Source organism: Actinoallomurus sp. CA-150999 (genome assembly GCF_050942425.1).
Lineage (GTDB): Bacteria > Actinomycetota > Actinomycetes > Streptosporangiales > Streptosporangiaceae > Actinoallomurus.
Window position 1 is genome coordinate 4,060,726 of record NZ_CP192063.1, and the last position, 57,239, is coordinate 4,117,964.

The window sequence follows — 57,239 nt, forward strand, 5'->3', positions numbered from 1 at the left end:
GCCAGGGCACGGGCGATCGCGACGCGCTGCCGCTGGCCGCCGGAGATCTGGCCGGGCAGCAGGTCGGCCACGCTCCCCGGCAGGCCCACGAGGTCGATCAGCTCACGGACGCGTTCCTCACGTTCGCGGACGTTGCCCGCGCCGTGCACGTCGAGCGGGTCGCGCAGGATCCGCCGGATCGGGAGCCGGCGGTTCAGCGCGGTCGACGGGTCCTGGAAGACCATGCCGGTCGTCGACCCGATCGCCCCGCGGCGTTCGGACGCGGACATCGACCAGATGTCCTTGCCGCCGAAGGAGACCGTGCCGGACGTGGGCCGCTGCAGGCCGACGAGGACCTTGGCGAGGGTGGACTTGCCGCAGCCGGACTCGCCGACGACGCCCACCGTCTCGCCGGGGCGGACGGTCAGGTCCGCGCCGGTCAGCGCGTAGACGCGGTCGCGGGTGAACAGGCCGCCGGTGCGCGCCTTGTGCACCACGTGGACGTCGGAGAGTTCGACGAGGGTCTCGTCGGCGGTCAACGTGCCTCCTCGGGGCCGGCCGGCGGGGCGCCCGTGCCGGCGGCGGACATGGAGCCGGCGAGGTCGATCGCCGGATGGTGGCAGGCGGCCGAGTGACGGAGTCCCTGGCCGTCGAGATGGGGGGTCTCCGTGCGGCAGACGTCGGTCGCCATGGGGCACCGGTCGGAGAACCGGCAGCCGGCCGGGAAGTCGGCGGGGGAGGGCACCACGCCGCGGATCTGGGTGAGGCGCTCGGCCCCGGACTCCAGGGACAGCACCGAGCCGAGCAGGCCCCGGGTGTAGTGGTGCGCGGGCGCGCCGACCAGGGTGGAGGTCACGCCGGTCTCGACGATCTGCCCGCCGTACATCACCACGACCCGGTCGGTGACGTCGGAGACCAGGGCCAGGTCGTGCGAGACGAGGATGAGGGCGAAGCCCAGCTCCTCGCGCAGCGTCAGCAGCAGCTGGATGACCTGCGCCTGCACGGTGACGTCCAGGGCCGTCGTCGGCTCGTCCGCGATGATGAGCTTCGGGTCGCGGGAGAGGGCCATCGCGATGAGCACCCGTTGCCGCTGCCCGCCGGACAGCTCGTGCGGGTACGACCGGAGCGTGCGCGCCGGGTCCAGGCCGACCAGCTCCAGCAGCTCCGCCGGGCTGCGCCGGCCACCCCGCCGGACGACCTGCTTCAGCTGCGCCTTGATGGTCATGGCCGGGTTCAGCGACGACAGCGCGTCCTGGTAGATCATCGCCATGTCGTGGCCGAGCAGCCGTCGCCGGGCCGACCGGCCGAGGGTGAGCAGCTCCTTGTGGTCGAAGCGGACCTGCCCGCGCACCCGCGCGCCGCGCGGCTGCAGGCCCATGATGGTCAGCGCGGTCAGGGACTTGCCGCTGCCGGACTCGCCGACGAGGCCGAGCACCTCCCCGGGCCGTACGTCGAAGGAGATCCCGTCGACGATGTCGACGCCGTCGTGCTGGTCGTCGAAGCCGATCGCGAGGTTCTCCACCGCCAGGATCGGCTCGCTTGTGGGCAGGGGGCGGGCCCGTTCGGCCAGGCGCGCCGCTGCCTCGGCGAGGCCGGTCAGCGGGGTGACCTCCCCGGACCCGGGTGTCGCGTGCTCGAGCGCGTCGACGTCGTCCTTCTTGCCGCCGGTGTCCCGGCGGCGCGCCGCCGGCGTCGCCCAGGCGTCGGAGATGCCCTCGGCGAGGATGTTCAGCGCGAGCACCGTCAGGAGGATGATCAGGCCGGGGAAGACCGTGGCCCACCAGCCGCCGAGCAGCACCATGTTCTTGCCGTCGGCGATGACGCTGCCCCACGACGGGTCCGGCGGCCGTACGCCCGCGCCGATGAACGACAGCGACGCCTCGAAGACGATGACGTCGGCGACCATCACGGTGCAGAAGACCAGGACCGGCGCGGCGCAGTTGATGGCGACGTGCCGGAGCAGGATGTGCGGGGTGCGGGCGCCGATGACGCGCTCGGCCGCGACGTAGTCCTCGCCGTACTGCGCCATGACGTTGCCGCGGACCACGCGGGCCACCGCCGGCGCGTTGAGGAAGGCCAGGGCGAACACCAGCACGGGGATGCTGCCGCCGAACACCGCGACGAGAACGGCGGCGAGGGCGATGCCCGGGAACGCCATGATCACGTCGAGGACGCGCATGATCGTCTCGTCGACCGCCCGCCGCGAGGTCGCGGCGATGGAGCCGAGCAGCGCGCCGGCCACCAGCGCGATCCCGGTGGCGCCCAGGCCGATGACGAGGGACCAGCGCGCGCCGTACAGCAGCCGGGAGAAGACGTCGCGGTTGGAACTGTCCAGACCCATCCAGTGCGACCCGCTCGGGCCGCCGCCCGCCGTCTCCTGGACGTACGGGGAGTGCGGCGCCAGCACCGGGGCGAAGACGGCGGCGAGGACGATCACCACGACCACGCCGAGGGCGATCCACGACAGCACGCCCAGCCGCCGGAAGCCGACGCCTCCCTGGGACAGACGTTTCGCCAGGCCGTTGCGCATCAGGTCGCGCTCCTGAGTCGGGGGTTGACGAGCAGGTAGAGGACGTCGACGACGAGGTTCACCACCACGAATCCGGTCGCGATCGTGAGGACGACGCCCTGGACCACGGCCGGGTCGCCGTTGCGCACCGCGGTGATCATGAGCTGGCCCATGCCGGGCAGCGAGTAGATGGTCTCGATGACCACCGCGCCGCCGAGCAGGTAGCCGACCCGCAGGCCCAGGACGGTCAGCGGGTTGACCAGCGCGTTGCGCAGGACGTTGCGGCCGACGACGACGATCGGGGGCAGGCCGCTGCCGACGGCGGTCCGTACGTAGTCCTTGTCGAGTTCCTCGACCATCGACGTGCGGATGATCCTCGTCAGGTAGGCGGCCTGCGGCAGGGACAGCGACAGCGCGGGCAGCGTCATCGACTTCAGCCAGCCGGTGAAGGAGTCGGCCGGGTTGACGTAACCGCTGGTCGGGAACCAGCCGCGCTGGACCGCCAGGTACTGGATCATCAGTAGCGCGATCCAGAACGCGGGGGCCGCGAGGCCGATCAGCGACACGATTCGGATGAGCTGGTCGGGCCAGCGGTCCCGGAAGATCGCCCCGGTGACCCCGAAGATCAGCGACAGCACGATGGCGATCACCACGCCGAGCAGGGTCAGCTGCAGCGTGAGCGGGAGCGCCGTCGCCACCGAGTCGCGCACGGGCGCCTTCGTCAGCACGCTCGTGCCCATGTCACCCCGCACCAGCTGGCCGACGAACCGCACATACCGGACGGGCAGCGGATCCAGCAGGCCGTTCTGCACCTTGAACTGGTGGATCTGCGCGGGCGTCGGGTTCGAGCCTTCGAAGTAGGCGTACTCCGGCTTGCTGTCGGAGAACCGCATGACGATGAAGACGAACAGGACGACGCCCAGCAACAGCGGGATCAAGATGAGGACGCGGCGCACCAGCATTCTGGCGATGACTGCCACCGGGTGCCTCCTGGGAAGAGTCGGATCGAGGGGTGAAGCGGAAACGGCGGCGGGCCTGGGGACCTCTCCCGCCGCCGTCCGCGGTCAGCTGCGCTTGGCCTGCAGCAGGTTGATGCCGGGGTAGGCCTGCGCCCGCACGCCGGTGAGCTTCTTGGCGTTCCAGGCGGTCATCAGCTCAGTGTGCACGACCGGGTAGAGCACGGCCTGCTCGGCGATGAGGTCGATGTAGTCGTGGGTGAGCTGGAGCTTCTTCTGCTGGTCCGGCTCGCGGGTGGCCGCGTCCATCTGCGCGAACAGCTTCTTCGCGTCCGGGCTGCTGTCCCACTTGGTGTACTTCATCCAGTTGCCGCCGGGCGTGTAGTTATAGCGGAGGATGAGGTCGGCGTCGAGGCCGAACTGGTTGGGGTTCGAGGCCGCCGCGACCGCCTGGTAGTCCTGCGACTGGTCCATCTTGGTGAACAGCGCGCTGGTGTCCTGCGGCGCGAGGGTGGTCTTGACGCCGATGGCGTTCCAGGAGTTGGCGATCGTCGGCAGGCAGTCGGCGATCCAGCTGACGTTGACCGCCATCAGGTTGATCGTGAGGTTCGTGACGCCGGCCGCCTTGAGCAGCGACTTCGCCTTCTCCGGATCGTAGGAGTAGACGGTCTTCGCGCGAGCGTACGAGGGGTTCTCCTGGTTGAGGAAGCTCGTGGCCGGGGTGCCGTGGCCCTTCAGCGCGACCTCGATCATCTTCTGGGTGTCGATCGCGTAGAAGAGCGCCTGGCGGACCCGCACGTCGTCGAACGGCTTCTTGCCCGTGTTGAACATGATGAACATGTGGTTCATGCCCTTGCCGCCCTCGACGGTCAGCCCGCTCTTCTTGAGCTGGTCGATGTTGGCGTACGGCACGTTGTCGGCGATCTGCGCCTCGGCGGAACCACCGGAGATCTTGGCGACGCGGGCGGAGGCGTCGACGATGGACAGCCAGTTCATCTTCTTGATCGCGGGCTTGCGCGGGCCGTTGTAGTCCGCGAACGCCTCGAACGTCGTGTTCGACTTCGGGTTGTGCTGGACCATCTTGTACGGGCCGGAGCCGATGGACTTGCCGTTCTTGGCGGCATCCCAGCCGCCCGGCTGGCCGTAGACGTGCTTCGGCATGATCTTGGCGATGGTGAGGCGGGGGAGCGCGTCCGGGAAGGGGAACTTGAAGACCAGCTCGACGCTGGTGTCGTCGACCTTGCGCACCTCCTTCAGCCAGGAGGCGAAGAAGTTGTTGACGAGCACCTGCGCCTTCGGGTCGAGGATGCGGTCGAAGGTGAACAGCACGTCGTCGACGGTGACCGGCTGCCCGTCATGCCACTTGGCGCCCTGGCGCAGCGTGAACTTCCACGTGGTCGCCTTGGGGTCGGCGGGCAGCGCGGTGGCCAGCGCCGGGTACGGCGCGCGGGTGATCGGGTCGGTGTCGACGAGGCCCTCGTAGATGTGGTTGATGCCGGCCATCGCGAACGCCGACGCCGTCATGGTCGGGTCCCAGGTCTGGTCGTTGCCGTAGCCGATGACGGCGGTGACGAGGTCCTTGGACCCGCCGGAGCCGGTCGAGCTCGTCGAGGCGGGCCCGCTGCAGGCCGACAGGGCGGCGGAGACGGCCGCTGCGGCGCTCACCGTCCCGCTGTAGCGCAGAAAGTCACGGCGGCTGAAGGGAACCGGGGCGCTCACGGTGCCTCCTAGATTTGCGGTCATCTCCGTCAGGGGCATATTGGACGTCCTACATCCCACGTCCAGTAGGGTGGAGGCTAGGGTCCAAGCCGCGCCCGGTCAAGCCCGAATGACCAGGAGATGTCCTTGATGTTTCGCGATGATCCGCAGACCGCCGGGGATCCGCCCGCCCGGCGTCCCTTGCCCGCACGACGGATTCCCGCCCCGCGCGGCGGCCGACCGACGCGGGCACTGGAAGTGCAGGAGGCGGTCAAGGACATCATCGTGCGCCGGGGCCTCGTGCCGGGAGACCCGCTGCCGACCGAGTCGGAGCTGATCGAGGAGCTGGGCATCAGCCGCAACTCGGTCCGTGAGGCGCTCAAGGCCCTCCAGGCCGTCGGCATCGTCGACATCCGGCACGGCTTCGGGATGTTCGTGGGACGGCTGTCGCTCGGCGGCCTGGTCGACGAGCTCACCTTCCACACCCGCATCGGGCCGCGCGACGCCCTGCGCAACCTGATGGAGATCCGCGAGGTCCTGGAGAACGGCCTGGCGCAGCGCCTGATCGACGAGTGCGGCGGCACGGACCCGGCCGAGGTCCTCACCCCCGTCCGTGACGTCATCGAGCGGATGGAGGCCGAGGCACAGGTCGGCGTCGTCTCTCCGGAGACCGACCGGCTCTTCCACGACGTGCTCTACCAGCCCCTCGGCAACCCGCTCGTCGGCCGGCTCCTCGGCGCCTTCTGGGAGGTCTACCACCAGCTCCGCGACGACCTGGGCACGCCGGACGAGACCCCGGCCGACGTCGCCCGCACCCATCGCGACATCTACACGGCGGTCATCGCCGGGGACCGCGCCGCCGTCGAGGCGGCGATGCGCGCGCACTTCGCCGGAGTGCGCGCGCGGCTCGCCCGGCTGGATCACGACTGAGGACTCAGAGCGGATCCCGCGGTCCGGCCGGATCGCGGCTGAGGACTCACGGCGGGCCCCGGGAGGCCGCGGTCCGGCCGGCTCACGGCTGAGGGCACACGGCGGGTCCCCGGAGCCCGCCGTCCGGCCGGCTCAGGACTGATGCTCCAGGCCGCGCAGTGGTACGCGGCGGAAGGTGATGTTCTCGTACGGTCCGGCGTTCCCCGTCTCGTACAGCACGCCGATGGTGCGGGCGTCCGGCTGGACGAGGTCCGAGTAGCCCGCCGGGAGCGTCGAGAACGTCACGGCGGACCGCCAGGTCCGCCCGTTGTCGTCGCTGACCCGCAACGTCATGGCGGCGCGGCTCGTCGGGTTCGCCGGGCCGGAGAACACGAGCGGGCTCCGCCGTCCGCGCACCTGCAGGACGCTGCCCTCGACGACCGGCCCGACCAGGCCCTGCTGCGGGGCGAACGGCGCCTGAAGGGTCCGGCCGCCGTCGCGGCTGTAGGCGTCCGCGCGGGTGCCGGGGCTCGTTCCGTTCTGGTCGCGGGTGTTGAAGTAGACCCGGCCGTCGGGCAGTTCGGCCGCCGTGGACTCGTTGACGTTCACGTAGCCGTCGGGGTTGTCGTCGACATAGCCGATGTGCCAGGTCCGGCCGCCGTCGTCGCTGTAGAGATCGTGCCCGCCGTAGTACTTGGCCTCGGAGCCCAGGTCGGACGAGCCCGCCGGCGGGGCGATCGAGTGGTTCGCCGGCACCACCAGGCGGCCGGCGTGACGGCCGTGAGTCAGCCGGATCGCGTGGCCCGGCCCCGTGGCGTACCAGCGCCAGTTCGGGGCCTTGGCGTCGGTGGTGATCTCGCGCGGCGCCGACCAGGTGGTCCCGTCGTCGTCGCTGTACTGCACGAAGACGCGCCGGCTCTGCTCGGGCGTCACCTGGCCGCGCAGGATCGCCGTCTCGGTCGCGGTGCCCGCGTTGTACGTCGTCAGCAGCACGATGCGGCCGCTCGCCGTCACGACGGGGGCGGGGTTTCCCGAGGTGTTCGGGCCGCTGTCCTGGACCACCTTCAGCGGCCCCCACGTGCAGCCGCCGTCGGTCGACCGCTTGACGACGGTGTCGATGTTGCCCGCGTCGCCGAGCCCGGAGAAGCGGCCCTCGGCGAACGCCAGCAGGTCGCCCGATCTCGTCTCGACGATCGCCGGGATGCGGAACGCGCTGTAGCCCTCGGTGCCCGCCGTGTACGGCACGGACGTCTCGCACCGTGCCCGGGCGCCGGCCGGAGCGGCCCAGGACGGTGACGCCCCGGCGGTGAGGGCCGCCACGAGGGCGGTCACGGTACACGCGGCGCGGACCCGGCCGCGATCGACTGCTGGCATGGTTCAACCCTTTCAGTGGACATGGGATGTCCTATGTCTGGTCCGGGGACGGTAACCCCGCCTCCCAGCTGCGTCAATAGCCGCAGACCCCTGGTGGACATAGAACGTAGGACATAGGATGTCCGCCGCCCCGACCTTCTCCTGAAAGGCAAGCCCTATGAGGTACGCCTCCGAGAAACCACCCCGCCGCCGGCCGTCCGCCCGGCGCCGCATCGCCCTGATCGTGGCCGGCCTGCTGCTGGGCTCACCGGCCTCCCTCGCCGTCACGCGGCCCGCCGGAGCCGCCGCGCCCACCCGGCCCGCCGCCGCCTCCGCGACCGCGGCATCCGGTGCGACGGCCCGTACGAGCCCCGCGCAGCCCTTCGACGAAGAGCAGGTCCTGTTCCAGCAGAAGCAGTTCGGCTACGCCTGCTTCCGGATCCCGGCCGTCGTCCGGGCGGCCAACGGCATGGTGCTGGCCTTCGCCGAGGGGCGCGTCGCCGACTGCGGCGACGACGGGAACATCGACATCGTCCTGCGGCGGTCGGCCGACGGCGGCCGCACGTGGGGCCCGCTGCAGGTCGTCTCGAAGGGCAACGGCTCGACGCACGGCAACCCCGTGCCGATCGTCGACCAGCGCACCGGCCGGGTCGTCCTGGTCAGCACGCACAACGGCCCGGACCCCTGCCCCAACGGTTGTGAGCGGGACCCGTACGTGCAGTGGAGTGATGACAACGGCGCCACCTGGACCGCGCCCCGGGAGATGACCGAGGGCAAACGCCCGGAGTGGAACTTCTGGTACGCGACCGGGCCGATGCACGGCATCCAGCTCACCCGGGGTAAGCACGCCGGCCGGCTCGTTCTCGGCGCCAACTACGAGATCTACGACGGGGTCGGTCCCCACACCTACGGCACGCACCTGCTCTACAGCGACGACAGCGGCGTGACCTGGCACATCGGGGCGACGAGCGCCTACGACGACGGCACGATCATCGCCCAGGAGGTCACCGTCGTCGAGCTCACCGACGGGCGGATCTACGCGCTGGCCCGTGAGCGTGGCACCGACCCCGGCCACCGGGCGTACGCCATCAGCAAGGACGGCGGGGAGACCTTCGAGCGGCCGTTCCGCATCGTGAAGAACCTCACGCTGCCGGACGTCCAGGCCTCGACGCTGCGCATGCACGCCCGCGACCAGGGCGACCGGACCGACCGCATCCTGCTGTCCTCGCCGGCGCACCCCGAGGCGCGCGAGGCGATGGCGGTGCGCTCGTCCTTCGACGAGGCCCGTACGTGGCAGCGCTGGCAGCAGGGCAAGGTCTTCTGGTGGGGTCCGTCGGCCTACTCGGACATGGTGAAGCTCGGCGGCGACGAGGCCGGCCTGCTGTACGAGGCGGGCACCGCCACGCCGTACGACACGATCCGCTGGGCCCACTTCAACGAGGCCTACCTCGCCACGCCGAACGGCACGCCCCCGGGCATCCCCAAGCCGCCCGCGCCGGGGCCGAAGACCCCGGACGCCTCGCACCGCGGCAACGACGCCTACGTGCGCGGCGGCGCGCAGACCGTGCCCGGACGGTTCGGCAACGGCCTCGACCTGGACGGGGTCGACGACCGCGTCGAGGTGCCGTACAGCCCGGCGATCGACCTCGGCGGCGGCGACTTCACGATGGCCACCTGGTTCCGCTACTCCGACACCACCGGGACGCACGCGCTGCTGTGGGCGTACCGGTGGGGCAGCGGTACGACACCGCAGGTGTGGTTGCGGGCCGAGCCGGCGTCCCACCGGATCAACGCGTTGATCGCGGTCGACCGGTTCAACATCTCCGTCCAGTCGGCGAACGCCTACAACGACGGCCAGTGGCACCACGTGGCGCTGCAACGCGCCGACGGGAAGCTCTCCCTGTGGATCGACGGGACGCAGGTCGCCTCCGCCGCGGTGCCGCCGGGCTCGGTCACCGAGGGCAAGGAGTTCGGCGTGGACGGCATCCACGTCGGAGAGCGCGTCGACGGCGCCAGCCGGTTCCACGGCACGCTGGACGACGTGCGCGTGTACAAGCGGGCCCTGTCTCCCGCGGAGATCCACACGCTCGCGACCTCCGATCAGCGGATCGGCGGCCGGCTCGCGCTGTGGCTGCCGCTCGAGACGGTCTCCTGACCGCTCGGTAGAACGGGGTGCCCGCCGGAGCGGCGGGCACCCCACCGGCGGCTCGGGACCGCCTCGGCGAGCGCGGCACGGCGTCGTTCACCGCACCGCTTGACCGGGACTCGCGAGGCACGGTGGGCCGATCTCGCATCGATATACGGTCGTGTTCGCACCGAGTGTCCCGATGACGAGGAGGAAGCGCGTGGCTCCACCGAACGCTCCTCAGCCGTCCGCCGGTCTCGACCTGTCCGGCCGCCGGGCCCTCGTGACCGGCGCGGCCGGCGGGATCGGGCTGGCCTGCGCCCGCAGGCTCGCGGCCGCCGGTGCCGAGGTCGTCATCGTCGACCTGCGCGAGGAGGAGGCGCAGGCCGCCGCACGGGAGATCGGCGGCCGGGCGGTCGCCGCCGACCTGTCCGACGCCGCGGCGGTCGAGGCCGTCGACTGCGACGTGGACATCCTGGTCAACAACGCCGGCCTGCAGCACGTCGCGCCGGTCACCGAGTTCCCCCCGGACGTCTTCGCGCGGATGCAGCGCATCATGGTCGAGGCGCCGTTCCGGCTGGCCCGGCGGGCGCTCCCCGGAATGTACGACCGAGGATGGGGCCGGGTCATCCGCATCTCATCGGTCCACGGCCGGGTGGCCTCGCCGTACAAGAGGTGGCCTACGTGGCCGCCAAACACGCCCTGGAGGGGATGACCAAGGTCATCGCGCTCGAGGCGGCCGAGCACGGGGTCACCGCCAACTGCGTCAGCCCGGCGTACGTCCGCACTCCGCTCGTGGAGCACCAGATCGCCGACCAGGCGGCCGCGCACGGGATGGAGCCCGGCCGGGTCATCGACGAGGTCATGCTCGCCAGGGCCGCGATCCGGCGGCTCATCGAGCCGGAGGAGGTCGCCGAGATGGTCGCCTACCTCTGCTCGCCGCACGCGTCGATGATCACCGGGGCGTCGCTCACCATGGACGGCGGCTGGACCGCGCACTGACAAGCGACGCCCCTTCCCGCGGCGGGACGTGGATCACGTCGGCGGGACGCGGATTACGTCGGCGGGGCCGGGCCCGCGACGGGTGAGCCGAGGAACGCCGGGTAGCGCTCGCCCGGTGTCAGCTTGCCGCCGTACAGTTCGGAGATCGTCACGAAGGCGTAGCCCTGTTTGGCGAGGGCCGTCAGGATGTCGGGGACGGCGTTCACGCTGGTCGGCCGGATGTCATGCATGATCACGATGTGGCCCGGCTTCGCGCCGGCCAGGACGCGTTTCTTGACGAGCGCGCTGTTGCGGTCCTTCCAGTCCACCGTGTCGACGGTCCACAGGATCTGCGCGAGGCCCATCTCCTTGGCGATCCCGTTCAGCTGCTTGTCGGTGGATCCGTACGTCGGGCGGAACACCGTCGGCGTCGTGCCCGTCGCCTGGAGGATGGCCTCCTGCGTGCGGATCAGCTCGTCCTCGACCTTCGCCTTCGGCATCCCCACGAGTTTCTTGTGGTCGAACGTGTGGTTGCCGACCTGGTGGCCCTCGGTGACCTCCCGTTTCAGCACCTCCTCATTGCCCGCCACCTGCATGCCGAGCACGAAGAACGTCGCGTGCGCTCCGTGGGCCTTCAGGATGTCGAGGAGCTTGGGGGTGGTTTCGGCGAGCGGCCCGTCGTCGAACGTCAGCGCGATGCACTTGTGCACATGGCAGTCGACCTTGGGTTGGACCGGCTGCCGCGGCCGCACCGCTCGCTGGACGGCCGAGCGGTGTACGGCCGGGTGTGAGCCGGTGAGCCGGAGGACCCCGGCGCCGACCGCGCCGCCCACCACGACGGCCAATCCGAGCGCGGCCGGCAGGAACCACCGCCGATGACGAATGCCCGCCCGATCATTTTCCTGGCCTTTGCTATTTTTATCATTTTCGTCACTCGTCACCTTTTGCCCCCGTTTTAGCAGCCCTGGGAACGGCCCGGACCCCGAAGCCGAACAGCGGGGACCGTGGGCGGCCAGCCCCGTCGTGGTGCTTATACCGCGATGCCGAGCCGTCCGAACTCCCGATTGACGAGCGTTGTCAGGAAGTCGTGATGAACCCGCGCCGGGTGCTCCGGCCGGGCGGCAAAATTCACTTTCCGGGCCTGTGGCTCGCTGGCATACTGCGTCGTGGAGGTAAGTGATCATTATGACTGTCGAGCCTTACCGGCGGGTGCTGTCCATCCCCGGCGTCCGGACGCTGCTGCTCGTCGGACTGGTGGCCCGGGTCCCCGTGGTCGCCACCGGGCTGACGCTGACCCTGCACGTGGTCGGCGGGCTGCGGCTCGGCTTCCTGGAGGCGGGCCTGGTCGGCGCGGCCGCGACCGCCGGAGTGGCCGTCGGCTCTCCCATCGCCGGGCGCTTCGTCGACCGGCGCGGCCTCCGGCCGGTCCTGGCGGTCACCACCGTCGCCCAACTGGTGTTCTGGATCGTCGCGCCGTTCCTGCCGTACTGGCCGCTGGTCGCGGGCGCGTTCGCCGACGGCGTGCTGGCGCTGCCCGTGTTCAGCGTCGTCCGGCAGTGCCTCGCGGCCACCGTCCCGGCCGAGCAGCGCCGCAGCGCCTACGCGCTCGACTCGATGCTGGTCGAGATCTGCTACATGACCGGACCGGCACTCGCCGTCGCCGTGACCACCGCGCTCGGCAGCGCCTGGACCATGACGTTCGTCGGGCTCGGGATGGTGGGGTCCGGCATCGCGCTGCTGATCCTCGACCCGCCCGTTCGCGTCGCGGGGGAGCCAGAGGCCGGCGGAGCCGTGGTGCGCCGCCGCCAGTGGCTGACCCCCGCGATGCTCGCGCTCCTCGGCGTGACGTGCGCGCTGACGTTCGTGCTGGCCGCCACGGAACTCGGCCTGGTCGCGGTGCTCAAGGCCGACGCCGCGACCCGGTGGACCGGCCTCGCCTTCGCCGTATGGGGCATCGCCTCACTGGTCGGCGGGTTCGTCTACGGCGCGCTGCCCCGCGGTTTCTCACCCCTGGTGATCGTCGGGACCATGGCCGCCCTCACCATCCCGGTCGGCCTGTTCGGCGACTGGCGAGTGGTGTGCCTCGTGCTGCTCCCGGCCGGGATGCTGTGCGCTCCCGGCATCTCCACCACGATCGACACCCTCAGCCGGTGGGTGCCCGCCGAGGCCCGTGGCGAGGCGACGGGCCTGCACGGCACCGCGATGACGCTGGGCCTGGCCGCCGCCGGCCCGGTCACCGGCACCATCATCGACGACTGGGGCAGCCGGTGGGCGTTCATCCTCCCCGGCGTGGGCGGACTCCTCGTGGTCCTGCTCGCGGCCCCGATCTGGCGGCGCGGCCGGCGGCCCGCGGTCCCGGCGGCCGGGCCCGCACCCGTGGCCGGCGGCGAACCGGTGCCAGACGCGGCATAGCCGCCGCCCAACCCGCCCCGTCCCACCCTGCACCGTCCTGCTGTCCTGTGCCGGCGCCCGCCCGGCGCCGTCGCCCCGTCCTGCCCCGTCGTGCCGCCGTCCGGCGTTCCGTGCCTCACCGTGTCGGGACGGCACCGTGAGGTGACAATTGGCGTGTGGAGACAGTGCGCCGGCTTCGGATCGCGGTCGCGTGCCTGGTGCTGGTCATCGTCGGCGGGTCCCTCGGCTACATGCTTCTGGGATTCACCCCGCTGGACGCGGTGTACCAGACGGTCACCACCGTCTCGACCGTCGGATACCGCGAGGTCCGGCACCTGACGCCCGCCGGGGAGATCTTCACGATCTTCGTGATCCTGGTCGGCGTCGGCACGGCGCTGTACACCTTCGGCACGGTGCTGGAGGCGCTCCTCGAAGGACACGTACGGGCTCACCTGGAAAGGCGCCGCATGGACCGCGCGATCGACCGGATGTCCGGCCACGTCATCATCTGCGGCTGGGGACGCGTCGGCCAGGCCGGCGCGCAGTACCTCGCCTCGATGGGGCACCAGATCGTCGTCATCGACCGGGACCCCGACCGGCTCACGGGCATCGAGCACGCGCACGTCATCGGCGACGTCACCGAGGACCAGGTGCTCCACGAGGCGGGCATCGCCCGCGCGTCCGCGCTCATCGCCGCCCTGGAGACCGACGCCGACAACGTCTACGTCACCCTGTCCAGCCGGGCGTTGCGGCCCGACCTGGTCATCATCGCCCGCGCCCGCAACGAGTCGTCCAAGTCCAAGCTCCTGCGCGCGGGGGCGGACCGGGCGGTCAATCCGCAGCTGATCGGAGGGCGGCGGATGGCGGCCTTCGCGCTCCAGCCGGAGGTCACGGAGTTCCTCGACGTCGTCATGCACGACGAGACGCTGGAGTTCCAGATCGAGCAGGTCGAGATCCGCCCGGAGTCGCCGCTGGCCGGCCGCACCGTACGGGAGGCGGCGCTGCGCGAGAGCACCGGAGTGCTGCTGCTGGCGATCCGCACCGACACGGGCCGTTTCCTCGCCGATCCGCCTCCGGAGACGCCGCTCGAACCACCCGCCACCCTCATCGCGTTCGGCGCGCCGGCCCAGCTCGACGCGCTGCGGAACAAGGTCGAAGGCGCCTCCTGACGCCGCGCCGGCATCATGGTCCCGGCAGGCGAGCCCGCATCCATGGCCGGCGGCGAACCAGTGCCCGACGCGGCATAGCCGCCGCCCCGTCCTGCACCGTCGCGCCGTCCTGTGCCGTCGCGCTGTCCTGTGCCGCCCACCCGGCGCCGTCGCGCCGTCCTGCGCGCCGAGTCCGCATTCGGCCACCCCTGACGCCGACGCGATCGGGATATCGCGATCAACGTCGTGTATTGCTGGTCTATGCGAAGACCGAACGACCGGATGCTCCTCCACGGTCGGCGGGTGCTGATCACCGGGGCGGCGCGCGGCATCGGGGCGGCGCTCGCCCGCCGCCTGCACGCCCGCGGCGCCCGCGTGGCCCTCGCGGGGCTGGAGCCGGACGGGCTCGCGACCGTCGCCGGCGCGTGCGGGGACGCGCCGTGGCGACCCTGCGACGTGACCGACCGGGACGGCGTCGAGCGCGCCGTGGGAGAGCTCGTCGAGGAGCTCGGCGGCCTGGACGTGGTCGTGGCCAACGCGGGCGTCGCCTGCCAGTGGCCGATCCTCGACGGCGACCCCGGCGTCCTGGAGACGACGATGCGGGTCAACGTCTTCGGCACCTATCACACGCTGCGCGCGGCCGGCCCGTACATCTCCCACCCGGACGGCTACGCCCTGGCGGTCGCCTCGCTGGCCGCCGCCGTCCGCGCCCCGCTGCTCGGGGCCTACAGCGCGTCGAAGGCCGCGGTGGAGGCCCTCGGCGACACGCTGCGCATCGAGTTGCGGCACACCGGCGCGCGGGTCGGCGTCGCGTACTTCGCCGAACTGGACACCGACATGACGCACCGCGGGTTCGGCACGCGTGCCACCGCCGCGCTGAAGGGCCGCCGGGGCGGATTCACCGGGGTGACCCCGCTCAGCGCCGGGATCGACGCGCTGGAGCGCGGCATCGCCACGCGCGCCCGCCGGGTCCACGCCCCGCGCTGGGTCGGACCGGTCCTGCACGGGCGCATGGCGGCCCAGCGGGTGTTCGACGTCGCCGTACGGTCGCGGGTGGAGCGGGCGCTGCGGATCGCCGGTGAAGAGGACGCGTCGTTCACGACACCACAGCCGACGGACCGCCCGGGCTGACCGGGAGGTCGGGTTCACCGAGTGGGGAAGGCCGATGCGCCGCAGCCGACGGACCGGCCGGGCTGATCGGGAGGTCGGGTTCACCTGGGGGAGGCCCACGCGACGGACCGGCCGAACTGATCGTTTCTGTCGCCGGGTGAGGTTTACCGGCGCCTGCGGAGTGGGGAAGGTCCAGGTCACCGGTCTGTACCCGAGGTTCCCCGACGCCGCCGGAAGGGCCGGCCTCATGAGCGCGCCGGGCCGATGGCCGCAGGACGCGCCGCGATCGGTTCGGGGCGGGACGATGGACACGACCACGGAGGCTGTGCGCGAGCTGCTGCACGAGGCCGGGGAGGTCCACCACAGCGTCTATCGGATCGCGGACGGCGTGGACGACGACTGGGCCTCCTGGTACGCCGACTGGCTGATCCGGCTCTCGGAGCTGCCCGAACTCTTGGCAGCCGAGCCGGTCCGCAGCGAGCTGGTCTACGTGCTGGTGAGCCTGGACAAGCGGTACGCCGCCGAGAGCCCGGATGAGGACTGGGAGCCCTACTACGCGCGGGGGATCGTCGAGCACTTCGGTGCGGCGGCGGGCTGATCATTTCGTACGGCGGGAGCTATCGCGGACACATGCGTTCGTGTATTGCTGATCGCATGCGACGACGTGATCGGACGGCCGCCCAGAACGACTCCGGCGTCGAGCACCCGGCGCCCGGCGGCGCCGCCACCGGCATGGTCCCGCGCCTCGCGCCCGGCGCACGCCGTGACCTCGGCACGCCCGCCTGGATCTTCGCCTACCTGGCGGGGTGGCGCGTCGGTACGGAGCCGCCCGTCCTGTTCCGGGTCCTCGGACGGCACCGCCGCCTGTTCCGCGGCTGGCTGCGGTTCGCGGGGCGGCTGATGCCGGGCGGCGTGCTGCCCCGCCGGGAGACCGAGCTGGTCATCCTCCGGGTGGCGCACTTGCGCGGCTGCCGTTACGAGTTCGACCATCACGTACGGCTCGGCGTTCGGGCGGGGGTCACGCGCGCCGACCTGGCCCGGCTCACCGATGAGGGGCCCGAGGCCGACGGCTGGTCGCCCCGGGAGCGCGCCATCCTGACCGCCGTGGACGCCCTGCAGACGGAGGGCGACCTCGGCGACGCGGCGTGGGACGGGCTGCGCGCGCACCTCGACGAGCGGGAGAGCATCGAGCTGATCATGCTCGCCGCCCACTACGACATGCTGGCGACGGTCATCACGGCCCTGCGCATCCCGCCCGACCCGCGACGGCGCCGCTGACGGGGGACCGTCTCTCGGCCCGAGAATCCTCCCGCGCGAGGTGTTGATCTTTGACCACCGTTAGATGATCATGTGGCTGTGCCCGAGCGTCGCCAGACCGGCGATTGCGGCCACAATCCGCATTTTTCCGGAGAATGCGGGCTGCCACGAAAGGTCGTGAGGCACACCTGCGTGGAACGCGCGCTCCATGCAGGGTGCGATCGACGTTTGTCCCCGTATTTCGACCATCGCGTCCCAAGGGAGAACCCCATGATGCGTCTCATCGACCGGATCATCGAGAAGGCGGCGCCGAAGGCCACCGCCTCCGCGTGCAGCGGCACCTACTTCTGCAACGCCGCGGGCCACCCCGGCTACTGGTACCGCTTCTGCTGCCCGCAGGACGGCTGCCAGTGGACCAAGGTCCGCAGCAGCTGCTGACGACCGGTTCCGATCACGCGGGCGGCGGTGCCATGCCGCCGCCCGCGCGGTCCACGAGAAGAGACATGGGTTCATGGAGTATGTGAGGGCGGCTTGCGCCAGCCTGATCGCCCTGGTCTTCGTAGCCTCGGCGGTGTCCAAACTGCGGGACTTCGGCGGGTTCGAAAGATCGCTCCCCGGTCTGGCCCCGGTGGCCCGGCTGGCCCGGCCACCCGCCCGGGCCGTCGTCGCCGCCGCGATCGGTAGGGCGGCGCCCGGCGGTCTCCCGGTGACGGCCGGCCTCGCGATCGCCGTCGCGGGCGGCCTCGTCGGGGCGATCCTGATCGTCGCGTTGGACGACATCGTCGACCTGTTCGCCAGGAGTTCCTGATGGTCTATCTCGCCGCCGCCGTCGTGCTGCTCGGCGTTCTCTGCCTGCTCAACCTGCTGCTCACGATCGGCATCCTGCGCCGGCTGAGAGCCGACGCCGCCCAGGGCCACAACCCGGGACTGCCGTTCGATCTCGGACCCGGGTCCGCGCCCGGGGAGTTCACCGAGGTGACGACCGCCGGTGAGCCGGTGTCCCATGACACCCTCAGCGGAGTGGTCGGCTTCTTCTCCGCGGGCTGCGAGGCGTGCCACACGCTCCTGCCGAGCTTCGTCGAACATGCACGGGAGCTGGGCCGGGACAACGTCCTCGCGGTCGTGGGCGGCGACGACCAGGAGACGGTCGACGCGCTCACCCCGGTGGCCAGGGTCGTCACCGCGGAGCTGGACGGCGGGCCGGTGGCGCGAGCGTTCAAGAACACCTGGACCCCGGCGCTGTACCTGGTCGGCGACGACCACCGCATCGTGGCCACGGGCGCGCGGATGGAGGAGCTCCCCGTACGTCACCTCGCGGGCAGGGCCTGAGCGGTGACCGGTGCCCCGGAGGGGGATCACCGGTTCGGCATGCGGGAGCTGCGCGCCTCGGCCGCCGAGGCGTTCGCGCTCCTGTGGCGTGCGGCCACCGGAGAGCTGGCGGGGTTCCTTATCCTGACCGTCGTGTCGGCCGCGGCGCCGATCGCGACCGCCTGGCTGACGAAACTGGTGATCGACCGGTTGACGGTCCCGCATGGCGCGGTCGCGGGGCCGGCGCTCGGGATGATCGTCACCGGACTGGTCGCCGCGACGCTGCCGGTGACGGTCCGCTATCTGAGGGCACGGATCGGCCGGTCCGCCGGCCGGGCCGCGACCGAGCGGCTGTTCGCGGCGGCCGAGAGACAGGTGGGCCTGCGCAACTTCGAGGATCCGGCCTTCCTCGACCGGCTCCGGCTGGCCCAGGACGGGACCGGTCGCGTCGCGGAGCTCGTCGACGGCCTCGGCAGCGTCCTCGGAGGCGGGCTGTCGCTCGTCGGGTTCATCGGATCCCTGCTCGTCCTCAGCCCGGCCATGACGGCCCTGGTGCTCCTCGCAGCCGTTCCCGCGCTCGTCGCCGAGCTGATCCTGTCGCGACGCCGGTCGGCGATGGAGTGGGCCGTCGAGCAGTACTACCGTCGCGAGTACTTCTACAGCCAACTGCTCACCGGAGTCGCGGCGGCCACGGAGATCCGGCTGTTCGGCATCGGCGCGTTCCTGCGCGGCCGGATGATCGACGAGCGGCGCGGCGCCGACGCGGCGCACGATCGGATGGACCGCCGGGAGCTGCGCGCCCAGGGCGGGCTGACCGCGCTGAGCGCGGCCGTGGCCGGAGCCGGGCTGTGGTGGGCGATCATGACGGCACGCCGAGGCCAGCTCAGCGTCGGAGACGTCTCGATGTTCCTCGCGGGCGTCATCGGAGTTCAGGCCGCCCTGGCGTCGCTGACCTCCGCGATCGCGAGCGGTCACGGGCGGCTCCTGGCCTTCAGCCACTACGTCGCCGTCGTCCGGGCCGAGCCCGACCTGCCACGCGCGGAGCAGGGGAGCGCACCCCGGCTGCGGCAGGGCATCGAACTACGGGACGTGTGGTTCCGGTACAGCGACGACCATCCCTGGGTGCTGCGCGGCCTCGACCTGACCATCCCCTACGGGCACGCCGTCGCGCTCGTCGGCCTGAACGGAGCGGGAAAGAGCACCCTGGTCAAGCTGCTGTGCCGGATGTACGACCCGACGAAGGGGCAGATCCTCTGGGACGGAGTGGATCTGCGGGCCATCCCGCCGGAGCTGCTGCGCGAGCGCATCAGCGCCGTCTTCCAGGACCACATGAAGTACGACATGACGGCCGGTGACAACATCGCCCTGGGCGACCTGACCGCCCTGGACGACGCGGGCCGACTGGAGGACGCGGCCAAGCGCGCGGGCATCCACGACCGGCTCGCCGAGCTGCCCCGGGGGTACGGCACGCCGCTCACCCGCATGTTCATGATCGGGGCCGACGAGGACGACCCGGTGACCGGCGTCGTCCTGTCCGGGGGCCAGTGGCAGCGCCTCGCGCTCGCCCGGGCGTTCCTGCGCGACGACCGGGACCTGATGATCCTCGACGAGCCCAGTTCGGGCCTGGACCCCGAGGCGGAGCATGAGGTCCACACCCTGATGCGGGAGTACCGCGCGGGCCGGACGAGCCTGCTGATCTCCCATCGGCTGAGCGCGGTGCGCGACGCCGACCGCATCGTGGTCCTGGCGGACGGACGGATCGTCGAACAGGGGACGCACGACGCGCTCCTCACCGCGGGAGGCGACTACGCCGGGCTGTTCCAGCTGCAGGCCGCCGGATACCGGGAGGCCGAGTGACCGTCATCCTCGTGATCGTCGTGCTGCTCCTCGCCGGCGGGGCAGCGCTCCTCGCGGTGCGCTACGGCCTCCTGATCACGACCGTGGACGGCGACAGCATGGAGCCGGAGCTCCGGCCGGGCGAGCGAGTGCTGGTCCGGAGGACGAAGCGGGCGCGGGCCGGGCGGCTGGTCGTCTTCGCCTACCCCGACCTGCCGAATGGGGGGACGGCCCCGGGCGAGTACCTCATCAAGCGGGCCGTGGCCGTGCCGGGCGATCGGCTGCCCTCCGGCTGGGAGGACCCCGACGTCCAGGCGATAGCGGGCACGATCGTGCCGCCGGGCCACCTCGTGGTCCTGGGCGACAACCGCGCGACCAGCTGGGACTCCCGACACTACGGCTTCCTGGACCGCGACCTGCTCGTCGGCGTCGTGATCCGGCGTCTCTCCGGAGCACGGACCGATGACATGAGCCCCTCGACCACGGCGTCTTCGTAAGCCGCGTCAGGTCCGCGTGGATTCGCCGCGGGCGTGGGCGGCGAAGAGCCGTCCCGCCTCGTCCGGGTCGCCGCGGGAGAGCGCGGCCACCAGGGTCGCGTGGTGGTCGGCCATGGCCGCCCAGTCGCCGGAGTAACGAGGGTCGCCGAGCACGTGCAGGCCCCATAGGCTCGGCTCGATCATGCGCCAGACCCGCAGCAGGAATCCGTTGCCGCAGGCGGCGCACACGTGGCGGTGGAAGGCCATGTCGGCGTCGCGGAAGCCGCCGATGTCACCGCGCCCGGCGGCCCGGCGCATCGCCTCGACGTCCTCGCCGAGGCGGTCGAGCATGGGCGGCTGGATCCGCACGGCCGCGCCGCGGGCGGCGTGCTCCTCGAGGAGGACGCGGACGTCGCGGACCTCGCGGGCCTGTTCTTCGGAGATCTCGGCGACGTAGCTGCCGCGGTGCGGCAGGTAGCGGACCAGGCCCTCGTGGACCAGCCGTTTGATCGCTTCCCGGGCCGGTGCCTGGCTGGTGCCCAGCCGCCGGGCGATCTCCGACTCGATGAGGCGCTCGCCCGCCGTCAGCTCCCCGTCGACGATCGAGCGGCGGAGCCGCTCGTAGACCCGGTCGGACAGCAGTTCGCGCGGCAGCAGGTCGTCGTCCGCGCCGAGCGGGACGTCCGGGGGAGGGGACGGGGAGTCCGGCGGGGCGTCCTGCAGCTCCCGCCAGATCCGGGACACCGTCGACTGCGAGAGGCCGAGGCTGCGGGCCAGGGAGTGCGTGGAGGGAATCGGGCCGCCGCGCTCGGCCGTGCCGAGCGCGGCGGCGATGAGGCGTTCGGCCTCCCGCCGGTCGACGCTGCGGGGACGGCCGGGGCGGGGCGCGTCGGCCAGCCCGTCGAGGCCGCGCTCGGTGAACCGGTCCCGCCACTTGCCGACGGTCGCGGGGCTGACGCCGAGCCGGGCGGCGACGTCCTTGTTGGACAGTCCCTCGGCGCAGGCGAGCACGATCCGGCTGCGCTGGGCGAGGGCGCCGTCGGACTGGGAACCCCACGCCAGGAGGGTCGAGCGGTCGCTGTCGCTCAGCACCAGGGAGGTCTTGGGGTGGGTCGTCATCGATTCAGAATACCGCCCATGTACACAGACTTACGACTCGATTGCCGACGGTAACACGGGCGTCCACGCCTTGTCATGTGGGCGTAATGCTTGACACCTCGCGCCATGGCGATCTATTAACGAATCGTTACTCGATGAGTGACCCGTTAAAACGTTCAATTCCGGGGGCCTCAACGGAGGAGACGTGATGCGTCCACGACACGTGAGCCGGGCGGCCGTCGGAGCCCTGCTGTCCCTCGCCCTGGCCGCCTGCGGCGGAGGCGGCGGGTTCTCCGGCGGGAACTCCTCGGGCGGCGGGGACAAGGGCACCGTCCGCATGCTCGTCAACATCACCCCGAACCTCACCCAGAGCTACTGGACCCGACTCGTTGAACCCTTCGAGCGGGCGCACCCGGGGGTGCACGTCAAGATCGAGGCGCCCACCGGCAAGTCGGTCGCGGACACGCTCCCGCAGCAGCTCGCGGCCGGCAACGCCCCCGACGTCGTCGAGCAGCTGACCGCGGACCCGACCCGCGCCTCGCAGATGCTCGACCTCACCGACCAGCCCTGGGCCAAGAGCACCCCGCTCGCCCAGCAGGCCGCGGTCGGCGGCCGGATCTACACGGTCGGCGTGGGCGAGCAGGCGCAGTCGCTGATCTTCTACAACAAGACCGCCTTCGCCAAGGCCGGCATCCAGCAGCCGCCCAAGACACTCGACGAGCTCACCCAGGCGATGGGGAGGCTGAAGGCCGCCGGCTACCTTCCGCTGCAGACCGCGGGCGACTTCGTCACCGGCCTGCAACTGCTGCAGCTCGCCGACCCCTCGCTGGCGCAGAGCCACCCGCACTGGTACCAGGACGTCAAGGCCGGGCACCTCAAGGCCGGCGAGTCGCTGCTGCCGCACCTCAGGCTCTACAAGAGCTGGATCGCGCAGGGCTACGTCGACAAGAACGCGATGGGCCTGAAGTACCCGGACTCCCAGACGAGGTTCTTCGCCGGCAAGGCGGCCATGTACATCATGGGCAGCTGGTTCACCGCCGCCGAGGCGACGGCCAAGAAGGACTTCGAGGTCGGCGTGTTCGCCGCGCCGGTGCAGACCGGGCAGCGGAGCCCGGGGCCGCAGGGCGCCACGATGGCCGCGCCGTACATGATCCTCAAGTCGGCGAAGCACCGCGACCTGGCGCTGAAGCTGGTCCAGTGGCTGGTGACCGACAAGAGCGCGGTGACCAGCCAGCTCCAGCAGGACGGGAACTTCCGCCCCGGCTTCGACCGGAGGTTCACCCCGCTGGAACGCCAGGTGCAGCAGATCCTCGACGCCGCGCCCGCCACCGTCCCCCAGGGCGAGGGGTACGGCGACGACACACTGCCGAACGGTTTCAACGACGCCTGGAACACCCAGGTCCAGGGGCTGTACGTCGGGCGCTCACCCGAGAAGGTGGCCGCCGCCGTCGACCAGTGGATCGCGTCGCGCTCATGACCCACGCGATGCGCACAAAACCGAGCCGTGCCACCCGCATGAAACCCGGCCGCGCCATACGCCCGCGCCGTACCGGAGAGGGCTTCGCCACCCTGCTCATGGTCGCGCCGGCCACCGTCCTGTTCGCGGTCATGCTGGTCGTCCCGGTCGGGCTGGCGGTGTACCTGAGCCTGACCGACTGGGACGGCTACAGCGCCCGGCCGCGCGTCGTCGGGACGGCCAACTACGCGCACCTGTTCGGCGACCCCGTCATGCGCCACGCCGCCACCGTCACGCTGCTCGCCGCGATCGTCGGCACGGCCGGGATGAACCTGCTCGGACTCGGCTTCGCGGTCCTGGTGAACGGCTCCTCCCGGGCGAACCGCTTCCTGCGGGTCGTGCTGTTCTACCCGCACGTGCTCAGCGCGCTCGTCGTCGGCTTCCTGTGGAGCGCCATCCTCGGCACCACCGGCGCGGTGAACAGCCTGGTCACCGCGCACGGGGGAGACGTGCTGCCGTTCCTGTCCGATCCCACGTGGGCGCTGGTCACCATGATCGCCGTCCTGATCTGGGCGGGCTTCGGGGTGAACGTCGTCCTCTACCTCGCCGGGCTGCAGGCCGTTCCGGCGTCACTCGTGGAGGCGGCCCGGATCGACGGCGCCTCGCGATGGCAGGTGTTCCGGCACGTGACGCTGCCGGCGCTCGGGCCGGTCGTGACCGTCAACGTCGTCCTGTCCCTGGTGACGCTGCTCAAGACGTACGACCTGGTGGTCTCGCTGACCACGGGCGGGCCGGCCGGCCAGACCCAGACGGTCGCCTACCTCATCCTGTGGAACTCCTTCCACGACAACCGGCTCGGGTTCGGCTCGGCGCAGTCCGTGGTCCTCATGGTCGTCACCGCCGCGCTCGCCCTGATCGTCACCCGCCTCCGGCGGCGCGGAGAGATGGCGGTGTACTCGTGAGCGAGGGCCTGACCACCATCGACGCCCGGGCGGACGACGGCATCGCGACCGCTCCGCCGGAGCCTCCCGGCACCGTACGATCGCGCGCCCGCCGTCCGCGCCGGGTGTGGCGGCGGCTGTTCCTCGGCGCCGTCACGATCTTCATGCTCACGCCGCTGTACGTGCTGGTCGTCAACGCGTTCAAGCCGCAGCAGCAGATCCTCGAGCATCCGTTCGGCCTGCCGCTGGGCTCGCTGACCACCCGCTACCTCGGGCACGCGCTGCACAACCCGGAGTTCGACATCGCGCGCGGGTACGCCGTGACGATCCTGTTCGTGGTCGCGGTCAACGTGCTGTCGGTGGTCCTGGCCGGCCCGGTGTCGTACGTCATCGCCCGCAGCCCGCGCCGCCGGTACCGCGCGCTCCTGCTGGTCTTCCTGGCGGGCACCTTCATCCCGAGCCAGGTGCTGGTCATCCCGGTGGTGTACGTCCTGAAGACGCTCGGGCTGATGGGCACGATCCGAGGGTTCGTCCTGTTCGAGACGTCCCTCACGCTGCCGTTCTCGATCTTCCTGTACGCCGGGTACATCGGCACCATCCCGGTCACGCTCGACCAGGCCGCCGCCGTGGACGGCGCCGGGCGGCTCCGCGTCTTCTGGAAGATCATCTTTCCGCTGATGCGGCCCGTGGTCGCCACGATGGTCATCCTCAACACCTTCTCGGTGTGGAACGACTTCGTGAACCCGCAGATCATCCTCGGCCCGGGCAGCGGCCTGTACACGGTCACGACCGGGGTCTACGCCGCCGTCAGCCAGTACTCCACCGATTTCACCGTCGTCTTCCCGACGCTGCTGCTCGCGATCGCGCCGCTCCTCGTCTTCTTCGTGATCATGCAGCGGCACATCATCAGCGGCCTGACGGCCGGTGCGACGAAGGGCTGACCATGACGGAGCAGATTCCCCGCGTCGTCGCGAGCGTGCCGGTCGGCGCGCCCCCGGCCTGGGCGATCCTGGAGCGCCGGCTGTTCGACGCGCTCGACGAGGCGTGGCGCGCGTTCGCCGGCCGCTACTGCGAGGGCGACGGCCGGCTGCGCTACACCGGGACGCTGGAGAGCCGCGACGGCGCCGACGACTTCTACGAGGCGTTCTTCAACTGGCCGACCCTGTACCAACTGGGCGGCGCCGACGACCTCCTCGACGCCTGCAAGCACCACTGGGAGGGGGTGACCGCCCAGCTCACCGAGTTCGGCTACCTCGTCGAGGAGTTCGAGCGCGGCTACGACTGGTTCCATCAGGGCGAGTCCCTGCTGCTGTTCTACGGCATCTGCGCCGCCGACCCGCGTGACGAGCGGTTCGCCGAACGCGCGCACCGGTTCGCCGAGCTGTACCTGCCCGGCTCTCCGGCCGGCAACTACGACCCGGCCGTCGACATCATCCGGGCGCCGCACAACGGCGCCGGCGGCCCGCGCTACGGCGTCAACGAGGAGTGGGCGTCCTACGGCGCGGACCTCACCTCCATGCGTCCCTACGGGCTGCCGCTGCGGGACCTGCCCGGCATCTCCTCCTGGGACGACCTGGCCGATCCCGCGAACGCCGCCCGGATGGGCGCCGCGATGAACGAGCGGATCGGTCGCGGCGACGTCGCCGTCAACCTCGCCGCGACCGGCCTGGCGACCAATGCCTGGCTGTACGGGCACGAGGACCGGTTCCGCGACTGGGCGCTGCGCTACGTCGAGGCATGGGAACGCCGCGCCGCCGCGCTCGGCGGGATCCTGCCCGACAACGTCGGGCCGTCCGGCCGGGTGGGCGAGCTGCACGACGGCCGCTGGTACGGCGGCAACTACGGCTGGCAGTGGCCGCACGGCGTGTACAGCGTCGGCGCGGCCGCCGTGGTCGCCGCCGTCAACACGGTCCTGCTCACCGGCGGCACCGATCACCTCGCTGTCGGCCGCGGCCCGCTGGACCTGGTGCTGCGCCACGGGAAACAGGGGCCGGTCAGCGGGACCCCGATGAGCATCAGCGACCGGTGGCTTGCCGAACTCGGCGAGGACGCCGACCGGACCACCCTGCTGGTGCCGAACCGGCACGACGACGACGGCTGGTTCGACTTCCAGCCGCCGCAGCTCGGCCTGCCGGTGTGGCTGTGGCACGCGGGCATGGCGGAGGAGGACGGGGACCGCCTAGACCGGCTGTGGAAGGCGTCCGGCTACGACTGGCGCGTCGTCCGGGATTTCCGGAACAAGGAGGAGGCCGGCCACGAGGCGCCGTGGCTGGCGTACCTGCGCGGGGACAACCCCGGATTCCCGGAGGCGATGCTCGCCGCCGCGCTCGGCCAGGTGGAGCGCCGCATGGCGCTCATCGCCGCGGACCGCGCCGCCCCGGACGAGTTCCACATCCACCACTGGCAGCGGCTCAACCCGGTGCTGACCGAGGCGCTGCTCCAGCTCACGACCGGCACGCCGCAGGTGCTGTACAACGGCGGCCTGCTCCCGACGCGCCTCGCCTACCTCGACGCCGAACGCCGCCGGCCCGGCCTGCCGCCCGACGTCGCGGCCCTCGTCAACGACGTCGGCCCCGACCGTACCGGCGTGGAACTCGTGCACACGGGACTGACGGGAACCCGGCGGGTGGTCGTGCAGGCCGGGGCGTTCGGCGAGCACCGGATCACCCGGGCCGTCGTCACCGCCGCGGACACCGGCTACCCCGGCGACCTGACGTCGTACGTCGCGCCGGACGCGACCGTGGTCACCCGTGAGCTCGAGGTCGGCGGGCCGCGCCTGGAGGTCGTGCTGCCGCCGGGGCGGCGCATCCGGATCGATCTGCATCTGACCCTGCGGGCCGCGCGGCCCGCCCACCAGCACGCCGGGACCATCCCGGCGGGACGGCGACCGTGAGGAGCCCATCAGTGTCAGTGGACGACAGCGCCCGGACGACCGACGAGGACCCGGTGTGGCAGCTGCCCGTACGCGGTGAGGCGCCGGAACCACCCGACCCCGATCTCGTCCGGCGGCTCTCCAAGGTCAGCGCGGCCACCGCCTGCGCCAAGCTCCACGGGCAGGGCATCCGGCGCACGTTCGTGTCCGGGCCCCGGCCGCTGTCGCCCGGGCAGAAGGTCGCGGGGCGGGCGCTGACGCTGCAGTTCATGCCCCAGCGTGAGGACATCGCCTCCGGCCTCGGCCAGGAGTACATCGAGCGGCACACCGCGCTGTGGGCCGTGCTGGAGACCGTCCAGCCCGGGGACGTCCTGGTCGTGCAGGCCTACGGCAGCACCTACACCGGCTGCTTCGGCGACATGCTGGTCCGCTACTTCAAGCAGAAGGGTGGCGCCGGCATCGTCGTGGACGGTCGCATCCGCGACGCGCCCCGCGTCCGCGGCCTCGGCGTCCCCATCTGGTCGACCGGTGTCACCCCGCACTACGCCTCCCAGTCCGAGCTGTTCCCCTGGGCGTACGACGTGCCGATCGCCTGCGGGGGCGTGCTCGTCCTCCCCGGCGACCTGGTCGTGGCCGACGACGACGGCGCCGTGGTCGTGCCGCGCCGGCAGGCCCCCGACCTCATCGACGCGGCCGCCGACCACGAGGAGTGGGAGCGGTTCAGCCGGTCGCGCATCGAGGAGGGCGGTGCGCTGTCCGACTACTACCCGCTCACGCCGGAGACCCGCGCCGAGTACGAGCGCTGGCGCGCCGACGGGCGAGGAGCCTGAGCGCCGCCGACCATCGCGACCGATCCATCGGGGGTCCCGCCAGTACGACCCGAGGAGGGTTCATGTTCCGTAGATCCCGCCAGCGACTCCTGCGCGGCGCCGTCGGCGCGGTCACGGCACTCGCGTGCCTGACCGTGCCGACGGCCGCCGCCGACGCCCGCGACCGGGCGTGCACGCCGAAGCAGCTCTTCGTCTCCCCGCAGGGCGACGACCGGGCGAACGGCACCATCGGCCACCCGTGGAAGACGATCGAACACGCCCGCGACGTCATCCGGCAACGGCACCTGAACCGGGACATGCGCTGCGACCTCGACGTCCAGGTACGGGCGGGCGACTACGAGGTCGACAGCACGATCCAGTTCACCGAGGCCGACTCGGGAAGCAACGGGCACTCCGTCGTCTACCGCAGCTACGACGGTCCCGGGAAGGCACGCTTCCTCGGGGCCCGGCAGATCACCGGCTGGCAGCACTACAAGGGCGACATCTACCGGGTGCAGACCGACAAGAACCACCCCTTCTACACCCTGTACGACAACGGGCAGCGGGCCACGACGGCGCGGTACCCGAACCGCACCTCCACCGAGACGCTCGGCCCCTACCTGCAGTCGGTGGAGAGCTCCGACGACGCGCTGACCAACTCCCAGCAGTGGATGGCCTACAAGGACGGCGACTGGAACCAGAACTGGGACCTGCACGACGCCCAGGTCGTCGTCTGGTCCGGCGGTCACTGGAGCTGGTTCACCGACACCGACCCGGTCCTCAACGTCAACTGGAAGAAGAAGTTCGTCAGCCTCCGCTACCCGACGAGGTTCTCGCTGTACTCCCAGGTCGGATCGCGCTACTTCATCCAGAACTCCCTCGACTTCCTGGACGAGCCGGGTGAGTACTACCTCGACCACAGCGACGGGATGCTCTACTACTGGCCGAAGAACGGCTCGATCGAGAACAGCACGGTCATGGCGCCGACGGTCAAGACGGTCTTCTCGATCGCGGGCAGCTCGTCGTCCGCGCGGGTGCACGACCTGTCGCTCGACGGGTTGACCGTCCAGTACACCGACTTCACCGACTGGTACCGCTACGGCTGGAACGGCGTCGGCGACTCCGGCTACGTGCATAAGTACCCGGACTACGACCGGCAGATCGAGATGCCGCGTAACCAGTACGGCACGGTCACGCTGACGAACACGACCCGCGTCGGCCTGCGCCGCCTGCACATCGCCGACACCGGCTGGACCGGTGTGTTCCTGCTGTTCGCCAACGACCACGACACCGTCTCCGACAGCCTCTTCGAGAACCTCGGCGGCGACGGCGTCAAGATCGAGGGGCCCTACCCCGGGGAGGGCGACGTCGCGAACCACAACGTCCTGACGAACAACTACATCAGCTGGATCGGCGAGCTCGTCCCCGGTGACGCCTCGGGCTACGAGATCCTCGACAGCGGGCACAACGAGCTCAGCCACACCGTCATCCAGCACAGCGCGCGGTACGCGGTCAGCGTCAAGGCGATCACCACCGTCGCCAACGCGGACAACTACGCGGGCGGCAACGCGCTGAGCTACCTGCGGATCGCGCACGCCGGCAAGGACAGCGGCGACATGGGCGCGATCGACTCGTACGGCGTGCAGAACTTCGAGCCGCACACCATCGAGGCGTCGATGTCGCAGATCCTCATCGACGACGTCAACGCCGACCCCTCGATGCCGGACGTCGTGCCCAGCGGGGTGCACATGGACGCGGGCGGCTGCGGCTACAAGTTCTCCGACATCCAGGCGACGAACATCCAGTACCGGCAGCCGTTCCACGGCAACACGAACTGCAACACCTTCGAGAACAACAGCTGGGACGCGAACTTCGACTCCTCGAAGATGGAGTACGACAAGATCGGCGTGACCGCCGGCTTCCCCTACCCGATCCCCGCCGCTGCCCAGGGGCACTGACCCATGGCCGCGCGGAACGGGAGACCCACACGACGCTGGGCGCGGTGGGCGATCGCCCTGCTCGTCGTTCCCCTGATCGGTGCCACACCGGCGTACGCCGCCCGCGGAGCCTCCCACGAGGTGTCGACGTGGGCGGCGGCCGACGACACCACCGGCGGAACCCTCACCGAGATGACCGTACGGAACATCGTGCACACCAGCGTCGGTGGCACCGGCCTGCGGATCCGGCTGTCCAACGCCCTGGGCGACCGGCCGGTGACGTTCGGCGCCGCGTACGTCGGCGTCCAGCGGTCCGGACCGGACCTGGTGCCAGGCTCCAACCGGCGGCTGAGCTTCGGCGGCAGCGCCTCGGTGACGGTGCCGCCCGGCGGCGTGGTGCTCAGCGACCCGCTGCCCGGGCGCGTGCCGGCCCGGCGGAACCTCGCGGTGAGCCTCTACCTGCGCGGCGCGAGCGGCAAGCTCACCGCGCACAACCGCACGATGCAGTTCACCTACAAGTCGACGACGGGTGACCACGCGGCCGAGGAGGCGGGGACGGCGTTCCCGACCCAGTCGGCCGTCTGGTTCTGGCTGGACGCCGTGGTCGTGACCGCGCCGAGGACCGTCTCCACGGTCGCCGCCCTCGGCGACTCCATCACCTCGGGGGTCGGCTCCACCACGAACGCCAACCACCGGTGGCCCGACTACCTCGCCGACCGGCTGCGGGCCCTGCCGCCCGCGTGGCGGCTCGGCGTGACCGACGAGGGGATCTCGGCCAACCGGGTCCTCAAGGACGGCGTCGGCCGCAGCGCTCAGACGCGGCTGGTGAGCGACGTCCTGACCAAGCCCGGCGTCCGGACGGTGATCCTCCTCGAAGGGGTGAACGACATCGGCGCGGGCGGCGCGACGGCGGCGCAGCTGACCGCGGCGTACCGGGACATGGTCGCGGCGGCGCACGCCGCGGGCCGCTGCCTCATCGGCGGGACGCTCACCCCGTTCGGCGGATCGGTCTACCAGAGCACGGCGAACGAGGCCGTCCGGCAGGAGGTCAACGCCTTCATCCGGACGAGCGGCGTCTTCGACGGCGTCGTCGACTTCGACCGCGCCACCCGCGACCCGGCCGACCCGACGAGGCTGCTGCCCGCGTACGACTCCGGCGACCACCTCCACCTGAGTGACGCCGGTTATCGGGCCATGGCCGACACGATCGGCCTGGCGCTACTGCACTGCCGGAGATAGGCGCGCGCGTGCCCGGGAGCGACCCTCCCGGGCACGCCGCCTCCGAGGAAGCGGAGGGGAACGGTGACGCGGAACCACCGGGACCTGGGGCCGTTCAGCGACCTGGCGGACTTCGCCGCGGGCCTGGCCCCGGCCGGGACGGACTTGGCTCCGGCCGGGACGGGCCTGGCTCCAGGCGGGACGAGTCTGGGGCCGGGCGGGACGGGCGTGGTTGCGGCCGGGACGGACTCGGCTCCAGCCGGAGCGGACCTTGCTCCAGGCGGGGCGGGCGTGGGTCCGGCTGGGACGGGTGTGGTCCCGGCCGGCGCGGGCCTGGCGTCGGCTGGCGTGGGCCGGCTCGACGCGGCCACGGCTCGTCGGATCGTCGGCTTCGACCACGACGGGACGCCGGGCGAGCCGCGCGTGGAGCGGCGCTGGTCCAGGGACGGGCTCGACGGCGAGGAGGTCTCCTGGTCGGTCGGGTACGGGCCGCGAACGCGCGCCTGGCTGCTGCGCCCGGCCGGGGCCCGCGGCCCGCTGCCGGGCGTCCTCGCGCTGCACGGCCACGACGCCTTCAAGTACCACGGCAAGGAGAAGATCGCCGACGGCCCCGACGGCGTCCCGCCCGGCGTCGACGAGCTGCGGCGGGCGTTCTACGGCGGCCGTCCCTTCGCCGACGCGATCGCGCGGGGCGGCTTCACGGTGCTGGTCCCCGACGTGTTCCTGTGGGGGAGCCGCCGCTTCCCGGCGGCGACCATGTCGGGGACCGCCGGGCCGTCGCCGGAGGACCGATGGGTCGCCCTGGAACACGACGGCGGCGATCCCGCCGACCTCCGCTGGTACAACCGCCTGGCCGCCCGGCACGAGCACGTCGTGGCGAAGTACTGCGCGCTGCTGGGGACGAGCCTGGCCGGCATCGCCGCCTTCGAGGACCGCGTCGCCGCCGCGTACCTCCGCTCGCGACCGGACGTACGCGACGGGCCGATCGGCTGCGTCGGCTTCTCCGGCGGCGGATGCCGGGCGGCCCTGCTCCAGGCGACGAGTCCGCACGTCGGTGCCGCCGTCATCGCGGGCATGATGAGCACGCACCGCGCGCTCCTCGACCGGCACGTCGCCGGGCACACCTGGATGTTCTTCCCGCCGGACCTGCCACGGGCCGGCGACTGGCCCGACCTCGCCGCCGCCCGCGCACCCTCACCCCTCCTGGTCCAGTACTTGCGCGACGACGCGCTGTTCCCGCTCGACGGCATGCGGGCCGCCCACGAGAGGCTCGCCGCGCACTACCGCCGGGCCGGCGCACCGGACGCGTACGTCGGGGAGTTCCACCCGGGCCCGCACCGCTTCGACCGTGACCTGCAGGACTCCGCCCTCGACCACCTGAAGCGCCGGCTGACCGAAGGAAATCCATGAATCAGACCACCGACGTCCGGTGCGACGTCGACGGCCACGTCGCCGTCATCACGCTGAACCGGCCGGTCAAGCTCAACGCCATCACCCCCGCGATGGCCGGCGCGCTGCGCGACCATGCAACCCGGCTCAACGACGACCCGGCGATCCGCGCCGTCGTGCTGACCGGCGCCGGCGACCGGGCCTTCTGCGTCGGCAGCGACGTCGGCGAGCTCGACGCGTACGCGACACCCTGGGACTTCCGCAACCGCGGCGACTACGGCGACGCGCTGCGGGAGCTGCGCAAGCCTCTCATCGCGGCGGTCAACGGGTACGCCTACGGCGGCGGCCTCGAACTCGCGCTGGCCTGCGACATCCGGCTGGCCGCCCGCACCGCGACGTTCGCCGCACCGGAGATCAAGCTCGGCTGGATCGGCGGCACCGGCCAGTCCGCGCTGCTCGCCCACAGCGTCGGGCCGGGCAACGCGGCGCTGATGCTGCTCACCGGCGACCCGATCGACGCGGAGCGGGCGCTCGCCTGGGGCCTGGTCAGCACGGTCGTCGAGCCGGCGGACCTGCGGGCCGAGGCCCGGGAGCTGGCCGGGCGCATCGCGGCCCGCGCGCCCATCGCCGCGCAGACCGCCAAGGCCAACCTGCGCGCGGCGTACACGATGCCGCTGGACCAGGCGATCCGCTACGAGCGGGACCTGCAGACGATCTGCTTCGCCACCGAGGACGCGGCCGAGGGACGGGCCGCGTTCGCCGAGCGCCGCGACCCGCGATTCCAGGGGCGCTGACATGGGGATCCTCGACGGATACCGGGTGATCGACCTGTCGATCGCGATGGCCGGGCCACTGGCGGCGATGCGGCTCGGCGACCTCGGCGCGGACGTCGTCAAGGTCGAGCCGACCAGCGGGGAGTGGCAGCGGAGCGCCCCGGCCGGCGGCGCCACGGGGACGGAGCTGAACGCGTCGTTCCTGTCCCTGAACCGCAACAAGCGCAGCCTCGCCGTCGACCTGAAGACGTCCGAGGGCCGCGCCGCCGTCCATGCCCTGGTCCGCCGGTCGGCGGTGTTCCTGCAGAACTACCGGCCCGGCGTCGCCGAACGCCTCGGCATGGACTACGAGACCATCCGCGCGATCAACCCGGGCATCGTGTACGTCTCGATCTCCGGGTACGGGGAGTCCGGCCCCTACGCCGGGCGGCCGGGACAGGACCTGCTGCTCCAGGCGATGAGCGGGGCGATGTTCAGCGTCGGCCGGGACGGCGACCCGCCCGCGCCCGCCGGCACGTACGCGATCGACGCGATCACCGCGTACAGCGCGTTCGAAGGCGCCCTCGCCGCCCTGCTCCACCGGGAGCGCACCGGCGAGGGCCAGCTCGTGACGGTGAACATGCTCGACGCGGCCATCGCCGTGCAGATGCAGGAGCTGTCGGTGTACACCGTCGGGGGAGTGCCGCAACGCCGCGGCGCGGAACCGCACGGACACACCTACATCCGCGCGCCCTACGGGGTGTTCGCCACCCGCGACGGGCACCTGGCACTGGCCATGCCGCCCCTGGACGCGCTCGGCGCGGCGCTCGACCTGCCCGCACTGGCGGCGATGGACACCGACGTGGACGGGCACCGCCGCCGCGACGAGATCACCGCGCTCGTCCGGGAACGGCTGGCCGGCCGCACCACCGGCGAATGGCTCGACCTGCTCGGCCGGCACGGCATCTGGGCGGGCCCGGTCTACGCCTACGCCGACGTCCTGGCCGATCCGCAGGTACGCCACAACGGGTCGTTCGTCACCTACGAGCACCCGACCGAGGGCACCGTGACGACGCCCGGGTTCCCGTACCGGTTCAGCGCGACCCCGCCCCGCGTACGCCGCGGCGCGCCGGTCGTCGGCGAGCACACCCGCGAGGTGCTCACCGAGGCCGGCTACACCGGCGAGCAGGTGACGCGGCTCCTCGCGGAACACGTCGTGACCGCCCCGGACACGGCCGCCGGCGAGGCCACGGCCCTGGACCCGGCCACAGCCCTGGACACGGCCGCCGATGGGGACGTGGCTCCGGACGTGGCCGCCGGTGAGGACGCCGCCTTGGACGCGGCCGACCGTGAGGACACCGCACCACACGCGGCCGTGCGTGAGGGCACAGCACCGGACGTGGCCGTCCGTGAGGACGCCGCTCCGGACGGGGCCTCGCGTGAGGGCCGGGCGTCGTGACGCGGGAGTTGCGCGGCCTCACCTGGGACCATCCGCGTGGGTACGCGCCGCTGGACGTCCTGGCTCGGCTCGACGACGCCGGGCCGCACCGGTACGGGCGCGTCCGGGCCCCGCTGCGCTGGGACCGCCAGCCCCTCGAAGGCTTCGAGTCGCGGCCCCTCGTGACCCTCACCGGCGACTACGACATCCTCGTCGTCGACCACCCCGGGCTCGGAACGGCCGTAGCCGACGGCTGCCTGCTGCCGATGGACGACCTGTTCGACGCGGCGGAGCTCGCCGCGTGGCGGGAGGAGGCCGTCGGTCCGTCCTTCGACAGCTACGTCCTCGACGGCCGGCCGTGGGCCCTGCCGGTCGACGCCGCGGGCCAGGTGTCGGCGTTCCGCCGCGGCCTGACCGGCACACCGCCCACGACCTGGGACGAGGTACGCGAACTGGCCCGGTCGGCGCCCGTGACGCTGTGCCTCGGCGGACCGCACGCCTTCCTCACCTTCTGCGCGCTGTGCGTCGCGTACGGCGCGGACCCCTGCCGGTCCGGTGACGCCCTGGTGCCGCGCGAGGCGGGGGAGGCCGCGCTCGACATGATGGCCGGGCTGCTGGCCCGGAGCGTCGCGGAGGTCTGGCGGCTCAACCCGATCGGCGTACTCGAGGCGATCGCCGCCGACGACGGCCCGGCGTACTGCCCGCTCGTGTACGGATATGTCACCTACGCCGGGGGCCGTGGCGTGCGGTTCGCCGACGCTCCGGCGTGGGTGCCGGGCGGACGGCCCGGGAGCGTGCTCGGCGGCACCGGGCTCGCGGTGTCCCGGTCCCGCGCCGAGGACCCGGAGGTACGCGGCGCGATCCGCGACCACGTGCGCCGGCTGCTGTCACCGGCGGTACAGCGCAACCTCTGCCCCGCCGCCGGAGGGCAGCCCGCGGCGCGCTCCGCCTGGACGGACCCGGAGGTCGCCGCGCTGAGCGGCGGCTTCTACCGGGCGACCCGCGCCACGCTCGAAGCCGCGTGGGTGCGCCCGCGGTCCGCCGGCTACCTCACGTTCCAGGACACCGCCTCCCGGCTGATCCGCGACGGGCTGGCCGGCCGGGCACCGCACGGTGAACTGCTCCGCGACCTCGACAAACACTACGACGCCTGGATGTGCGCATGACCACTGCTCTTGTCACCGGGGCCGGCGGAGCGCTCGGCCGCGCCACGGCCCGCCGGCTGGCCCTCGACGGCGCTCCGGTCGCGGCCCTCGACGTCGACGCGGCCACGCTCGACGAGACCACGAGCCTCATCGAACGGGCGGGCGGCACGGTCCTGCCGCTCGTCGCCGACCTGCGCGACGCGGCGGCGATCGAGGCGGCCGTGGCGACGGCCGCCGAGCGGCTCGGCCCGGTGCGGGTCCTCGTCAACAACGCGGCCGTCTACCCGAGCCGGCCGTTCCTCGAGGTACCGCTCGCCGAGTACGACGACGTCCAAGCGGTCAACCAGCGGGCGTACTGGATCGCCGCCCAGGCGGCTGCCCGGCTCATGACGGAACACGGCGGCGGGGCGATCATCAACGTCGCGTCCATCACGATGCACGGCGGGTGGCCCGACCTGGCCGCGTACGTCACGACCAAGGGCGCCGTGACCGCGCTGACCAGGGCGCTGGCACGGGAACTCGGGCCACGCGAGATCCGGGTCAACTGCGTGTCCCCGGGAGCGTTCCCCACCGCCGCGGAGACGATCCACCCGGACCCGGAGGGCTACACGCGTTTCGTCCTCGAACGCCAGGCGCTCAAGCGGCGCGGCTCTTCGGAGGAGCTCGCCTCTGTCGTCGCCTTCCTGGCGGGGCCCGACGCGTCCTTCGTGACGGGGCAGACGATCGAGGTCAACGGCGGCTGGGTCATGACCTGACATCACGGCGGCGGCCGGCGACCTGCGGCCCGGGTGCGGGCCACCGTTCCCGTGGGCGGCCTGGGATCGTCGGCCCGCGACGTCGGCCCGCGACGCCGGCCCGGGATCGTCGGCGCGGGACCGCGGACGCGGGCCGCCCCCGATCTCGGACGCCGACGTAGGCCGCCCCCCGGATCCTCGGACGCTGACGCGGGCGACGACGGAAAACCTTTGCCGATCGAATCTGGACAGGTGAGCGATGAGAGTGCGCGGGCAGGAACTGGGACGACGTGACCTCGCGGCGCGGATGGGCGATCCGGCGGCGGCCGGCGGGGTGCGGCTCGTCACCCTCGGCGACGGCGTCGAGCGCGGTATCCGGGCGCTGGAGTTCCGGACCGGAAGCGGGCTGGCCTTCGACGTCCTCGTGGACCGCTGCATGGACATCGGCGCGGCCGACCACGGCGGCCGGGCCTTCGGGTGGCGGTCGCGGACCGGGTTCCGCAACCCCGGGCTGCACGAGCACGCGGACGAGGACGGCCTGTCGTGGCTGCGTTCGTTCTCCGGGCTGACCGTGACCGGGGGGCTCGACCACACCCTCTTCGGCGGAGAGGTGGACGCCGCGTCGTACCGGTACCCGCCACGGCCGGCGGTGCGGCACGGGCTGCACGGCCGGGTGGCCAACATCCCGGCGCGGCTGACCGGGTACGGCGAGCGGTGGGACGGCGACGACTGCGTGCTGTGGGCCGAAGGGGAGGTGCGGCAGGCGGCGGTGTTCGCCGAGAACCTGCGGCTGACCCGCCGGATCGAGGCGGACCTGGGCGGCGACGAGATCCGGCTCACCGACACGGTGCACAACCCCGGCTTCGACACGGTCCCGCACATGTTCCTGTACCACATCAACCTCGGCTGGCCCCTGCTCGACGATGGCAGCCGCTTCCTCGCGCCCGTACGCGAGACGGTGTGGCGGACCGACAGCGTCGCCGAGCAGGGCGTGGACTCCTGGACCATGCCGTCGCCGCTGCCGGGATTCGTGGAGCAGGTGTACGAGCACGAGCTGGCCGCCGATGTGGACGGGCTGACGGGGGCCGCGCTGGTCAACGACCGGCTCGGGCTCGCCGTGAGCGTCGAGTGGCGGGCCGCCGGGTTCCCGTGCTTCTTCCAGTGGCTCAACCTGCGCGCCGGTGACTACGCGGTGGGCCTCGAACCGTCGACGCACCACGTGGCGGGCGACGCGGCCGCCCGCGACGACGGAAGCATGATCTGGCTCGGGCCGGGCGAGTCCCGGAGCTACCACACCGTCTTCCGGGTCCATCAGGGCGCCGACGCCATCACCGCCCTCGAGACCCGCCTCAGCCGTGACGGCCGGGTCGCCGGCCTCGACACCCGCCTCACCTGAGGCACCGCGGCGCCCGAGGCGGGCACCCGCCCGCCGCGCCGCCGCGAACCATCGGGGACTCCGCCAGTAGCAGGGACCGAATGAAAGGTCATCACATGTCCGAGCTCTCCCGACGTAGTGTCCTCAAGGCGGCCGGAGTCGGCGCGGCGGTCGCGTCGACGGCCGTCGTCACCGGGGCCGCCGCCCACGCCGACACCGGCGGCCAGGAGACCAACCCGCTCCGGCTCTGGTACCGCGGGCCCGCGAAGGAGTGGCTGGAGGCCCTGCCGATCGGGAACGGCCGCATCGGCGCCATGGTGTTCGGCGGCGTCGACTCCGAAAAGCTCCAGCTGAACGAGGACAGCATCTGGGCCGGGAGCCCGCACGACTACGACAGCCCCGACGCCCTGGCGAACCTGCCCGAGATCCGCCGCCTGGTGCTCGCGGGCAAGTGGAACCAGGCTCAGCGGCTGGTGGACAAGACCTTCCTCGGCCGGCCGTCGGAGCAGGCCGCGTACCAGCCGGTCGGGAACCTCACGCTCACCTTCCCCAAGGGCGGCGACCCCACCGACTACCGCCGCGAGCTGGACCTCGAGACGGCGATCACGAGCGTGACCTACGTCCGGGACGGCGTGCGGTACACCCGTGAGGTCTTCGCCAGCACCCCCGGCCAGGTCATCGCGATGCGGCTGACCGCGGACCGGCCGGGCTCGATCTCCTTCGAGGCCGCGTTCGACAGCCCGCAGCAGGCGACGACGACCGCGGCCGACGACCGGACGATCGCCCTCGACGGCGTGAGCGGCGAGTGGCAGGGCCGCGCCGGGGCGGTCCGGTTCCAGGCGCTGGCGAAGGCCGTCGCGCACGGCGGCCGGGTCCGTACCGACCAGGGCAAGCTGATCGTCGAGGAGGCGGACGCCGTCACCCTGCTGATCTCGATCGGCAGCAGCTACCGGAACTACCAGGACGTCAGCGCGGACCCCGCGGCCCGGGCGCGGCGGCCGCTCGAACCCGCGGCTGCGCAACCGTACGAGCTGCTCCGCCGCGTCCACGTCCACGACTACCGCCGTTTGTTCGGCCGCGTCCAGCTCGACCTGGGCACCTCGGACAAGGTGGCGCTGCCGACCGACGAACGGATCCCGCTGTTCCAGACCGGCGCCGACCCGCAGCTCGCGGCCCTGTATTTCCAATACGGGCGCTACCTACTGATCTCCTGCTCGCGTTCGCCGGGGCAGCCGGCGAACCTGCAGGGGCTGTGGAACGACAGCATGACCCCGGCGTGGGAGTCCAAGTACACCGTCAACATCAACTTCGAGATGAACTACTGGCCCGCCGGGCCCACGAACCTGGCCGACTGCTGGGAGCCGGCGGCCGCGATGGTCCACGAACTGGCGGAGTCGGGGCGGCGCACCGCCAAGACGCAGTACGGCGCGGACGGCTGGGTGCTGCACCACAACACCGACGGCTGGCGCGGCACCGCGCCGGTGGACTACGCGCAGTACGGCATGTGGCCGAGCGGCGGCGCCTGGCTGTCCGTGGTGCTGTGGGACCGGTACCGGTTCACCGGTGACAAGCGCCTGCTCCGCCGCGACTATCCGGTGATCAAGGGCGCCGCCCAGTTCTTCCTCGACACGCTGGTCGAGGACCCGGACCACGGCTGGCTGATCACCAACCCGTCCCAGTCGCCCGAGGTCACCCATCACCAGGACGAGGGCGAGAGCGTCAGCATCTGCGCCGGGCCGACGATGGACATGCAGATCCTGCGCGACCTGTTCGACGCGTGCGCGGAGGCGTCGGAGATCCTCGGCCAGGACCGGGACTTCCGCGCGAAGGTGAAGGCGGCGCGCGCCCGGCTCGCGCCCATGCAGATCGGCTACCTCGGCCAGCTCCAGGAGTGGCTGGAGGACTGGCGGGAGGCGGCGCTGGTCGTGAGCCGGCACGTCTCCCACCTGTACGGGGTGTTCCCCAGCGCGCAGATCGTGCCGCGGCAGACGCCCGACCTGGTCAACGCGGCCAAGCGGAGCCTCCAGCTGCGGGGGAACGCCGGCCAGGGCTGGTCGCTCGCCTGGAAGATCAACATCTGGGCCCGGCTGGAGGACGCCGCGCAGGCCTACCAGCATCTGTCCAGCCTGCTCACGCCCGCGCGGACGGCGCCCAACATGTTCGACCTGCATCCGCCGTTCCAGATCGACGGCAACTTCGGAGGCGTCTCCGGGATCACCGAGATGCTGCTGCACAGCCACGCCGGGGAGGTCCACCTCCTGCCCGCCCTGCCGGACGCCTGGCCGGCCGGTCACGTACGGGGCCTGCGCGCGCGGGGCGGATTCGAGGTCGACGTCGAGTGGCGTGGAGGCGCCCTGTCCGAGGCGGAGATCCGATCCGACCTCGGCGAGGAGGTCCGGCTCCGGACCCAGGCGCCGGTATCGGTGACGGGCGCGCGGGTCAGCCGTCCCGAGCCGAACGTCGTGGTCTTCGACACCCGGCCCGGCGGGACGTACCGCATCCGGCCGTCCTGAGCGCGCTCGCCCCGGCCCCGGCCTCGAACCGGGGCCGGGGCGACGGCGCGCCCGCCGCGCGATCGGCGTCACCGTGGTTCAGACGGAGACGCCGATCGCGAAGCCGGCCGCGGCCGCCGGCAGCCCGAGTCCGACGCCGGCCAGGACATTGAGGCCGGCCTCGCGGTACGACCCGTTCTCCAGGAGCCGTACGGTCTCGAAGCCGAACGTGCTGAAGGTGGTCAGTGCGCCGCAGAAGCCGGTCCCGAGCAGGGAGACGACCGGCCTCGACAGGTCATGGGCGGCGCCGGTCAGCAGCCCGAGGATGAGACAGCCGATGAGGTTGACGGCGAGGGTTCCCCAGGGGAAGACGCTTTCGCGACGCCGCTGGACGTAACGGTCGAGCAGGTAGCGGCTGGGCGCGCCGACGGCGCCGCCGAGCAGGACGAGGAGGATGATCACGGCTCCTCCGGGGCGGTGCCGCGGCCGACGTACCGGTAGACCTCGACCTGGTCGAGTATGACGAGACCCTCGTCGATGAGGTCGTCGAGCTCGAGGAGGAAGTCGACGATCTTTTCTTCGGCATCGACGATCACGATGGCCAGGGGCAGGTCCTCGCTGAGCGACAGGATCCGGCTGGTGTGGATGTGGGAGGAGGCACCGTATCCCTCGATGCCGCGGAACACGCTGGCTCCGGCCAGCCCGCGCGCGTGGGCGCGATGGACGATCTCGGTGTAGAGCGGCTTGTGGTGGTACTGGTCGGTCTCGCCGATGAAGATCGTGACGCGGCAGGCCCGGCCGTGCAGTCTCATGCGCGCTTCCCTTCCAGGTTCCGGCGTACGGGCAGGCCGGCGACGAGGCGGGCGACGATCATCCCGCACCCGACGGCGGCCAGGCCACCGACCAGGCTGGCCAGCACGTAGCCGCCGGCGAGGAGCCACGCGCCGTGCCCGGCGAGGTTCCTGGTCTCGACGGCGAAGGTGGAGAACGTGGTGTAGCCGCCGAGGACTCCGACGCCGAAGAAGGGACGGACGTACCGGTTCGGAGGCCATACGTCCAGGACGAACACCATCAGCAGGCCGAGCGCCCAGCACCCGGACGCGTTGATCAGGAAGGTGGCCCAGGGGAAGTGGCCGGGCGCGACGGGGACGGCCACGGAGACGAGGTAACGGGCGAGGCTGCCGAGCGAGCCGCCGAGCGAGATCGTCGCCAGGACGCTCCACTCGCGCCGGCGACGGGGTGCCGCCCTGAGCGCGAAGACGTCGCCCTGGGCCTCGGTGTCCTCGTCATCGAGGTCGAGGTCGGGATCGATCGGCAGATCGGCGCGGCCGCCGACCGAGCCATCGGGGAATCGTGAGGTCACGGCCATCCTTCCGGGGTGGGTGCTCATCATCGTCCGGATGCGGGAGGCGCCCGTTCGGGGCGGGCGGCCGCCGGACCGGCGGACCGTGGACGTCACGACGACGACCCTTCGCGGCACGGCACCTCCCTGACGTCAAGTCAGGGACCGTCAGCGGCGGTGCCGCGGTTGTGGGTGAGCCCCATCACCTCAATCCCCCTATTGTGCCTCATCAGCGGGCCGCCGCAGAGACGGCCCCGCCCCGTCGCGTGCCTTCGCCGCACTGATCGGATGTATTCCGGCACCGCTGCGCTCGGCGCCGTTGACTATCTATGGCCTTCACCTGGCATTCCTCATAATGGAACGGTCTACCGGTGACCAGTTGGCTTGCGCATATTGACCTGAGCGGTGGATGGTGGTCCTATGAATTAATTGTAAGGAAGCTTTATCAAAGAGGGATGTGAGGGACTCATGCGATCTCCCACCCGGACGCGGCTCGCGGCAGGGGCGCTCGCCGCCGCACCGGTACTCGGCGTCCTCGCCCTTCCCGGCGCCGCTGCGGCGGACCCCGTCGAGTCCGGCCCCTGGACGTCGTACTCACCCGGCTACAAGGTCCAGGAGAAGGGCTGCGGCAAGGTCGACGGCCTGACGTTCACCCTGAGCTGTTCCAACTCCAGCGGCGAGCAGCGAGCCGAGCGCCGGTACGACACGTACTCCAGCGGCACCCGGCAGTTCGAGGGCTACTTCCGCATCGTCAGCATGGGCGGCAGCCGGGTCAGCCTGAAGCAGACGTTCAAGACGACCGGGCCGTTCTTCCTGCTCGCCGTCGAGAACGGAGGCCGCCTCTACGCCGTGCACGGCGGCGACACCATCGCGACCGGCGCGACGGTCGGTACCCGCGTCCGGGTCAACACCGTCCACGTCGTCGGAAAGCAGCTCCGGGTCTACATCAACGGGTCGCTGAAATACACGACGTCGAGTGAGAGCGGGAGCTTCTACGACAAGTTCGGCGCCTACCGCACCGCCAGCGGCAAGGGGCCGATCAAGGTCGAGTGGAGCGACATCAGCTTCTGGCAGAAGTAGGCCCCCTCGATGAGGGTCTCCATCCTGGCGCTCCTCCTCGTGCTCGGCCTGGCGGGCTGCGGGTCCCGGCCCGCCACCCGGCCTGCCGCGACGGATCAGCCCATCCGGCTCACCGCCACTCTGGTGAAGCCGACGGAGGTCACGCTGACGTGGCGGGACACGCAGCGAGGTGTCGCCGGTCATGTCGTGGAGTTCGCGACGGCCCCCCGCGGCCCGTACACGGTCCTGCGGTTCGCTCCGCCGGGCGAGACGACGTTCACGCATCCGGACCTCATGCCGCAGACGTCGTTCTACTACCGGGTCCGTGCCTACTGTGGGCCGGCCTCGCGCCCGATCGACGTCACCGTCCCCGGAGGGCGGCCGAAGGGCTCGGACGCGCAGCGCGGTGACGACTGGGCGACTCCCCGGCGCATCGGCGGCCCGGCCGACCGGCACACCGTACGAGACGGGAGCGCCGCGGCGGCCCCCACGGATCTGCGCGGCACCGTCATGGCGTCGAACGGCATCAGGTTCACGTGGACCGACCACTCCGGCGACGAGGACGGATACCTGCTCGAGTCCCGGCCGAGCGGACGCCCCGACTTCCAGGTGGTCGCGGTCATCGACCCGGACATCGACTCCTTCGGGCTGATCACCCTGCCGGAGGAGCGGGTCGCGTCGTACCGGGTCCGGGCGTTCGCCTACGGGCGGTCGTCCAACCTCGCCGCCCAGAAGACCGGCGCGGATCCCACGGACCGGTGAGGTGCCAGGCCATGTCGGCGGACAGGCCCCGCGGGCCGGTGAGGTGCCGGGCCGTGTCGGCGGACAGGCCCCGCGGGCTGGTGAGGCGTCGCCGGGCCGTGTCGGCGGACACGGCCCGGTGGCGGCTCACACCGGCTTGATCGATCGCGACCGCGGTGCCGGGTCGTCGAGGTAGGCGGCGGCCTGGACGCGGAAGAACTCGGCGTACGTCCCGTCGGCGGCCATCAGCTCGTCGTGGGTGCCGGCCTCGATGATCCTGCCCTGGCACAGCACGTGGATCCGGTCGGCCGAGCGGACGCTCGAGAACCGATGGGAGATCAGCAGGACCGTACGGTCGGCGAAGAGCTCCCGGATGCGGGCGAACAGGTCGGCCTCCGCGCGTGCGTCCATCGCCGCCGTCGGCTCGTCCAGCACGACGAGCGGCGCCTGCCGGAAGAACGCCCGGGCCAGCGCGACGCGCTGCCACTGCCCGAGGGACAGGTCCGTGCCGCCGGTGAACTCCGACCCGAGGAGCGTGTCGTACCCGCCGGGCAGGTTCGCGACGATCGGGGCGACGCCGGCGCGCCGCGCAGCACCGAGGACCCTGCCACGGTCTGCGAGGAACGCCGGGTCGCCGAGCGCGATGTTCTCCGCGACGGACAGCTTGTAGCGCAGATAGTCCTGGAACAGCACCGTGGACAGCGCCTGTAGCTCGGCGGCCGAGGCGACGGGCCGTTCGTCGACCAGCAGTTCCCCGGCGTCCGGGACGTACAGCCCGGTCAGCAGCTTGGTCAGCGTCGTCTTGCCCGAGCCGTTCTCCCCGACGAGGGCGATGACCTCGCCGGGGCGAAGGTCGATCGACACGCCGTCCACCGCGGGACGGGCGGCCCCCGGGTAGGTGAAGCAGAGCCGGCGGGCCCGCAGGGAGTCGAACGACCAGCGGGTGATCGCGGGCGGTGGCGGAGGGCCGCCCACGCCGGCGGTGAACGTCCGCAGCGCGTCGAGGTGGCGTAGGGAGTCACCGGACGCCCGCAGGACGGACGTGAGCGCGATGCCCTGCTGGACGCCGATCAGCAGGCCGCCGAGCGCCGTCAGCGCGGCCGCCGTGCCGATGACCCCCGAGGCCGTCGCGACGATCAGACCGCCGACTGCGGCGGCCGCCACGGCGTGCCCGGCCAGCCGCGCCCGGATCTCCTTCCACAGGAATCGGCGCCGGAACGCGACCTCCGCGCTCAGCGTGCGGCCATAACAGGCCGTCAACCGGTCGAAGAAGGTACGGCTCAGGCCGAATGCGCGAAGCTCCTTGGCCTCATCCCTGCCGGTGAGCAACTGGGTGAGGTATCCGGCAGTGCGCTGGTTCTCGGTGAGACTCCGCTGCAGGTCGAAATGGGACCGCTGCTGGAGCAGCGCGACGCGTATCGACGGGATCGCCGCGAGGAGCAGAAGCGGAAGCAGCCACCAGGCCATGGCGATGAGCGCGATCACGACTGTCACCAGCGTCAACGCCGTCCGCGTCACCGTCATGACGGTGAACGGCAGATTGGGCGCGTGAATCTGGGCCGCCGTCAGTGTAAGGCGAACCGTGTCGTGAAATCCGGGCCGTTCGAATTCCAGCAGATCCGCCTGGGCCGTGGCCGCGGTCACCGCCTCGACAGCGTCGCGTTCGATGGCGACCCGAAGCACGCTTTGATGAAGGAGGCCGATGACATTGAGCGTGCTGTTGACGAATGCGAAAGCCATGACGATGAGGGCCGATATTCCGGCGCGCGGAATGTCGGCGTGTCCGCGCGCGGAGCCGAGCAGCCCGTCGGCCACTCCGTGTCCGCCGAGGATCATGCCGCCCAGCCCGATCGACTGCAGGATCTGCAGGAGCAGGACGGCCACGACCCGGCGGCGGTCGGCTCGCCACCCGAGGGCCACCCCGAAGGCCAGCAATTGCCGCATCTCGGTAAAACGCCGCCACTGACCCTCGATCGTCATGGTGCCGCCTCTCCTCGCGCCATGCTCTCCCGTTACCGTCCGGCAGTCTGCCACGCGCGGCGAGGAAATGACGAGCGCCCGCGAATGCCTACATCATTGGACAATTCACTTGGCATCTCGGCAATGTCGATCGGCCTTGGTAAGGTCGGGGCAATGTGCCGCCCAAGCAGCGGTCTCTTTCCGGTGAAAGATCGGTTGTCTGGGTGGCGCAGAATTGTGAAATTAGACGGGATGTCCGGACCTGATTCTTCGGGGTGATCGGTGGGAAAACGCGACAGCTTGCCGGATTCGACCCTTCGGGGCGGCACGCTGACCGGTGCCCCGCCCGGAGCGCGGGCCGTCGGCTGCGCTTCGGGCGGGACACCCGTCGGCTTCACCGGTACGGCCACGGCCGGACGGATGGTCGTCGAGACGGTCTGCTCCTGCGGAAGCCGCCATTCGTCGGCGCCGGACTCCGGGGCAGGGGTGAGCGGGGCGGGCTTCCACATGACGGCCGGCCCTGAGACAGAGGCGGGCTCCCGCGCGGGGGCGTCGACGCCCAGGTGGAGGCCCGAGGCGGGGGTGGGCTCCCATGCGGGGTCGGGGGCCGGTCCCGTCGTCGTCGGGCCGTTCGCCGCCGCGGGCCGTCTCGCCCAGACCTGGGCCGACCCGGCCACCGGCACTCTCGGCAGGGGCGCGCTGTCGCAGACACGGCTCTTCTACGCCGTCGCCGACGGCCCGGACGGCCGCGTGGTGCGGTTCTCCACCGACCTGGCCGACGTGGCGGGCGACGGATCCGCCCCCTGGGTCGCCGCCGTCGCGGCGACGCTGGCCGGGCAGCCGGTGCCGATGCCGCTCACGCCACACGAAGGGGTCTTCCAGCTGGCGTGCGGCACGGCCCTGAGCACGTCCGGCGGCCGGGAGCGCCTCACCCTGGACGAGTTCGACCTCGCCGCCCTGGCCGACCAGGCCCGCCGGATCCTCGGGCGTCCCACCGACCCGCGCGAGGTGGTCCGCCGAGCCCTCCGGCACGCCGTCGACGAGGCCCTGATGGCCGCCGGAGGCCGCGGACTCCTCGGCGACGGCGGCGGGCTCGGCGCGGCGGCCCTGGCCGCGGTCGACCCGGCGCGGCTGCGGCGCCTCCACGTCCACCTGGACGTCCCAGTGCTCGACCGGCGGCGCGGACGACTCCCCGTCGGCGCCGAGGTCATCGACGGCACGGAGCACTGGCGACGGGCCTGCGACGACCACCGGGCCGGTGCGGGCGACCCCTGGCCGCCGTCCCCCGAGCTCCTGCGGGGTGCCGGAGATGAGGCCGGACCACTCCTCAGCGGGGCGGGGATCGTCCGGCTGCTGACCGGCGTCGCCGACACGCCCGGCCGGCTCCGCACCGGATGGCGGCAGCTCACCATGGCCGCGCCGTTCCCGACCCTGTTCGGCCGCCCCGGGTGGCGGGCCTGGAGCCCGCCGCGCACCGACGATCCCGCGCCGGCGCACGACCACGCGCACGATGCCGACGCCCTTCTCCCGGGTGGCTGGATCTCTCCGGCCGTCGCCGAGGCCGGCGCCGCCGTGACCTCCGCCCAGACCGCCAGCCACCTGCTTCCCCTCGTCGACGACACGACGGGCGCGGTCCCCGGAGCCGAGGCCCTGCACACCGTTCTCGACCTTCTCGAGCGCCCGGCACCCGGCGACCAGAGGGTCGACCCCGTCCTGGTCTGCGCCCATCCGGTGGTGCTCGGCGCAGCGGTGCTCCTGGCCCGTGACGGTCGCCTGCGGGTACGCCGCCGCGACGGCCACATCCAGGCCGCCCCGCTGCTGCACGACCTGGTCCCGTCCGGCCGGCGGCCCGGCGACGTGACGCCGGACGAGCGGGACGGCCTGCTGGCCGCCGCCTTCGTCACCCGCCGCCTGGCCACGCCGGCGCAGCGCGCGGCACTGCTCGCCCAGGCCGACGGCAGCCCCTGGATCGTCCACGACCGCCTGCGCGCCGTTCTCGCCGACTCCATGCGGGTGCTGGCCGACGCGCGGGCACTACGCCGGCTCTGCGCCGCCGCCACGTGCCACCCCGACCTGTTGGCCACGGGAGGGCGGTCATGAGCGAGCGAATCGTCAGCATGGCGCGCTTGGTCGCTTCCCCGACGGAGGAGGGTTCATGAGTGAGCGGAGTGAGCGAATCGTCAGCATGGCGCGCCTGGTCACTCCCCCGACGAAGGAGGGCTCATGAGCTGGAGGCTCCACGACGGCATCAGCCTGCATCCCATGCCCTTCGGGGGAGCCTTCGTGCTGGACGGCGCCCGCCCGGCCGCCCGGCAGATCGGTTCCGAGCTGGCCGCGCTGCTCGCCGGCACCGACCCGGCACCGGCCGGCCCGCCACCGCCCGCCCTCGCCGCCGAGATCCGCGCCGGCGTCGAGGAGGGGTGGCTGATCGAGCAGGAGAAGACCGCATGAGAGAGCTCGCCGGCCTGTGCGCCGCCGCCGTCCTCGTCGGCGGCGTCGCCGTTCTCGCCCTCAGCCTCGCCGCCAAGCTCACCGACTGGGAGACCACTCGCGTCATCTGGCCCATGACGGGCCGCTCGCGCAGGCTCGCGGGGCCGGCCCAGGTGACGGTGGCCGAAGGCCTCGTGGTCGTGGCGGCGCTCGCCCCGTCGCCCGTCCCGGCGCGCCTGGGGCTGCTCGGCGCCGTCTTCACCGCGTACACGATCGCCGCGCTCCGGATGAGGGGGCGCCGGTGCGCGTGCTTCGGCAGCTGGATTCCGACGCGGTTCACGACGGGGCACGCCGCGGGGTGCGCCGTCGTCGCGGTGGCGGCCTTCGCCGGTGTCATCGGCCCGCCGGGAGTCTGGCCCGCCTGTGGCGAGGCCGCCGCCGGCGTCGGCGTCGCCGGAGCCGCCGTCGTCTGGTTCCGGCGCCGTTCCGGCACCGCTGACCTCCCGGCACCGGCCGACGTCGACCACATCGTCATCTTCACGGCCGAGTCCTGCCCCTACTGCACCGCTCTCGAGGCTCAGCGCGACCGCTACGAGGCCATGGCCGACTGCCCGGTGCGCTTCCGGCGTGCCGACACCGAAGAGGACGCGACGGCCGCGGGTGGAGCGTTCCCGGCCGCCGTCGCGTACGACGCGAACGGCATCGCGATCTCCGAGGCCGCCCATGGACTCGCCGCGATCCGTGACCTGCTGCGCCACTCGACGACCCACTCCAGCCGACCGCGCTCACAGGTGACCACATGACGACAACGATCAGCGCGATGTGGACGGCACTGCGGCTGCGCCGCCAGGACCTGCCCGACCTCATCGCCGGAATGGACCGGCGACCCCGCCGGCGCCGCGCCGTCCGCCCGCCCGTCACGCCGATCGTCCTGACGCTGCGGCTCTTCGCCGGCTTCTGCGCTCCGATGCGGGAGAACGCCCTCGTCGTGGCGGCCCTGCACCGCTGCGGCGTCCCCGCGCAACTCGTCGTGGGCACCGACCCGCTGCCCGAGTCCCACGGGGGATACCGCGTCTATACCTGGATCGAGATCGCGGGCGTTCCGCTGGACATCGACACGCCACCCGGTAATTATCTGGTCGAATTGATCAGATATCCGAAAACGGGCGAACCTCCGCAGTGAGTGCATTTAATTTCGATCACAATAGGATCAAGAATTGCTCATTGACATCGGTTTCACGGCAGGTCATTCTGTAAGTACCGGGATGGCCGGTAGTCGCAAAAAGAAAGGATCTGCCACGCATGCACGGTCTTCAAGAAATGGCCGCGACACGCACCACTTTCACCGTCACCCCCTACCGCAACGAGCGCGAGGCCGAGTCCTGCTACTGGGACGGGACGGCGCCGTTCTGTGCCGGCAACTGCCCGGCCGGATACACCGAGCGGAATCGCAACACCTGCGGCGACGGTGCCTGCTGCTGGACCGGGTACAAGGTCTACTGCTGCAGGGCATAAAGGTCCTTCCAGGGTTTAAAGTCACCGGTCTTTGCGGCGGGTGACATGATCGACGAGAGACTCCGGAAACAGGTCTGCGACATGCTCGACGCGTGCGCCCAGACCGAGACGGAATCTCACAGTGGCGGATATGGCAGCTCGCTCATCCGAATGCCATATCCGCCCACCGTGCGTTCCGGCCGAATTCCCACGAGCCTTCCGTCCGGACGGTTGTCCTTTCATTTCCCGGACGGCACGCGGTGGGCTCCGGAGCGGCTGCGAGAAGTGCTCGGGAGACCGGTCCAGCACCCCACGGAGCATCACCTGTTCGCGGGCGTCGCCTTCGAACCCGGCGGCCCGCGGTGCTGGATCGCCGACGCCGCGGCACGCTCGGTCACGTTCCCGGCCCCGGCGCCGGCCTTACTTCCGGGCGACGAGCTCCCTGTGGCCTGGGCGGGCGAGGCACTCGTGGTGCCGGTGGATGTGTCGAGCGGCCTGCACGACGTTCCAGTCCACCAGGTGATGCCCCGGGTCTTTGAGGCCGCACCGGGCCAACGGGTCCGGGTCCTCGCCGACGCTCACGACACGGAAGACCGGCCATCCCGCTTCGTCACGCTGGATCCGGCGGGAGGAGCGGTCGAGCGGATCCCCCTCGACGCCCGTCCGTACCAACGGGTGCGGGGCGCACCGACCGGGCACGTCGCCGCCTTCGCGCCGGCGATGTCCGGCGGCACGGTCGTGGCGGTCGGCATCCCCGGATCGGCGGACGAACACCTGATCCAGGCCGACGAGGGCCCACTGCTCGAGTTCTGCTGGGTCCGAGCCGCCCGCCACGCGCCACCTTGCGCGCCCCCGCGCACCAGCGGGCCCACCGCAACGACGGCCGCCACGGCGACGGCCGCCACGGCGGCGACGGGGACGGGGATGGCGGGGATGGCGGCGACGGCGGGGATGGCGGGGATGGCGGGGATAGCAGCGACGACTACGGGGACGGCGGCGACGGGGACGGCGACGGCAGCGATGGCAGCGATGGCAGCGATGGCGACGGGGACGGGGATGGGGGGGATGGCGACGGGGACGGGGACGGAGACGGGGATGGCGGCGACGGCGACGACCAGAGGGACGGCGGCGGCGACGACCGTGACGGCGCACCTCGTCGTGGTCACGCGCCAACCGGACGGTTTCGCGATCACCTCGTATGCGGTGGTGGACGGTTCGATCGAGCCCGCACGCCCGCTGCACCGGCACCGAGGGCGCTACCTCCACGCGCACTGCCAGGACGGCCTCTTCCTCCTCGCGCTGGACGCCGATGGTGCCTATTCCGTCCTCGTCGTCGACCCCGGTTCACCGCGGCCCGTCCGCTGTCTGAGCCTCGGCCTCCGGCCGCCCACGCTGATCAAGATCGCCGCGGTCGCTTCCCGTCCGGTGGCGGGTGGTCGGCGGTTCGCCACCATCGATGCCGCGAACCAGCTGGCCGTCTGGGAGGTGCCGGAGGAGGGCGCGACGACCATCACCACGGCGACGGCCGCCACGGCGACGGCGACTACGGGGACGGCGGGGGCGACGACCGGGATGGCGACGACGGCGACGGCGACTACGGGGATGACGGCGGCGACGGGGACGGTGACGGCGACGACCGGGACGACGGGGATGACGGCGGCGACGGCGACGACCGGGACGACGGGGGCGACGACCAGGACGACGGGGACGACGGCGACGGCGGCCGCGAGTCGGCTCTGCGACCTCACCGTGCCGGCGGGTGAGGAGCTCATCACCGTCGCGGGCTGGCACCCCGGCGACGTACGGCCGGTCTGCGGCGAGCGGCGGGTGCGGTCCCCGCTGCCGGCCCACCCCGGAGGGCCGCCGCCGCTGCGCGGCCGGATTCCCGAGGCGGGCGCGGAGTTCGCGCTCCACCTGCCCGCGCGACCGGATCCGTCGGCCGTCCTCGTCTGGCTGTCGCAGGCGGACGAGGCGGTCCCCGCCGAGGGCGCCGCGCTCGATCCCCACTGGCTGACCCTCGCCGGGTTCGGCGTGCTCGACCTGAGGATCGTCCCTCGCTGGTCGCCGGGTGTTCCCGATGAGGAGATCCGGCCTTGCCTCGTCCGGCAGATTCGCGACGCGGTGCTCGGCAGCGGAGTCGCCGATCGCACCGACCCGTCTCGTCTCGCCGTCGGCGGCGCCAGTTTCGGCGCGACACTCGCGTTGCTGGCCATCGCGGACTGTGATCTGTTCGCCACCGCGATCGTGCAGAGCGGTGCGTACTCACGGCAGTTGACGCTCTTGGGCTTCCAGGATGAGACCCGTACGCTCTGGGAGGCTCCGCGCGTCTACCAGGATTTCGACGCGATCGTTAACGCGCCGCGCATCCGGAGGCCGGTTCTGATCATCCACGGCGAGGCCGACCCGAATCCGGCAACCCCCGTGACCCAGGCCACGCTTCTGTTTCAAGCGCTCATCGCCAACGGGACCCGAGCGCGGCTCGTCCTGCTTCCGGGAGAAGGCCACTCGCCTCAGAGCCGGGATGGCCTCGCGACGGCCCTGGCGGAGAAGGCCGTCTGGCTGGCTGCGATGGGCACGTCGCCGGTCTGACGGGTCGGCCTCGGCGGTCGGGCTGCACGACGTGGAGTGCCGCCGGCCTTGTCCTACCGGGCCAGCGTCAGATCCGCGTCACCGCCGCCGGCCCGGCGCCGGGAAGCTGGTCGAGGCTGGAGAGGAACCTGTCGAGCCCCGTGATCCGGAGCATCCGCTGGACGTGCCCGGCGGGGCGCAGGAGGAGCAGGTCGCCGCCGGACTTACGGGCGCGCTTCCACGCGCCGACGAAACAGCCGAGCCCGACCGAGTCGCAGAAGTCCAGAGCGGACAGGTCGAGGGCGATCCGGGACTGCCCCGCCGAGAGCATGACGTCCAGGCGTTCGCGGAGCCCTCCGACGGTCGTGTAGTCGAGCTCCCCGGCCACGTGGATCAGTGACCACTCGCCCCGTGTCTCGATCGCCACATCCAGCGTCGGTTCCTCCGGCCGATCCGCCGCCATGTCGTCTCCACCTCCACGCCGAATGATGGTGGTCTTCACCCTAGGGCCGCCATTCATCCTTGGCCGATCGTACGACAAGCTTGATCACGCTCTTCTCCTTCCGACTCCCAGGACCACCGGGCGGAACGACGGGTGGGCGGATCGGCGACGCGCTCGCGGCCGCCGGCGCCCTTCCCACGGCCCATCCGGTCCACTGCCGTGGGTTACCCCCATCCCGCTGACTCATCCCGATCGACGGAATCACGTGGCGGGAATAATTCGCGATATTTCAAGTTGACAAAGTAGGAAATACTCCGCAGTCTGGAATCGTGAGTCGCAACGTTCCCCTGACGGTGCGCCGGCACGTCGATCTGCGCCGGCAGGCCAGCGCCCTGTGTGCGTCCTCGACGCCCCGGCCCTGAAGATCCGTACCCATGGGAACGAAGGAAGTCAGTCGATGTCACGACTTCAGGTTGCGAAGCTCGACCCCGGCCTCCAGGACGACGATCAGCGCGGGCTCGGCGATGTGCTCCCGGCGATCGGCGGCGACGTGCCGCCGGGCGGCCTCCTCGAGGTGATCCCGATCCCCGAGACGGGCCAGGTGATGGTGATCACGGCGCATCTCCTGCCGGCGGCTGACGCCGGGACGCCGACGGTGGCCTTCAAGACGCCCGGGCAGCCGGCGGTGAGCCGGGAGCGTCCCGAAGAGGAGCCCGACGACGTGGTGGTCGAGCGCGACGCCAGGCGCGTCTGGGTGGACGGGGCGGAGGTGCCGCTGACGTTCCAGGAGTTCGAGCTGCTGGACTACCTGACGGCACGGCAGGGAAAGGTGTTCACCCGGATCCACCTGATGAACGCCGTCTGGGAAGGCGCGGGCGTGGTCGTCCCGCGAACGGTCGACGTCCACGTCCACCGGCTGCGCCGAAAGCTCGGGCGGCACGGCAGGCGCCTCGTGACCGTACGGCGGGTCGGTTACTGCTACCGGCTGCCCGAGGAGCGTCGAGGCGCCGACGGCTCGGCGCCGCGCTGAGCCACCACCGAGCTCAGCCACCACCGAGCTCAGCCACCACCGAGCCGGCCGCGTCCGGAGCGCCGCGGCCCTGGAGGGTCCACCTCCACAACCTTCCTGACCATCCGGCTCGGGTGGCCGTCGGCCCCGCTCCGCCCGGGCGGCCGTCGGCCCGGCCCCGCCCAGGCGGCTGTCGGCCCGGCCTGGCCCGGGCCGGACCGGCCGTCCTCCTCGGTGTGATCTACGCTGGGCGCCGTGACTTCACGTGTCGAGCAGGTGACGGTTCCCGGCGGTGCGTTCGACCTGAACGTCTGGCTGCCCGAGGGCGGCACCGGGCCCGGAGTTCTGATCATTCAGGAGATCTTCGGGGTCAGTGACTACATCGAGGCGGTCGCCGAGGATCTCGCCCGGCTGGGATACGTCGCCGCCGCACCGGATCTGTTCTGGCGGATGCGGCCCGGCTGGCGTGCCGGGCACGACGAGACGGGCCTCAAGGAGTCGCTCGAGCTGGCCCAGCGCTTCGACGCCGAGCAGGGCGCGGCTGACGCGGCCGCCGCCCTCGACCACCTCGCCGGCCTTCCCGACGTGGACGGCCCGGTGGGGATCGTCGGGTTCTGCCTTGGTGGCTCGATCGCCTTCGCCCTCGCCGCACGCGGCACCGCGGCGGCCGTCGTGTCCTTCTACGGCTCCGCCGTGCCGGAACAGCTTGCCCTCCTGGACTCCATCGAACGGCCGCTGCAGCTGCACTTCGGCGGCAGCGACCCGTACATCCCACGTGCGGAGGTCGCCCGGATCGAGGCCGCCGTCGCGGACCGGCCCGACGTCGAGATCCACGTCGAGGAGCAGGCGGGGCACGCCTTCCACAACCGCAAGGCGCCGATGTTCTACGACGCCGAGCCGGCCGCCCGCGCCTGGCGTCGCGCCGAGGACTTCCTCGCCCGCCACCTGCGCTGAGCCGGTGCTCATCCCTCGAAGAAGCAGATGCGCACCCCCGAGACGACCTTCTCGACCGGGACGAAGGACGCCAGGCCGGTGTGCTCGCGCAGGGCGTCGCTGAGGTAGACGTGGCCGGGCCGGCCGAGGTCCTGGGCCATCTTCGACGCGACGTTGACCGGCGCGCCGGCGATGTCCCGGCCGCCGCCGGGCGTCTCTCCGGTCAGCACCGGCCCGGTGTCCACGCCGATCCGGGAGACGACGTCGTGGTCGGCCAGGGCGGCGCGTAGCCGCAGCGCGAAGCACACCGCCGACTGCGGCTCGTCGAAGAGATAGATCGCCAGCGGGCCGGCGACCTTGATCTCGATGGCGCCGCGCGGGGGCAGCAGCCGCAGGCCCGTCTCCTTCATCAGCGCGGACCGGGACAGGCCGCGCAGCAGCGCGACGTCGGGCGTCTCCGCCGGGACGCCGCCGCGCTCGGCCAGGACGACCGTCCCCTCGCGGAGGTGGCGGGCGGTGAGCTCCGCCAGGAGCGCGGCGTCTCCGGGGCGCTCCTCCAGCCGGAGCAGGTCGGCGTGCAGGTCGGGGGAGTAGGGGATGGGGTATCGCTCGCCGTTCACCGGCCGCACGTCGTCCAGGCGCGGCCCATCGAGCACCTGATGGACGGCGCCGAGCGGATGGGCCGGCGCGTCCTTGCGCCGCAGGACGAAGGGGTGCCCGGCCGGGAGCCGATCGGTCACCGCCTCGGTCACGGCGAGCTCGCCGCCGTCGACGTGGTTCTCCGCGAGGTCCTCGATCGCGTCGGCGGCCGGTCCGCACAGGCCGCCGGCCAGCGCGCTGAAGGTCCCGTGATGGACGCCGATGCCGATCCGGACCTGGCAGTGGCGCCGGATCTCGTCCTGGACGGTCAGCAGGGCGGACAGCATCGTCGCGGCGCCGGTCTCGGCCGGGTGGAACATCTGGCCGTTGTCGGCGGCCCACACCCCGACCGCCCGGCCGCCGACGGCCCTGCCGTACGCGTGCAGGATCCGCTTGGGGCGGTCGATGAGCGCGAGCACCTCGAGGAGCGTCAGCCGCTCGCTGAGCCGGGTCAGCCCCGCCGAGTCCGACACGACGCTGTAGCCCTCGACCGCGTACCCGCTCAGGAGGCGCCGCGCGTCAGCGGCGGTCCCGCCGCTTCGCCGCCATTGCTCGACCAGGGCCGACGACGGCTCGCCGGCGATGTCATGGGTGAGGTCGAAGTCGCCGGGCGCGTGCCGGCCCGAGGGGGGTTCGGAGGTCACCGAATCAGAATAACAGCGAAGAGTGATCAATTGAACGCTCTAAGTGATATTGATCTACAATGTAAAGGCGATGGCCGTAAACATCCGATGTATCATTCTCTGGCGACGCGTCCTCCTGGGCAACGATACGGTCCCCACTCCCGGTCGCACGTGTCATGGAACGGAGCATCTACTGCAGGCTCGCGTGCACATCAACGGTTCGGAGGAGCGTTCGCGTGGGCGATCGTCCTTTTTTAGGAAACCTTATTGATAGAAGACTCCTCCGATGATTGCATGGGCGCACACGCCCTGAGCCGGCCGTTCACCGCGCGGCTCGGGGTCCCCCGCCCCGTCGCGTGGCGGCGTACCTCACGCGCCTCGCGCACCAGCGAAGGAGTCTCCGTGACCGATCGCTCAGCATTTCCCCGGTACCAACGCCGGCGCGTGCTCGGATCGCTCGCCGTCGCCGCCATGGCGGCGCCGATCGCGCTCACCGGATGCGCCTCGGCCTCGGCCGGTGGCCTGACGGCCGACAGCCAGCCCCTCGGCGCCAAGGCGGCCGCCGCACAGGTGCTCTGGTCGCCGAACCCGGCCACTGACGGTCTGAAGGCGTTCGAGGGCATCGAGGCCGACCGTGCCGGCAAGCACCCGGGCCGCAAGTACGTCTACGTCGAGGGCGACCACTACCGGTTCGACATCTACAAGGACGACCTGGACAGCACCGGCGACAACGACCGGCAGCGGACCGAGTCCAAGGGCATGGTGTCCAACGGCACGGCCCTCAAGATGAAGAACGGCGAGACCTGGACCATCTCGTACGAGATGTACATGCCGTCCACGCTGCACGGCACCAGCAAGTTCACGCACATCTTCCAGCTCAAGACGCCGGCCACGAACGGCGGGCCCTGGATCACGCTGGACCTGGGCCGGAGCGGCAGCACCGAGACGTTCCATGCCCGCGCGTACAGCATGTCGGGATCGCCGGACATCGCCTCGACCAGCCTGTCCCCGCTGCGCGACAAGTGGATCACCGTCGAGTGGACCTTCACGATCGGCCCGAAGGGCAAGGCCCGGTTCGTGGCCCGCAACGGCACCGGCTCCAGCGCGCCAGTCGTGGCCGACGGCAGCATGTCCAACGTCAACATCCCCGACCAGGGCGACTACGTCCGGCCCAAGTGGGGGATCTACCGGTCGATCAAGAGCGCGTCCTCCGACATCATCGACACCCACCTGCTGTTCCGGAACTACCAGGCCTCCCGCGCCTAGCGTGCACGGTGGGGTCCTCCGCGTGGCGGAGGACCCCACCGCGGCTCGCTCCCGCTCGTGACGGGCATGATCCCGATAGGTTGGCCCCCGGCTTGTACGAGTTCGGGAGGGGATGTCCGTGGGGGGACGGTCGCGACGGCGCCGTACGAGACCGGGCGGCGCCACCTCGACCGCCGCCGCTCCGAAGGCCGCGGACAGGCCGAAGCCCGGCGGCCCGCCGCCGGACGCCGGTGCCCCTGCCGCCGACGGAAACGCACGCCGAGCGCCGTACATCGTCCTCGTCGCGGCGCTCAGCCTGTTCCTCTTGGCCTGGCCCGATGCCGAGCGGATCTGGGTCGAATCCGACCCGCCGTGGTGGCTGGCCGACGCGACGACCCTGGTCGGCGGCGTAGCGGTCTGGGTCTTCGCACGAGCCCTGGTGGTCGCCGAGCTGCGCGCCATGAGTCTCAAGGAGCGCTTCCGCGACGACGCGACCGCCGGTGAACTGCTGGAAGTGGCGCTGGCCAGGACCGGGGTCACCACTCTATGGGCGACGTTGCTGGGGTTCCTGTCCATCGCCCGGGATCCGCTTCCGACCGGGGTGAAGGTCACCGACGCGGTCGGGACCTACGCGACCGTCGGGGCGATCCTCGGACTGGCGCTCTGCTCGATCAGGAGCTACTCCGTCCACCGGTCCTCATTCCGGCTGTTGCGCGGTGCCGGTGACCGGCGGTACTGGATCCGCGCCCACATGTCGGCGATGGTGTTCGACGTCGTCATCCTCATGGTGCTGCTGGTGCCGCTCGGTCGCCTCGTGCACCACGCGGCCTGACGGACTTCCGGGCCGGTCACCGGCAACCACAGATGTCCCGCTACGAGAGGTGAGGAGCGCCGATGAGGCGAGTGGCCACCGTCATCCGGCTTCGGCCGGAGAAGGAAGAGGAGTACCGGGCGCTGCACGCGGCCGTGTGGCCGGACGTGCTGGCCGCACTGCACCGTGCCCATATCGGCAACTACTCGATCTTCCTCCGGGACGGACTGCTGTTCAGTTACTACGAGTACG

53 protein-coding genes and 1 pseudogene (2 of these 54 only partly in view) are annotated in these 57,239 nt (G+C 71.8%); 41 read left to right on the plus strand and 13 right to left on the minus strand.

Annotated features, from left to right (window positions below):
- The 4 genes from ACQP2O_RS19045 to ACQP2O_RS19060 form a co-directional block, all read right to left on the minus strand.
- A protein-coding gene (locus ACQP2O_RS19045) for an oligopeptide/dipeptide ABC transporter ATP-binding protein (RefSeq protein ID WP_433186587.1) crosses the window boundary here: on the minus strand, positions 1–518 show its 5' portion. The gene continues 490 nt to the left of window position 1, outside the view; only the first 518 of its 1,008 coding nucleotides appear in the window; it begins with the start codon at positions 516–518; the stop codon falls past the left edge of the window.
- On the minus strand, positions 515–2,509 hold the full coding sequence (locus ACQP2O_RS19050; RefSeq protein WP_433186590.1) for a dipeptide/oligopeptide/nickel ABC transporter permease/ATP-binding protein: 1,995 nt from the start codon (positions 2,507–2,509) through the stop codon (positions 515–517). Before ACQP2O_RS19050 ends, ACQP2O_RS19045 begins: the two co-directional genes overlap by 4 nt.
- Positions 2,509–3,468 (minus strand): ABC transporter permease, encoded by a 960-nt coding sequence (locus ACQP2O_RS19055; protein ID WP_433186594.1) that lies wholly within the window; start codon positions 3,466–3,468, stop codon positions 2,509–2,511. The genes ACQP2O_RS19050 and ACQP2O_RS19055 overlap by 1 nt, the downstream gene beginning before the upstream one ends.
- Before the next feature lie 84 nt (positions 3,469–3,552).
- Positions 3,553–5,163, minus strand: coding sequence for an ABC transporter substrate-binding protein (locus tag ACQP2O_RS19060; RefSeq protein ID WP_433186597.1), 1,611 nt, complete (start codon positions 5,161–5,163; stop codon positions 3,553–3,555).
- A gap of 129 nt (positions 5,164–5,292) precedes the next feature.
- Here ACQP2O_RS19060 and ACQP2O_RS19065 point away from each other — a divergent pair, with 129 nt between their 5' ends.
- On the plus strand, positions 5,293–6,072 hold the full coding sequence (locus ACQP2O_RS19065; protein WP_433191068.1) for a FadR/GntR family transcriptional regulator: 780 nt from the start codon (positions 5,293–5,295) through the stop codon (positions 6,070–6,072).
- Positions 6,073–6,204: 132 nt separating this feature from the next.
- Here ACQP2O_RS19065 and ACQP2O_RS19070 read toward each other — a convergent pair whose 3' ends face one another.
- The gene (locus ACQP2O_RS19070; protein ID WP_433186600.1) at positions 6,205–7,425 is read right to left on the minus strand and encodes a sialidase family protein; all 1,221 of its coding nucleotides are present in this window, start codon (positions 7,423–7,425) and stop codon (positions 6,205–6,207) included.
- A 157-nt stretch (positions 7,426–7,582) separates the two neighbouring features.
- Between ACQP2O_RS19070 and ACQP2O_RS19075 the strand changes: the two genes are divergently transcribed.
- Both ACQP2O_RS19075 and ACQP2O_RS19080 read left to right on the plus strand, forming a co-directional pair.
- Positions 7,583–9,559: an exo-alpha-sialidase gene (locus ACQP2O_RS19075; protein ID WP_433186602.1), complete on the plus strand. Its 1,977-nt coding sequence runs from the start codon at positions 7,583–7,585 to the stop codon at positions 9,557–9,559.
- A 172-nt stretch (positions 9,560–9,731) separates the two neighbouring features.
- Positions 9,732–10,531: pseudogene (locus tag ACQP2O_RS19080) on the plus strand (3-hydroxybutyrate dehydrogenase).
- A gap of 53 nt (positions 10,532–10,584) precedes the next feature.
- Here the strand turns inward: ACQP2O_RS19080 and ACQP2O_RS19085 are convergent.
- On the minus strand, positions 10,585–11,451 hold the full coding sequence (locus tag ACQP2O_RS19085; RefSeq protein ID WP_433186605.1) for a polysaccharide deacetylase family protein: 867 nt from the start codon (positions 11,449–11,451) through the stop codon (positions 10,585–10,587).
- A gap of 244 nt (positions 11,452–11,695) precedes the next feature.
- On the opposite strand from ACQP2O_RS19085, the gene ACQP2O_RS19090 reads away from it, so the two are divergent.
- The 10 genes from ACQP2O_RS19090 to ACQP2O_RS19135 all read left to right on the plus strand — a co-directional run bounded on the left by ACQP2O_RS19090 (position 11,696) and on the right by ACQP2O_RS19135 (position 20,057).
- A complete protein-coding gene (locus ACQP2O_RS19090) occupies positions 11,696–12,922 on the plus strand; it encodes an MFS transporter (protein ID WP_433186607.1) in 1,227 nt (408 codons plus the stop codon).
- 155 nt (positions 12,923–13,077) lie between these two features.
- On the plus strand, positions 13,078–14,070 hold the full coding sequence (locus tag ACQP2O_RS19095) for a potassium channel family protein (RefSeq protein ID WP_433186609.1): 993 nt from the start codon (positions 13,078–13,080) through the stop codon (positions 14,068–14,070).
- Between the two features lie 240 nt (positions 14,071–14,310).
- Positions 14,311–15,180 (plus strand): SDR family NAD(P)-dependent oxidoreductase, encoded by an 870-nt coding sequence (locus ACQP2O_RS19100; protein WP_433186612.1) that lies wholly within the window; start codon positions 14,311–14,313, stop codon positions 15,178–15,180.
- A gap of 283 nt (positions 15,181–15,463) precedes the next feature.
- Complete coding sequence (locus tag ACQP2O_RS19105) at positions 15,464–15,757, plus strand: hypothetical protein (RefSeq protein ID WP_433186614.1); 294 nt, start codon at positions 15,464–15,466, stop codon at positions 15,755–15,757.
- A 56-nt stretch (positions 15,758–15,813) separates the two neighbouring features.
- Positions 15,814–16,437 (plus strand): carboxymuconolactone decarboxylase family protein, encoded by a 624-nt coding sequence (locus tag ACQP2O_RS19110; protein ID WP_433186616.1) that lies wholly within the window; start codon positions 15,814–15,816, stop codon positions 16,435–16,437.
- 249 nt (positions 16,438–16,686) lie between these two features.
- Positions 16,687–16,854 (plus strand): hypothetical protein, encoded by a 168-nt coding sequence (locus ACQP2O_RS19115; RefSeq protein WP_433186618.1) that lies wholly within the window; start codon positions 16,687–16,689, stop codon positions 16,852–16,854.
- 73 nt (positions 16,855–16,927) lie between these two features.
- Positions 16,928–17,224 (plus strand): MauE/DoxX family redox-associated membrane protein, encoded by a 297-nt coding sequence (locus ACQP2O_RS19120; protein ID WP_433186621.1) that lies wholly within the window; start codon positions 16,928–16,930, stop codon positions 17,222–17,224.
- Positions 17,224–17,745 carry a peroxiredoxin family protein gene (locus ACQP2O_RS19125; protein ID WP_433186624.1) on the plus strand — a complete coding sequence of 174 codons (522 nt, stop codon included), beginning with the start codon at positions 17,224–17,226 and terminating at the stop codon, positions 17,743–17,745. Before ACQP2O_RS19120 ends, ACQP2O_RS19125 begins: the two co-directional genes overlap by 1 nt.
- Before the next feature lie 3 nt (positions 17,746–17,748).
- Positions 17,749–19,581: an ABC transporter ATP-binding protein gene (locus ACQP2O_RS19130; protein WP_433186627.1), complete on the plus strand. Its 1,833-nt coding sequence runs from the start codon at positions 17,749–17,751 to the stop codon at positions 19,579–19,581.
- Positions 19,578–20,057: a S26 family signal peptidase gene (locus ACQP2O_RS19135; RefSeq protein ID WP_433186630.1), complete on the plus strand. Its 480-nt coding sequence runs from the start codon at positions 19,578–19,580 to the stop codon at positions 20,055–20,057. The genes ACQP2O_RS19130 and ACQP2O_RS19135 overlap by 4 nt, the downstream gene beginning before the upstream one ends.
- A 6-nt stretch (positions 20,058–20,063) precedes the next feature.
- On the opposite strand, the gene ACQP2O_RS19140 is transcribed toward ACQP2O_RS19135, so the two are convergent.
- Complete coding sequence (locus ACQP2O_RS19140; protein ID WP_433186633.1) at positions 20,064–21,155, minus strand: FCD domain-containing protein; 1,092 nt, start codon at positions 21,153–21,155, stop codon at positions 20,064–20,066.
- Positions 21,156–21,342: 187 nt separating this feature from the next.
- Here ACQP2O_RS19140 and ACQP2O_RS19145 point away from each other — a divergent pair, with 187 nt between their 5' ends.
- The 14 genes from ACQP2O_RS19145 to ACQP2O_RS19210 all read left to right on the plus strand — a co-directional run bounded on the left by ACQP2O_RS19145 (position 21,343) and on the right by ACQP2O_RS19210 (position 39,713).
- The gene (locus tag ACQP2O_RS19145) at positions 21,343–22,611 is read left to right on the plus strand and encodes an ABC transporter substrate-binding protein (RefSeq protein ID WP_433186636.1); all 1,269 of its coding nucleotides are present in this window, start codon (positions 21,343–21,345) and stop codon (positions 22,609–22,611) included.
- Positions 22,612–22,619: 8 nt separating this feature from the next.
- Positions 22,620–23,552, plus strand: a complete 933-nt coding sequence (locus ACQP2O_RS19150; protein ID WP_433186639.1) for a carbohydrate ABC transporter permease — start codon at positions 22,620–22,622, stop codon at positions 23,550–23,552.
- Complete coding sequence (locus tag ACQP2O_RS19155; RefSeq protein WP_433186641.1) at positions 23,549–24,472, plus strand: carbohydrate ABC transporter permease; 924 nt, start codon at positions 23,549–23,551, stop codon at positions 24,470–24,472. Before ACQP2O_RS19150 ends, ACQP2O_RS19155 begins: the two co-directional genes overlap by 4 nt.
- 2 nt (positions 24,473–24,474) lie before the next feature.
- Complete coding sequence (locus ACQP2O_RS19160; protein ID WP_433186644.1) at positions 24,475–26,424, plus strand: hypothetical protein; 1,950 nt, start codon at positions 24,475–24,477, stop codon at positions 26,422–26,424.
- Between the two features lie 11 nt (positions 26,425–26,435).
- The gene (locus ACQP2O_RS19165; protein WP_433186647.1) at positions 26,436–27,233 is read left to right on the plus strand and encodes a hypothetical protein; all 798 of its coding nucleotides are present in this window, start codon (positions 26,436–26,438) and stop codon (positions 27,231–27,233) included.
- Between the two features lie 62 nt (positions 27,234–27,295).
- On the plus strand, positions 27,296–29,170 hold the full coding sequence (locus ACQP2O_RS19170; RefSeq protein ID WP_433186650.1) for a hypothetical protein: 1,875 nt from the start codon (positions 27,296–27,298) through the stop codon (positions 29,168–29,170).
- 3 nt (positions 29,171–29,173) lie between these two features.
- On the plus strand, positions 29,174–30,388 hold the full coding sequence (locus ACQP2O_RS19175) for an SGNH/GDSL hydrolase family protein (RefSeq protein ID WP_433186653.1): 1,215 nt from the start codon (positions 29,174–29,176) through the stop codon (positions 30,386–30,388).
- A 63-nt stretch (positions 30,389–30,451) separates the two neighbouring features.
- The gene (locus tag ACQP2O_RS19180) at positions 30,452–31,777 is read left to right on the plus strand and encodes a dienelactone hydrolase family protein (RefSeq protein ID WP_433186656.1); all 1,326 of its coding nucleotides are present in this window, start codon (positions 30,452–30,454) and stop codon (positions 31,775–31,777) included.
- Positions 31,774–32,550, plus strand: coding sequence for an enoyl-CoA hydratase/isomerase family protein (locus ACQP2O_RS19185; protein ID WP_433186659.1), 777 nt, complete (start codon positions 31,774–31,776; stop codon positions 32,548–32,550). The genes ACQP2O_RS19180 and ACQP2O_RS19185 overlap by 4 nt, the downstream gene beginning before the upstream one ends.
- Before the next feature lies 1 nt (position 32,551).
- Entirely contained in the window at positions 32,552–33,967 is a 1,416-nt protein-coding gene (locus tag ACQP2O_RS19190) for a CaiB/BaiF CoA transferase family protein (protein WP_433186662.1), read from the plus strand.
- A complete protein-coding gene (locus ACQP2O_RS19195; protein ID WP_433186669.1) occupies positions 33,964–35,112 on the plus strand; it encodes a hypothetical protein in 1,149 nt (382 codons plus the stop codon). Before ACQP2O_RS19190 ends, ACQP2O_RS19195 begins: the two co-directional genes overlap by 4 nt.
- Positions 35,109–35,846, plus strand: a complete 738-nt coding sequence (locus tag ACQP2O_RS19200; protein WP_433186671.1) for an SDR family NAD(P)-dependent oxidoreductase — start codon at positions 35,109–35,111, stop codon at positions 35,844–35,846. The genes ACQP2O_RS19195 and ACQP2O_RS19200 overlap by 4 nt, the downstream gene beginning before the upstream one ends.
- Before the next feature lie 238 nt (positions 35,847–36,084).
- Complete coding sequence (locus tag ACQP2O_RS19205) at positions 36,085–37,221, plus strand: aldose 1-epimerase family protein (RefSeq protein WP_433186674.1); 1,137 nt, start codon at positions 36,085–36,087, stop codon at positions 37,219–37,221.
- A gap of 95 nt (positions 37,222–37,316) precedes the next feature.
- Complete coding sequence (locus ACQP2O_RS19210) at positions 37,317–39,713, plus strand: glycoside hydrolase family 95 protein (RefSeq protein WP_433186677.1); 2,397 nt, start codon at positions 37,317–37,319, stop codon at positions 39,711–39,713.
- 78 nt (positions 39,714–39,791) lie between these two features.
- Here the strand turns inward: ACQP2O_RS19210 and crcB (ACQP2O_RS19215) are convergent, their stop codons facing one another.
- The 3 genes from crcB (ACQP2O_RS19215) to crcB (ACQP2O_RS19225) are packed head-to-tail and all read right to left on the minus strand — an operon-like array spanning position 39,792 to position 41,055.
- Positions 39,792–40,154 carry a fluoride efflux transporter CrcB gene (crcB, locus tag ACQP2O_RS19215; RefSeq protein ID WP_433186680.1) on the minus strand — a complete coding sequence of 121 codons (363 nt, stop codon included), beginning with the start codon at positions 40,152–40,154 and terminating at the stop codon, positions 39,792–39,794.
- Entirely contained in the window at positions 40,151–40,504 is a 354-nt protein-coding gene (locus tag ACQP2O_RS19220; protein WP_433186683.1) for a DUF190 domain-containing protein, read from the minus strand. The genes crcB (ACQP2O_RS19215) and ACQP2O_RS19220 overlap by 4 nt, the downstream gene beginning before the upstream one ends.
- Positions 40,501–41,055: a fluoride efflux transporter CrcB gene (gene crcB, locus ACQP2O_RS19225; RefSeq protein ID WP_433186686.1), complete on the minus strand. Its 555-nt coding sequence runs from the start codon at positions 41,053–41,055 to the stop codon at positions 40,501–40,503. The genes ACQP2O_RS19220 and crcB (ACQP2O_RS19225) overlap by 4 nt, the downstream gene beginning before the upstream one ends.
- A 447-nt stretch (positions 41,056–41,502) precedes the next feature.
- Between crcB (ACQP2O_RS19225) and ACQP2O_RS19230 the strand changes: the two genes are divergently transcribed.
- Positions 41,503–42,114 (plus strand): hypothetical protein, encoded by a 612-nt coding sequence (locus tag ACQP2O_RS19230; protein WP_433186689.1) that lies wholly within the window; start codon positions 41,503–41,505, stop codon positions 42,112–42,114.
- 9 nt (positions 42,115–42,123) lie between these two features.
- On the plus strand, positions 42,124–42,855 hold the full coding sequence (locus ACQP2O_RS19235; RefSeq protein ID WP_433186692.1) for a hypothetical protein: 732 nt from the start codon (positions 42,124–42,126) through the stop codon (positions 42,853–42,855).
- Between the two features lie 126 nt (positions 42,856–42,981).
- Here ACQP2O_RS19235 and ACQP2O_RS19240 read toward each other — a convergent pair whose 3' ends face one another.
- Complete coding sequence (locus ACQP2O_RS19240; RefSeq protein WP_433186695.1) at positions 42,982–44,814, minus strand: ATP-binding cassette domain-containing protein; 1,833 nt, start codon at positions 44,812–44,814, stop codon at positions 42,982–42,984.
- 279 nt (positions 44,815–45,093) lie between these two features.
- On the opposite strand from ACQP2O_RS19240, the gene ACQP2O_RS19245 reads away from it, so the two are divergent.
- From ACQP2O_RS19245 to ACQP2O_RS19270, 6 genes are all read left to right on the plus strand, one after another.
- Positions 45,094–46,893: a hypothetical protein gene (locus ACQP2O_RS19245; RefSeq protein WP_433186698.1), complete on the plus strand. Its 1,800-nt coding sequence runs from the start codon at positions 45,094–45,096 to the stop codon at positions 46,891–46,893.
- Positions 46,894–47,016: 123 nt separating this feature from the next.
- A complete protein-coding gene (locus tag ACQP2O_RS19250) occupies positions 47,017–47,244 on the plus strand; it encodes a hypothetical protein (protein ID WP_433186701.1) in 228 nt (75 codons plus the stop codon).
- Positions 47,241–48,026: a hypothetical protein gene (locus tag ACQP2O_RS19255; protein WP_433186704.1), complete on the plus strand. Its 786-nt coding sequence runs from the start codon at positions 47,241–47,243 to the stop codon at positions 48,024–48,026. The genes ACQP2O_RS19250 and ACQP2O_RS19255 overlap by 4 nt, the downstream gene beginning before the upstream one ends.
- On the plus strand, positions 48,023–48,406 hold the full coding sequence (locus ACQP2O_RS19260; RefSeq protein ID WP_433186706.1) for a hypothetical protein: 384 nt from the start codon (positions 48,023–48,025) through the stop codon (positions 48,404–48,406). The genes ACQP2O_RS19255 and ACQP2O_RS19260 overlap by 4 nt, the downstream gene beginning before the upstream one ends.
- A gap of 119 nt (positions 48,407–48,525) precedes the next feature.
- Positions 48,526–48,738 carry a hypothetical protein gene (locus ACQP2O_RS19265; RefSeq protein WP_433186709.1) on the plus strand — a complete coding sequence of 71 codons (213 nt, stop codon included), beginning with the start codon at positions 48,526–48,528 and terminating at the stop codon, positions 48,736–48,738.
- 210 nt (positions 48,739–48,948) lie between these two features.
- On the plus strand, positions 48,949–51,306 hold the full coding sequence (locus tag ACQP2O_RS19270; RefSeq protein WP_433186712.1) for an alpha/beta hydrolase family protein: 2,358 nt from the start codon (positions 48,949–48,951) through the stop codon (positions 51,304–51,306).
- Between the two features lie 67 nt (positions 51,307–51,373).
- Here ACQP2O_RS19270 and ACQP2O_RS19275 read toward each other — a convergent pair whose 3' ends face one another.
- Positions 51,374–51,748 carry an STAS domain-containing protein gene (locus tag ACQP2O_RS19275; protein ID WP_433186715.1) on the minus strand — a complete coding sequence of 125 codons (375 nt, stop codon included), beginning with the start codon at positions 51,746–51,748 and terminating at the stop codon, positions 51,374–51,376.
- 308 nt (positions 51,749–52,056) lie between these two features.
- Here ACQP2O_RS19275 and ACQP2O_RS19280 point away from each other — a divergent pair, with 308 nt between their 5' ends.
- From ACQP2O_RS19280 to ACQP2O_RS19290, 3 genes are all read left to right on the plus strand, one after another.
- Complete coding sequence (locus tag ACQP2O_RS19280) at positions 52,057–52,149, plus strand: putative leader peptide (RefSeq protein ID WP_433186718.1); 93 nt, start codon at positions 52,057–52,059, stop codon at positions 52,147–52,149.
- A gap of 35 nt (positions 52,150–52,184) precedes the next feature.
- Positions 52,185–52,757 (plus strand): winged helix-turn-helix domain-containing protein, encoded by a 573-nt coding sequence (locus ACQP2O_RS19285; RefSeq protein ID WP_433186721.1) that lies wholly within the window; start codon positions 52,185–52,187, stop codon positions 52,755–52,757.
- 234 nt (positions 52,758–52,991) lie between these two features.
- Positions 52,992–53,690 carry a dienelactone hydrolase family protein gene (locus ACQP2O_RS19290; RefSeq protein WP_433186724.1) on the plus strand — a complete coding sequence of 233 codons (699 nt, stop codon included), beginning with the start codon at positions 52,992–52,994 and terminating at the stop codon, positions 53,688–53,690.
- An 8-nt stretch (positions 53,691–53,698) separates the two neighbouring features.
- On the opposite strand, the gene ACQP2O_RS19295 is transcribed toward ACQP2O_RS19290, so the two are convergent.
- Positions 53,699–54,952: a hypothetical protein gene (locus tag ACQP2O_RS19295; RefSeq protein WP_433186727.1), complete on the minus strand. Its 1,254-nt coding sequence runs from the start codon at positions 54,950–54,952 to the stop codon at positions 53,699–53,701.
- Between the two features lie 381 nt (positions 54,953–55,333).
- Between ACQP2O_RS19295 and ACQP2O_RS19300 the strand changes: the two genes are divergently transcribed.
- The 3 genes from ACQP2O_RS19300 to ACQP2O_RS19310 all read left to right on the plus strand — a co-directional run.
- On the plus strand, positions 55,334–56,197 hold the full coding sequence (locus tag ACQP2O_RS19300) for a hypothetical protein (RefSeq protein ID WP_433186730.1): 864 nt from the start codon (positions 55,334–55,336) through the stop codon (positions 56,195–56,197).
- Between the two features lie 118 nt (positions 56,198–56,315).
- Positions 56,316–57,008: a hypothetical protein gene (locus ACQP2O_RS19305; protein ID WP_433186733.1), complete on the plus strand. Its 693-nt coding sequence runs from the start codon at positions 56,316–56,318 to the stop codon at positions 57,006–57,008.
- 62 nt (positions 57,009–57,070) lie between these two features.
- Positions 57,071–57,239: the 5' portion of an L-rhamnose mutarotase gene (locus tag ACQP2O_RS19310; protein WP_433186736.1), read on the plus strand. 161 nt of this gene lie beyond the right edge of the window; the window shows 169 of its 330 coding nt (coding positions 1–169); its start codon is at positions 57,071–57,073; the stop codon falls past the right edge of the window.

Coding starts and splice junctions, on each gene's coding strand:
- ACQP2O_RS19230 (WP_433186689.1), top strand. CDS start 41,503: ATGCGATCTCCCACCCGGACGCGGCTCGCGGCAGGGGCGCTCGCCGCC.
- ACQP2O_RS19240 (WP_433186695.1), bottom strand. CDS start 44,814: ATGACGATCGAGGGTCAGTGGCGGCGTTTTACCGAGATGCGGCAATTG.
- ACQP2O_RS19220 (WP_433186683.1), bottom strand. CDS start 40,504: ATGAGACTGCACGGCCGGGCCTGCCGCGTCACGATCTTCATCGGCGAG.
- ACQP2O_RS19110 (WP_433186616.1), top strand. CDS start 15,814: ATGCGACGACGTGATCGGACGGCCGCCCAGAACGACTCCGGCGTCGAG.
- ACQP2O_RS19070 (WP_433186600.1), bottom strand. CDS start 7,425: ATGCCAGCAGTCGATCGCGGCCGGGTCCGCGCCGCGTGTACCGTGACC.
- ACQP2O_RS19150 (WP_433186639.1), top strand. CDS start 22,620: ATGCGCACAAAACCGAGCCGTGCCACCCGCATGAAACCCGGCCGCGCC.
- ACQP2O_RS19275 (WP_433186715.1), bottom strand. CDS start 51,748: ATGGCGGCGGATCGGCCGGAGGAACCGACGCTGGATGTGGCGATCGAG.
- ACQP2O_RS19145 (WP_433186636.1), top strand. CDS start 21,343: ATGCGTCCACGACACGTGAGCCGGGCGGCCGTCGGAGCCCTGCTGTCC.
- ACQP2O_RS19160 (WP_433186644.1), top strand. CDS start 24,475: ATGACGGAGCAGATTCCCCGCGTCGTCGCGAGCGTGCCGGTCGGCGCG.
- ACQP2O_RS19200 (WP_433186671.1), top strand. CDS start 35,109: ATGACCACTGCTCTTGTCACCGGGGCCGGCGGAGCGCTCGGCCGCGCC.
- ACQP2O_RS19265 (WP_433186709.1), top strand. CDS start 48,526: ATGCACGGTCTTCAAGAAATGGCCGCGACACGCACCACTTTCACCGTC.
- ACQP2O_RS19170 (WP_433186650.1), top strand. CDS start 27,296: ATGTTCCGTAGATCCCGCCAGCGACTCCTGCGCGGCGCCGTCGGCGCG.
- ACQP2O_RS19125 (WP_433186624.1), top strand. CDS start 17,224: ATGGTCTATCTCGCCGCCGCCGTCGTGCTGCTCGGCGTTCTCTGCCTG.
- ACQP2O_RS19255 (WP_433186704.1), top strand. CDS start 47,241: ATGAGAGAGCTCGCCGGCCTGTGCGCCGCCGCCGTCCTCGTCGGCGGC.
- ACQP2O_RS19090 (WP_433186607.1), top strand. CDS start 11,696: ATGACTGTCGAGCCTTACCGGCGGGTGCTGTCCATCCCCGGCGTCCGG.
- ACQP2O_RS19285 (WP_433186721.1), top strand. CDS start 52,185: ATGTCACGACTTCAGGTTGCGAAGCTCGACCCCGGCCTCCAGGACGAC.
- ACQP2O_RS19140 (WP_433186633.1), bottom strand. CDS start 21,155: ATGACGACCCACCCCAAGACCTCCCTGGTGCTGAGCGACAGCGACCGC.
- ACQP2O_RS19250 (WP_433186701.1), top strand. CDS start 47,017: ATGAGCTGGAGGCTCCACGACGGCATCAGCCTGCATCCCATGCCCTTC.
- ACQP2O_RS19185 (WP_433186659.1), top strand. CDS start 31,774: ATGAATCAGACCACCGACGTCCGGTGCGACGTCGACGGCCACGTCGCC.
- ACQP2O_RS19120 (WP_433186621.1), top strand. CDS start 16,928: ATGGAGTATGTGAGGGCGGCTTGCGCCAGCCTGATCGCCCTGGTCTTC.
- ACQP2O_RS19235 (WP_433186692.1), top strand. CDS start 42,124: ATGAGGGTCTCCATCCTGGCGCTCCTCCTCGTGCTCGGCCTGGCGGGC.
- ACQP2O_RS19205 (WP_433186674.1), top strand. CDS start 36,085: ATGAGAGTGCGCGGGCAGGAACTGGGACGACGTGACCTCGCGGCGCGG.
- ACQP2O_RS19050 (WP_433186590.1), bottom strand. CDS start 2,509: ATGCGCAACGGCCTGGCGAAACGTCTGTCCCAGGGAGGCGTCGGCTTC.
- ACQP2O_RS19075 (WP_433186602.1), top strand. CDS start 7,583: ATGAGGTACGCCTCCGAGAAACCACCCCGCCGCCGGCCGTCCGCCCGG.
- ACQP2O_RS19065 (WP_433191068.1), top strand. CDS start 5,293: ATGTTTCGCGATGATCCGCAGACCGCCGGGGATCCGCCCGCCCGGCGT.
- ACQP2O_RS19175 (WP_433186653.1), top strand. CDS start 29,174: ATGGCCGCGCGGAACGGGAGACCCACACGACGCTGGGCGCGGTGGGCG.
- ACQP2O_RS19260 (WP_433186706.1), top strand. CDS start 48,023: ATGACGACAACGATCAGCGCGATGTGGACGGCACTGCGGCTGCGCCGC.
- ACQP2O_RS19115 (WP_433186618.1), top strand. CDS start 16,687: ATGATGCGTCTCATCGACCGGATCATCGAGAAGGCGGCGCCGAAGGCC.
- ACQP2O_RS19105 (WP_433186614.1), top strand. CDS start 15,464: ATGGACACGACCACGGAGGCTGTGCGCGAGCTGCTGCACGAGGCCGGG.
- ACQP2O_RS19190 (WP_433186662.1), top strand. CDS start 32,552: ATGGGGATCCTCGACGGATACCGGGTGATCGACCTGTCGATCGCGATG.
- ACQP2O_RS19210 (WP_433186677.1), top strand. CDS start 37,317: ATGTCCGAGCTCTCCCGACGTAGTGTCCTCAAGGCGGCCGGAGTCGGC.
- ACQP2O_RS19100 (WP_433186612.1), top strand. CDS start 14,311: ATGCGAAGACCGAACGACCGGATGCTCCTCCACGGTCGGCGGGTGCTG.